50 protein-coding genes, 1 tRNA gene and 1 pseudogene (2 of these 52 only partly in view) are annotated in these 57,018 nt (G+C 68.8%); 35 read left to right on the forward strand and 17 right to left on the reverse strand.

All coding sequences use genetic code 11. The annotated features are described in order from the left end of the window. Both E3O44_RS09430 and E3O44_RS09435 read left to right on the forward strand, forming a co-directional pair. Window positions 1-270, forward strand: the final stretch of a protein-coding gene (locus tag E3O44_RS09430; protein ID WP_134534477.1) for a cation-translocating P-type ATPase. It extends 2,523 nt beyond the left edge of the window; 270 of the gene's 2,793 nt are visible here — the last part of the coding sequence; its start codon lies beyond the left edge, outside the window; its stop codon occupies window positions 268-270. A gap of 197 nt (window positions 271-467) precedes the next feature. Beyond that, entirely contained in the window at window positions 468-1,574 is a 1,107-nt protein-coding gene (locus E3O44_RS09435; RefSeq protein ID WP_134534478.1) for a DNA alkylation repair protein, read from the forward strand. Here E3O44_RS09435 and E3O44_RS09440 read toward each other — a convergent pair. Next, window positions 1,552-2,211: a class I SAM-dependent methyltransferase gene (locus tag E3O44_RS09440; RefSeq protein WP_134534479.1), complete on the reverse strand. Its 660-nt coding sequence runs from the start codon at window positions 2,209-2,211 to the stop codon at window positions 1,552-1,554. The two genes, E3O44_RS09435 and E3O44_RS09440, sit on opposite strands and share 23 nt — an antisense overlap. Window positions 2,212-2,289: 78 nt before the next feature. Here E3O44_RS09440 and E3O44_RS09445 point away from each other — a divergent pair, with 78 nt between their 5' ends. Next, window positions 2,290-2,895, forward strand: a complete 606-nt coding sequence (locus E3O44_RS09445; RefSeq protein ID WP_174775063.1) for a helix-turn-helix domain-containing protein — start codon at window positions 2,290-2,292, stop codon at window positions 2,893-2,895. A gap of 18 nt (window positions 2,896-2,913) precedes the next feature. Here E3O44_RS09445 and E3O44_RS09450 read toward each other — a convergent pair whose 3' ends face one another. From E3O44_RS09450 to E3O44_RS09460, 3 genes are all read right to left on the reverse strand, one after another. Further along, window positions 2,914-5,409, reverse strand: a complete 2,496-nt coding sequence (locus E3O44_RS09450) for a bifunctional lysylphosphatidylglycerol flippase/synthetase MprF (protein ID WP_134534481.1) — start codon at window positions 5,407-5,409, stop codon at window positions 2,914-2,916. Between the two features lie 211 nt (window positions 5,410-5,620). Next, a tRNA-Arg gene (locus E3O44_RS09455) sits at window positions 5,621-5,693 on the reverse strand. Between the two features lie 101 nt (window positions 5,694-5,794). Continuing rightward, the gene (locus tag E3O44_RS09460) at window positions 5,795-7,180 is read right to left on the reverse strand and encodes an MFS transporter (RefSeq protein WP_241976201.1); all 1,386 of its coding nucleotides are present in this window, start codon (window positions 7,178-7,180) and stop codon (window positions 5,795-5,797) included. 83 nt (window positions 7,181-7,263) lie between these two features. Between E3O44_RS09460 and E3O44_RS09465 the strand changes: the two genes are divergently transcribed. The 6 genes from E3O44_RS09465 to E3O44_RS09490 all read left to right on the forward strand — a co-directional run bounded on the left by E3O44_RS09465 (window position 7,264) and on the right by E3O44_RS09490 (window position 13,621). Next, window positions 7,264-8,001, forward strand: a complete 738-nt coding sequence (locus E3O44_RS09465) for a flavodoxin family protein (RefSeq protein WP_134534483.1) — start codon at window positions 7,264-7,266, stop codon at window positions 7,999-8,001. 116 nt (window positions 8,002-8,117) lie between these two features. After that, the gene (locus E3O44_RS09470; RefSeq protein WP_134534484.1) at window positions 8,118-9,737 is read left to right on the forward strand and encodes a carboxylesterase/lipase family protein; all 1,620 of its coding nucleotides are present in this window, start codon (window positions 8,118-8,120) and stop codon (window positions 9,735-9,737) included. A 174-nt stretch (window positions 9,738-9,911) separates the two neighbouring features. Next, window positions 9,912-11,696 carry an APC family permease gene (locus tag E3O44_RS09475; protein WP_134534485.1) on the forward strand — a complete coding sequence of 595 codons (1,785 nt, stop codon included), beginning with the start codon at window positions 9,912-9,914 and terminating at the stop codon, window positions 11,694-11,696. 110 nt (window positions 11,697-11,806) lie between these two features. Further along, complete coding sequence (locus tag E3O44_RS09480; RefSeq protein ID WP_134534486.1) at window positions 11,807-12,223, forward strand: hypothetical protein; 417 nt, start codon at window positions 11,807-11,809, stop codon at window positions 12,221-12,223. Between the two features lie 162 nt (window positions 12,224-12,385). Then, the gene (locus E3O44_RS09485) at window positions 12,386-12,805 is read left to right on the forward strand and encodes a DUF222 domain-containing protein (protein ID WP_166792597.1); all 420 of its coding nucleotides are present in this window, start codon (window positions 12,386-12,388) and stop codon (window positions 12,803-12,805) included. A gap of 18 nt (window positions 12,806-12,823) precedes the next feature. Next, window positions 12,824-13,621, forward strand: coding sequence for an HNH endonuclease signature motif containing protein (locus E3O44_RS09490; protein ID WP_134534488.1), 798 nt, complete (start codon window positions 12,824-12,826; stop codon window positions 13,619-13,621). A 193-nt stretch (window positions 13,622-13,814) separates the two neighbouring features. Here E3O44_RS09490 and E3O44_RS09495 read toward each other — a convergent pair whose 3' ends face one another. From E3O44_RS09495 to E3O44_RS09505, 3 genes are all read right to left on the reverse strand, one after another. Further along, window positions 13,815-14,363 (reverse strand): hypothetical protein, encoded by a 549-nt coding sequence (locus E3O44_RS09495; RefSeq protein WP_134534489.1) that lies wholly within the window; start codon window positions 14,361-14,363, stop codon window positions 13,815-13,817. 11 nt (window positions 14,364-14,374) lie between these two features. Next, a complete protein-coding gene (locus tag E3O44_RS09500; RefSeq protein ID WP_134534490.1) occupies window positions 14,375-15,907 on the reverse strand; it encodes an alkaline phosphatase in 1,533 nt (510 codons plus the stop codon). 186 nt (window positions 15,908-16,093) lie between these two features. Next, window positions 16,094-19,165 (reverse strand): response regulator, encoded by a 3,072-nt coding sequence (locus E3O44_RS09505; protein WP_166792598.1) that lies wholly within the window; start codon window positions 19,163-19,165, stop codon window positions 16,094-16,096. A gap of 321 nt (window positions 19,166-19,486) precedes the next feature. Here E3O44_RS09505 and E3O44_RS09510 point away from each other — a divergent pair, with 321 nt between their 5' ends. The 15 genes and pseudogenes from E3O44_RS09510 to E3O44_RS09575 all read left to right on the forward strand — a co-directional run bounded on the left by E3O44_RS09510 (window position 19,487) and on the right by E3O44_RS09575 (window position 35,651). Next, window positions 19,487-20,674: a glycosyltransferase gene (locus tag E3O44_RS09510; protein WP_134534492.1), complete on the forward strand. Its 1,188-nt coding sequence runs from the start codon at window positions 19,487-19,489 to the stop codon at window positions 20,672-20,674. 32 nt (window positions 20,675-20,706) lie between these two features. Then, window positions 20,707-21,948 (forward strand): oligosaccharide flippase family protein, encoded by a 1,242-nt coding sequence (locus E3O44_RS09515; protein ID WP_166792599.1) that lies wholly within the window; start codon window positions 20,707-20,709, stop codon window positions 21,946-21,948. Beyond that, complete coding sequence (locus tag E3O44_RS09520) at window positions 21,945-22,781, forward strand: dolichyl-phosphate beta-glucosyltransferase (protein ID WP_134534494.1); 837 nt, start codon at window positions 21,945-21,947, stop codon at window positions 22,779-22,781. The genes E3O44_RS09515 and E3O44_RS09520 overlap by 4 nt, the downstream gene beginning before the upstream one ends. Before the next feature lie 9 nt (window positions 22,782-22,790). Continuing rightward, window positions 22,791-23,123: an STAS domain-containing protein gene (locus E3O44_RS09525; RefSeq protein WP_134534495.1), complete on the forward strand. Its 333-nt coding sequence runs from the start codon at window positions 22,791-22,793 to the stop codon at window positions 23,121-23,123. Further along, the gene (locus E3O44_RS09530; RefSeq protein WP_134534496.1) at window positions 23,120-24,532 is read left to right on the forward strand and encodes a PP2C family protein-serine/threonine phosphatase; all 1,413 of its coding nucleotides are present in this window, start codon (window positions 23,120-23,122) and stop codon (window positions 24,530-24,532) included. The genes E3O44_RS09525 and E3O44_RS09530 overlap by 4 nt, the downstream gene beginning before the upstream one ends. Next, on the forward strand, window positions 24,516-24,974 hold the full coding sequence (locus E3O44_RS09535) for an ATP-binding protein (RefSeq protein ID WP_166792600.1): 459 nt from the start codon (window positions 24,516-24,518) through the stop codon (window positions 24,972-24,974). Before E3O44_RS09530 ends, E3O44_RS09535 begins: the two co-directional genes overlap by 17 nt. Then, on the forward strand, window positions 24,971-25,339 hold the full coding sequence (locus E3O44_RS09540) for an STAS domain-containing protein (RefSeq protein WP_134534498.1): 369 nt from the start codon (window positions 24,971-24,973) through the stop codon (window positions 25,337-25,339). The genes E3O44_RS09535 and E3O44_RS09540 overlap by 4 nt, the downstream gene beginning before the upstream one ends. Window positions 25,340-25,348: 9 nt before the next feature. Continuing rightward, complete coding sequence (locus tag E3O44_RS09545) at window positions 25,349-25,738, forward strand: response regulator (RefSeq protein WP_134534499.1); 390 nt, start codon at window positions 25,349-25,351, stop codon at window positions 25,736-25,738. Beyond that, entirely contained in the window at window positions 25,735-26,796 is a 1,062-nt protein-coding gene (locus E3O44_RS09550) for an endonuclease/exonuclease/phosphatase family protein (RefSeq protein WP_134534500.1), read from the forward strand. The genes E3O44_RS09545 and E3O44_RS09550 overlap by 4 nt, the downstream gene beginning before the upstream one ends. Next, window positions 26,793-30,314, forward strand: coding sequence for a hypothetical protein (locus E3O44_RS09555; RefSeq protein WP_134534501.1), 3,522 nt, complete (start codon window positions 26,793-26,795; stop codon window positions 30,312-30,314). The genes E3O44_RS09550 and E3O44_RS09555 overlap by 4 nt, the downstream gene beginning before the upstream one ends. Next, window positions 30,311-31,579, forward strand: coding sequence for a hypothetical protein (locus E3O44_RS09560; protein ID WP_134534502.1), 1,269 nt, complete (start codon window positions 30,311-30,313; stop codon window positions 31,577-31,579). Before E3O44_RS09555 ends, E3O44_RS09560 begins: the two co-directional genes overlap by 4 nt. Further along, on the forward strand, window positions 31,576-33,411 hold the full coding sequence (locus E3O44_RS09565) for a hypothetical protein (RefSeq protein ID WP_134534503.1): 1,836 nt from the start codon (window positions 31,576-31,578) through the stop codon (window positions 33,409-33,411). Before E3O44_RS09560 ends, E3O44_RS09565 begins: the two co-directional genes overlap by 4 nt. A gap of 398 nt (window positions 33,412-33,809) precedes the next feature. Next, a pseudogene (locus E3O44_RS19970) lies at window positions 33,810-34,658 on the forward strand (diguanylate cyclase domain-containing protein); the annotation flags it as partial. 88 nt (window positions 34,659-34,746) lie between these two features. After that, complete coding sequence (locus E3O44_RS19975) at window positions 34,747-34,899, forward strand: EAL domain-containing protein (protein ID WP_420897924.1); 153 nt, start codon at window positions 34,747-34,749, stop codon at window positions 34,897-34,899. Between the two features lie 89 nt (window positions 34,900-34,988). After that, window positions 34,989-35,651, forward strand: a complete 663-nt coding sequence (locus E3O44_RS09575; protein WP_134534505.1) for a TetR/AcrR family transcriptional regulator — start codon at window positions 34,989-34,991, stop codon at window positions 35,649-35,651. Window positions 35,652-35,727: 76 nt separating this feature from the next. Here E3O44_RS09575 and E3O44_RS09580 read toward each other — a convergent pair whose 3' ends face one another. After that, window positions 35,728-38,793: a cell wall-binding repeat-containing protein gene (locus tag E3O44_RS09580; RefSeq protein WP_134534506.1), complete on the reverse strand. Its 3,066-nt coding sequence runs from the start codon at window positions 38,791-38,793 to the stop codon at window positions 35,728-35,730. 310 nt (window positions 38,794-39,103) lie between these two features. Between E3O44_RS09580 and E3O44_RS09585 the strand changes: the two genes are divergently transcribed. Genes E3O44_RS09585 through E3O44_RS09595 form a run of 3 tightly spaced genes read left to right on the forward strand, consistent with a single transcriptional unit; the run spans window position 39,104 to window position 42,779 of the window. Continuing rightward, window positions 39,104-40,708, forward strand: coding sequence for an APC family permease (locus tag E3O44_RS09585; RefSeq protein ID WP_134534507.1), 1,605 nt, complete (start codon window positions 39,104-39,106; stop codon window positions 40,706-40,708). A gap of 25 nt (window positions 40,709-40,733) precedes the next feature. Further along, a complete protein-coding gene (locus tag E3O44_RS09590; protein ID WP_134534508.1) occupies window positions 40,734-41,240 on the forward strand; it encodes a DUF1003 domain-containing protein in 507 nt (168 codons plus the stop codon). Window positions 41,241-41,282: 42 nt separating this feature from the next. Continuing rightward, window positions 41,283-42,779 carry an alpha-amylase family protein gene (locus E3O44_RS09595; protein WP_134534509.1) on the forward strand — a complete coding sequence of 499 codons (1,497 nt, stop codon included), beginning with the start codon at window positions 41,283-41,285 and terminating at the stop codon, window positions 42,777-42,779. 165 nt (window positions 42,780-42,944) lie between these two features. Here E3O44_RS09595 and ald read toward each other — a convergent pair whose 3' ends face one another. Continuing rightward, a complete protein-coding gene (gene ald, locus E3O44_RS09600) occupies window positions 42,945-44,060 on the reverse strand; it encodes an alanine dehydrogenase (RefSeq protein ID WP_134534510.1) in 1,116 nt (371 codons plus the stop codon). A gap of 146 nt (window positions 44,061-44,206) precedes the next feature. Between ald and E3O44_RS09605 the strand changes: the two genes are divergently transcribed. Beyond that, complete coding sequence (locus E3O44_RS09605; protein ID WP_134534511.1) at window positions 44,207-44,695, forward strand: Lrp/AsnC family transcriptional regulator; 489 nt, start codon at window positions 44,207-44,209, stop codon at window positions 44,693-44,695. 59 nt (window positions 44,696-44,754) lie between these two features. Here E3O44_RS09605 and E3O44_RS09610 read toward each other — a convergent pair whose 3' ends face one another. Continuing rightward, complete coding sequence (locus E3O44_RS09610; protein ID WP_134534512.1) at window positions 44,755-45,351, reverse strand: DinB family protein; 597 nt, start codon at window positions 45,349-45,351, stop codon at window positions 44,755-44,757. 103 nt (window positions 45,352-45,454) lie between these two features. Between E3O44_RS09610 and E3O44_RS09615 the strand changes: the two genes are divergently transcribed. Beyond that, entirely contained in the window at window positions 45,455-46,144 is a 690-nt protein-coding gene (locus tag E3O44_RS09615; RefSeq protein WP_134534513.1) for a DUF2461 domain-containing protein, read from the forward strand. Window positions 46,145-46,180: 36 nt separating this feature from the next. Here E3O44_RS09615 and E3O44_RS09620 read toward each other — a convergent pair whose 3' ends face one another. After that, window positions 46,181-47,581 carry an alpha-amylase family glycosyl hydrolase gene (locus E3O44_RS09620; protein ID WP_241976203.1) on the reverse strand — a complete coding sequence of 467 codons (1,401 nt, stop codon included), beginning with the start codon at window positions 47,579-47,581 and terminating at the stop codon, window positions 46,181-46,183. Window positions 47,582-47,639: 58 nt separating this feature from the next. Here E3O44_RS09620 and E3O44_RS09625 point away from each other — a divergent pair, with 58 nt between their 5' ends. Then, window positions 47,640-48,497: a PhzF family phenazine biosynthesis protein gene (locus E3O44_RS09625; protein WP_134534514.1), complete on the forward strand. Its 858-nt coding sequence runs from the start codon at window positions 47,640-47,642 to the stop codon at window positions 48,495-48,497. A gap of 115 nt (window positions 48,498-48,612) precedes the next feature. Further along, window positions 48,613-49,431 carry a shikimate 5-dehydrogenase gene (locus E3O44_RS09630; RefSeq protein WP_134534515.1) on the forward strand — a complete coding sequence of 273 codons (819 nt, stop codon included), beginning with the start codon at window positions 48,613-48,615 and terminating at the stop codon, window positions 49,429-49,431. Window positions 49,432-49,455: 24 nt separating this feature from the next. Here the strand turns inward: E3O44_RS09630 and E3O44_RS09635 are convergent, their stop codons facing one another. Both E3O44_RS09635 and E3O44_RS09640 read right to left on the reverse strand, forming a co-directional pair. Beyond that, window positions 49,456-50,235 (reverse strand): glycoside hydrolase family 25 domain-containing protein, encoded by a 780-nt coding sequence (locus E3O44_RS09635; protein WP_134534516.1) that lies wholly within the window; start codon window positions 50,233-50,235, stop codon window positions 49,456-49,458. Between the two features lie 192 nt (window positions 50,236-50,427). Beyond that, window positions 50,428-51,087 carry an isochorismatase family protein gene (locus E3O44_RS09640; RefSeq protein ID WP_134534517.1) on the reverse strand — a complete coding sequence of 220 codons (660 nt, stop codon included), beginning with the start codon at window positions 51,085-51,087 and terminating at the stop codon, window positions 50,428-50,430. 98 nt (window positions 51,088-51,185) lie between these two features. Between E3O44_RS09640 and E3O44_RS09645 the strand changes: the two genes are divergently transcribed. The 3 genes from E3O44_RS09645 (at window position 51,186) to E3O44_RS09655 (ending at window position 53,699) form a co-directional block, all read left to right on the forward strand. Next, window positions 51,186-51,569, forward strand: coding sequence for a VOC family protein (locus E3O44_RS09645; protein WP_134534518.1), 384 nt, complete (start codon window positions 51,186-51,188; stop codon window positions 51,567-51,569). A gap of 77 nt (window positions 51,570-51,646) precedes the next feature. Further along, window positions 51,647-52,663, forward strand: a complete 1,017-nt coding sequence (locus tag E3O44_RS09650) for a zinc-dependent alcohol dehydrogenase (RefSeq protein ID WP_134534519.1) — start codon at window positions 51,647-51,649, stop codon at window positions 52,661-52,663. An 88-nt stretch (window positions 52,664-52,751) separates the two neighbouring features. After that, on the forward strand, window positions 52,752-53,699 hold the full coding sequence (locus E3O44_RS09655; protein WP_134534520.1) for an aldo/keto reductase: 948 nt from the start codon (window positions 52,752-52,754) through the stop codon (window positions 53,697-53,699). Between the two features lie 147 nt (window positions 53,700-53,846). On the opposite strand, the gene E3O44_RS09660 is transcribed toward E3O44_RS09655, so the two are convergent. Together E3O44_RS09660 and E3O44_RS09665 are read right to left on the reverse strand one after the other, a co-directional pair. Beyond that, window positions 53,847-54,344 carry a GNAT family N-acetyltransferase gene (locus E3O44_RS09660; RefSeq protein WP_134534521.1) on the reverse strand — a complete coding sequence of 166 codons (498 nt, stop codon included), beginning with the start codon at window positions 54,342-54,344 and terminating at the stop codon, window positions 53,847-53,849. A gap of 178 nt (window positions 54,345-54,522) precedes the next feature. After that, complete coding sequence (locus E3O44_RS09665; protein ID WP_134534522.1) at window positions 54,523-55,377, reverse strand: NAD(P)H-binding protein; 855 nt, start codon at window positions 55,375-55,377, stop codon at window positions 54,523-54,525. A 92-nt stretch (window positions 55,378-55,469) separates the two neighbouring features. Between E3O44_RS09665 and E3O44_RS09670 the strand changes: the two genes are divergently transcribed. Next, complete coding sequence (locus tag E3O44_RS09670; RefSeq protein ID WP_134534523.1) at window positions 55,470-55,880, forward strand: winged helix-turn-helix transcriptional regulator; 411 nt, start codon at window positions 55,470-55,472, stop codon at window positions 55,878-55,880. 18 nt (window positions 55,881-55,898) lie between these two features. On the opposite strand, the gene E3O44_RS09675 is transcribed toward E3O44_RS09670, so the two are convergent. Next, on the reverse strand, window positions 55,899-56,174 hold the full coding sequence (locus tag E3O44_RS09675) for a hypothetical protein (protein WP_134534524.1): 276 nt from the start codon (window positions 56,172-56,174) through the stop codon (window positions 55,899-55,901). Between the two features lie 50 nt (window positions 56,175-56,224). After that, a protein-coding gene (locus tag E3O44_RS09680) for a 2-oxo acid dehydrogenase subunit E2 (RefSeq protein ID WP_134534525.1) crosses the window boundary here: on the reverse strand, window positions 56,225-57,018 show its 3' portion. 598 nt of this gene lie beyond the right edge of the window; the window shows 794 of its 1,392 coding nt (coding positions 599-1,392); the start codon falls outside the window, past its right edge; the stop codon is at window positions 56,225-56,227.

Raw genomic sequence — 57,018 nt, forward strand, 5'->3', positions numbered from 1 at the left:
GTCAGCATCATCCAGCGCCGCAGCGTGCACGGGTTCTTCACGAGGTACCAGTTCACCAACGCCTCGTTCTGGTACGCCATCGCGCTCGCGCTCACGATCATGCTCGTCATCGTGTACGTGCCGTTGGTCGCGGGCTTCTTCGGCACGAGCGGGCTCGGTGTCCTCGACTGGTTCTTCGTCCTCTGCACCGCCGTCGTGTTCCTCGGCATCCGTGAGGGTGGTGCGGCCCTTCGGCGCCGCCGCGCGAGCGTACCCGTCCTCCGGGCCTGAAGCATCCGCTTCGCACCGGGGCCGGCACCGCGCCCGCGCCGGTTTCGGCGGCCCGCGACCGCGCCCGCGCCGGTTTCCGCACACCGCGCCCGCCGTTTCGGGCGCGCCCTGCCGAAACCGGTGCGGTGTCGGTCCCGGCCGCGATCTGGCACGCTGGAGGGGTACACCGCTGCACCAGCACCAGCACCAGGAGTTCCATGCCTTTCGCCGACCAACTCATCGGAATGCCGACCGCGGTCGCCCTCACCACGGCGATCCAGGCCGTCACGCCGCACGCGCCGCTCACCGCCCTGCACGAAGCCACCGGGATGCTCGCCCCCTTCTCGCTTCGTGAGCGGAGCGACCTGCTGCGCGACGCCCTGCTGGCCGACCTGCCCGGCGACTACACCTCGTTCGCCGCGACCATCCGCGCCGCCGCGTCGGGACCCGCGCCGTTCACGGGCTGGCTGATCTGGCCGGTGTCGACCGCGATCGCGGTCAAGGGCATCGAGGCGGGCACGGATACCGCCTTCGACGACGCCCTGGGTATGCTCGCCGAGCTCACCGGCCGGCTCAGCTCCGAATTCGCCATCCGGATCCTGCTCGAACACGACCTCGACCGGGCGCTCCCGGTCGTGCTGGGCTGGACCGCCTCGAGCGACGCCGACGTGCGCCGGCTGGCGTCGGAGGGCACCCGGCCGTTCCTGCCGTGGGCACGCCGGGTGCCGGGCATCCTCGCCGAGCCGACCGCGACGCTGCCGATCCTGCACGCGCTGTACCGCGACGAGGACGAGGTCGTGCGCCGGTCCGTCGCCAACCACCTCAACGACCTCAGCAGGCAGCAGCCGGAGCTCGTGGTCGCCACGACGGCCGCCTGGCTCGCCGACCCGGACGCGAACACCGCCCGGCTCGTGCGACACGCGCTGCGCACCCTCGTGAAACGGGGCAACCCGGCCGCGCTCGCACAGCTCGGTTTCCATGCCGCCGACGTGACGGTGGCCGGCCCGGTGCTGAACGAGACGAACGTGCCGTTCGGCGGAACGGTGAACTTCACCGCCAGCATCCGCAACGATGCCCGGGTCACCACCCGCCTGGTGGTCGACTATGTCATGCACCACCAGAAGGCGAACGGCACCCTCAGCGGCAAGACGTTCAAGCTCACGACCCTGACCCTGGAGCCCGGCGAGGTCGTGCTCCTGACCAAGGGGCACTCGCTGCGGGCGATCACCACGCGCAGGTACTACCCCGGAGAGCACGCCGTCGAACTGCAGGTGAACGGCGTGCCGTCGGGCAAGACACCCTTCACCCTGCTGCCGGAGGCCTGACCGGCCGGATCGCCCTGACCACGACGTCGCGCACGGGGGTCGCGTCGTCGTGAGCGGCGGGCGCCTCCCGTCCGCGCGATTCGGCGACCTCGACCTCGAGGTCCTCGCCGGCGATCGCGGCAAGCACGTCGTCGACCCCGAACATCAGCTCGCGGAAGTGCGCCCGGTGCTCGCCGGCATCGGCTTCTGAGACGTCGTGGCCGACGATGAGCAGGGTGCCGCCCGGCGCGACGGCCGCCGCGAGCGCCCGGAACAGCTGGCTCCTGGCGGGCCCGGGCAGGTGCATGAACTGCGACGTGACGAGGTCGAATGAGCGGGGCTCAGGCGACCAGGCGGTCAGGTCGTGCTGTTCCCAGCGGATGCGCGCCGCGGCCGGTCCGTCGACGGACTCCGCCCGGGCGCGCGCCTTGGCGAGCGCGTTCGTCGAGATGTCGACGCCGGTGACCTGCCACCGGCGCAGCGCCAGCCAGAGCGCGTCACCGCCCTCCCCGCTGCCGATGTCGAGTGCCCGGCCCGGTGCGAGCGAGGTGGCTTCGGACACCAGCACGGGATTCGGGTCGCCGCTCCACGCCAGCCCGGGGGCGGCGTAGCGGTCCTCCCAGTAGTCGCGGCCGAACGGGTGTTCCTCGTGTGTCATGGCAGACCTCCTGCACCGATGCTCGGCCAGGAGAAACGGAATCGCCAAGCCCGTTTGCCGAAGTGGCAAGATCGACCCATGGAAGACACATCCGCTTCGACAGAATCGATGCTCGCGGCCGTCGGCCCGCTGCTGCGGGCCCGGCGCACCGAACAAGGCATGACACTCGCCGAGCTGTCCGGCATCACGGGCATCTCGGTCAGCACGCTGTCGCGGCTCGAATCCGGGCAACGGCGTCCCGCGCTCGAGCTGCTCCTGCCGCTGGCCCGGGCCTATGCCGTTCCGCTCGACGAACTGGTCGGGGCGCCGGAGACGGGTGACCCGCGCATCCACTTGCGGCCGACGCGGCACCGCGACCAGACGATCGTGCCGCTGTCCCGCGGTAGCAGCGGCGGACCGCAGGCCTTCAAGCACCTGATCCCCGCCTCGGTGGCAGAGCGGGAGCCGGATCCGAGGGTGCACGAGGGGTACGAGTGGATCTACGTGCTGCGCGGCCGCCTGCGCCTCGTGCTCGGCGCGCACGACCTCGTGCTCCCGGCCGGGGAGGCCGCCGAGTTCGACACCCGCACGCCGCATTGGTTCGGCAGGGTCGGGCCGGGCGACGTCGAGTTCCTCACCCTCTTCGGCCGGCAGGGCGAGCGGATGCACGTGCGCGCGGCTCCGCCCGGACGCCTGGGCGAGTGACTCGCGGCCGCGAGCCTCTCACCGCGCCCCGGTGTTGCGCAGCAACTCCATTGTCTGGGCCGTTGTCAGGTCAGGAAGGTAGGCGTTGGCCAGTGAGCGGCCGATGAGGGGGAGCGTGAGCGGGTCACGGTACGCCAGGTGGAGACTCCGGTAAGACGGGTGGAACTTCGACTTGTATCTGAACAGGGAGGCGAATCCGTAGGAGGGCTCCAGCATCCGCGACACCAGGTTCATGAAATCGGCCAACGGGGTCGGCGTACCGGGTTCCTCCCCAGCCGACGGCGGCATGGTCGCGAGCGGTGCGCCGGAGAGGCTGAGGGTCGCGAGACCGTCCTTCTGCATGCGCAGGGCGGCGGAGGCGATCAGGAATTCCATGATTCCGGGCATGCTGTCGTCCGCTCGCCGCATGAAGTCGAGCGTCCATCCGACTGGTGCGCCATCCCGGTAGACCGGCAGCCAACTCGTGATCGCCTGGATGCGATGGTCTGCGTCGACGGCGAGCATGAGCCGCACGTCCGGGTCCTTGAGCTGCTCCAGACCGCCCAGGGTGAAGCCCATCTCCGGGAGCGCCTTCTCGCTCACCCACTGCTCTGAGATCGCCCGCACCTGGGTTTGCGAGTCGCTGGAGAGGTCGGTATAAGTCACCCACTGCGCCGTGATGCCCTGCTTCAGTGCGCGATTGAGCGGTGTTCGCACGTTCTGCCACGACTTGCCCGTGAGGGAGAGGGTGAGTGGATCGATGAGCGTCTCCACGCCGACGGGCACCGAGGACCACCCGAGTTCGTCGAAGTAGGAGAGATACTCCTCGTGAATGCTGTAGAAGGCCACGACCCAGTTCTGGCTGTCGCAATACGCTATGAATTCGAGGATGGCGTCTCGTTCCGTTCCGCTGGCGCAGAGCGGGTCGGACACCGTGATCGCCACTCCCCCGACGAGTCGGTAGGCGACGGCGGAGTCGGTTGTGTCGCTGAACCAGTAGCGGTTGCCGTCCCACGTGGCCATGAATCCGTAGGTGCCGGCCCCGCGCCTGATGAAGCGACGGATCGTGTCCTGCCCCATCGTCGCATCCGCAGGGACGACGGTCGAGATCAGCAGGCGAATGAGGCAGACACACACGATGGCCCAGAAGACCGGTCCCATCCACTGGGACACGAACTGGGTGAGGGGGTCCCTCGACATGAAGAACACGTCGCGTGAGAGGACGAAGTTCACCGGTACGAATCGAAGGGGGATGCCGAGGGCGAGGTTCCCGGGTTCGAGTGCGGGCGCGAAGCTGTCGATGGTGGCGCGGGCCACCACGAAATAGCTCGCCGAGAGCGCGACGAGTGCCGCCCCGCTCACAACCCAGAACTGACCGATTCGACGCGAAGTCGAGACCAGGCGGAAGTTCCGGCGCGTGACGATGAGCACAACCGCCACGCTGACCGGGATAAGGATCGGGCCGCCGATCCAGACGATGATCTCGACGATGTCGATGGAGGACGCGGTCGCCGACCCATCCCCCTGATCCAGGGCGCTGGCCACATAGACGGTCGAGAGGACGGCGAGGACGACATTCATGATGATCGCGAGCCACCAGGCCGCCCGCTTCCCCTGCCGGAGACCATAGGCGGACACGAGCAGCAGGACGAGGGGAACGAAGAGCATGACGACGGATCCGGGGCTGTGAATCGCCAGAAAGGCCTGGTCGTGCGCGCAGGCCAGCACGGTCTCCTGTGCACAGGCATCGCGGACGTCCTCGATCGCGGGGAACGGGTCGCCGAAAATCCAGCCGAACAGGGACAACACCCCTGAGCCGTTCGACGCCGCTGAGATTGCGGGTCCGATCGCACTGATCGCCACCGCCAGGGAAACCAGAGTCCTGGTCTCCGTGTGCGTGCTCCTGTGGAGATTGAACCGCGCCCGACGCTCGTGCAGGATCTCGCCGAGGAAGAGTCCGAGAACGGCGGCGATCAGCCGATAGGCGTCGGCGGAGGTTCCCCCGTACAGCGCCAGGACGAGAAGAGTCGCGAAACCCCAGACACGAATCCTCCTCCGCACCAGCGGCCCTGCGAAGGCGCTCGCGGCCAACGCTGCTCCCGCGATCGGGATCACGGGGTCCAGAGTCGCCGCGAAATTCATGTCAGTCGACCACCACTCGCCGATGCGTCCGCCGCCCCACTGGAGGAGCACCCCGAGACCGACACCGAGGAGACCCGTGACCGTCATGGCCAGCAGTAGTCGGGCATGGCCAAGGGAGCGCTCAGCCTGGGGCAGGATCACGAGGCACGCGAAGACGACGACGATGAGTTGGGCCGGGCTGTCCACCATGACGAGTGATGAGACGATCGACCACCAACGACCGGAGCCGATCGTCGAATCCGCGTCGGCGCCCCACGACTGCGCCGTTATCGGGGAGAGGGGACCGAACAGCGTGCCCGCGATTCCGGATGCGACGAGAACAGAGCACAGGAACAGCAGACTCACCGGCATCGACATCAGATAACGGCCGACGTAACGCCGAGCGTGCTTCACGTCTCGTCCCCGGAACGGGCACAACAACCGCCGACCCGAACGCACAACCTGCAGACGTCCAACACACTTCCCCCCGGTACGATCACAGTCCTGATGACGGGGTTTAGCGTACAAGGATTCCCTGAGAGCTCGAAGGCGCTCCCGACCGGTGGCTGGACATGCAAAAAGCCCCGTGAACAGGATTTCTCCTCTGCACGGGGCTTTTGTACTGTGCGCCCGAAGGGATTCGAACCCCCAACCTTCTGATCCGTAGTCAGATGCTCTATCCGTTGAGCTACGAGCGCATGTGCCAGGCGAAATCCTTCGCGAAGACAACTTAGAAACTATAACAGATTTCCGGGCCCCTCCCGTTCGAGGGCTTGCGAGAGACACACGGATGCTGCGCTCAGGTGTGCTCTCCGGCCGCCGGGGTCCCGGCATCCGTCATGCTCTTCGGGGTGCGGATGCCGAGCCAGGAGACGAGGGCGCCGGCGAACATGAGCGCGGCGGTGACCACCAGGACCCGCTGGAACCCGGCGACGCCGAGCTGTTCGCCCGCGATCGTGCCGGCGAGCGCGATCATGATGAGGCCGGCGACCCGGGAGACGGCGTTGTTGATCGCCGAGCCGATTCCGGCCTGCTCGGGGTGGATGGAACCGAGCACGGCGCCGGTCAGGGGTGCAACCGTGATCGAGAGCCCGAGACCCACGACGGCGATGCCGGGGATCACGGTGCGCCAGACATCCACCGGGGGAACGGCCAGGGTGAGGAGGAGGAAGCCGCTGCCGGCCACGATCGGGCCCAGAGTCATGAAGAGCCGCGGGCCGAACCGGGCCGCGAGCCCGCCGAACAGGGTCGAGAAGAACAGCATCATCAGGGTCGCCGGGATGCCCGCGAGTCCCGCGCTCGTCGCCGAGAGGCCGCCGACCTGTTGCAGGTAGACGGCGAAGATGAAGAAGCCGAGGCTCAGCGCGCCGTAGATGCCGACGGTCGCGAGGTTGCCCGCCCAGAAGTTGCGCGCCCGGAAGAGGCCGAGGGGCATCATCGGGTGCGGGGCGCGGGCCTCCCACCAGAGGAAGGCGGCGAGGGAGAGCAGCCCGACGATCAGGGGCAGGTAGACGATGGGACTGCCCCAGCCGAGCCTGCCCTGCTCGATGAGCGCGAAGACGGGACCGCCGAGGCCGACGACGGCGAGGCACGCCCCGGCGACGTCGATCCGGGCGGTCGGACCGGTGCGTTCCGGTTCCCGGACCCCGGCGAGCACGATGAGCGTCGCCGCGATCGGCAGTACGTTGATCGCGAAGACGAGTCGCCAGCTGCTCGTGTCGACGAGGACGCCGCCGAGGATGGGGCCGGCGATGCCCGCGATGCCGGTCCAGCCGGTCCAGGCTCCGATCGCGCGGCCCTGCGCCGGTCCGGTGAACGTCGAGGTGATGAGGGCGAGGGAGCTCGGGACGAGCAGGGCGGCTGCGGCACCCTGCAGGATCCGCGCGACGACGAGCGCGGCGCCCCAGGGTGCGACGGCGCAGGCGAGCGAGGTGACCCCGAACCAGATCAGCCCGACGCGCAGCACGCGCACCCGGCCGAAGGTGTCGGAGAGCGAGCCGGCAACGAGGATCAGGGCGCCGAGGGAGAGCAGGTAGCCGTCGACGACCCACTGCTGCAGCGTGAGGCCGCCGCCGAGTTCGCGGGAGATCGCGGGGAGCGCGACGTTGACGATCGAACCGTCGAGGAACGCGACGAAGGAGGAGAGGATGGCAACGATCAGGATCCGGCGTTCGCGAGGAGTCACCCGGCAATTCAACCCCGGATCCGGGGCAAAGTGAACCCGAACCCGGGGTAGCCGGTGCGCGGAGCGGGTGCAACACTGGCGCCATGACCCCGCCGAGCCGCAACACCCAGGCCTCATACGACTACTCCGGACTGCGTGCGCTCTTCATCAACTGCACGCTCAAGCGCAGCCCCGAAGCCAGCAACACCCAGGCGATCATCGACCTGAGCATGAACCTGATGCACGAGCAGGGCGTCTACGCCGAGACGATCCGGGCGGTCGACCACGATATCGCGACCGGTGTCTATCCCGACATGACCGAGCACGGCTGGAAGACGGATGCCTGGCCGGCGCTCTTCGACAAGGTGCAGACCGCGGACATCCTCGTCATCGGCGGCCCGATCTGGCTCGGCGACAACAGTTCGGTGACGAAGCGCGTGATCGAGCGGCTCTACGCGATGAGCGGGGAATTCAACGAGAAGGGTCAGTACGTCTACTACGGCAAGGTCGGCGGCGCCATCATCACCGGCAACGAGGACGGCGTGAAGCACTGCTCGTCGAACATCCTCTACAGCCTGCAGCACATCGGCTACTCGATCCCGCCGGCCGCTGATGCGGGCTGGATCGGCGAGATCGGGCCGGGGCCGAGCTACCTGGACTCCGGGTCCGGCGGCCCCGACAATGACTTCACCAATCGCAACACGACCTTCATGACCTGGAATCTGATGCACCTCGCGGCGATCCTGAAGGCCAACGGCGGCTTCCCCGCCTATGGGAATCTCCGCAAGGAGTGGGACACCGGAGAGCGTTTCGGTTTCGAGCCCAATCCCGAATACCGCTGACCCGGCAGCCGGCCAGCCCCAGACCCCGCACCCCACACGATCACCAGCAACACACGCGATCGCCAGCCAGACGAAGGACCCAGACAACTCCAGAAGATTCCCACGAGGAGGACCGCATGTCCACAGCAGTGACCCTCGACGACGAGCCGCATCCAGGCCCCAACCCCGGCCTGGGAGCACCCGTCCGCTCCGTTCCCCTCCCCCGCGGTCGCCTCGACGTCCGCGTCACCGGCGGGGTCGTGCGCGGGGTGCACGAGGACAGGATCCTGGCCTGGCGGGGGATCCCGTATGCGGCACCACCGGTCGGTGACGGTCGGCTCCGGGCACCGCGTCCGGTGGAACCGTGGGAGGGCATCCGCGATGCCTCGAGGTTCGGCACGATCGCCTCGCAACCGCATCGCGGTCAGTTTCGCGCCCACGGGCCGCGCAGTGCCTCGGGGGAAGACTGCCTCACGATCAATGTGATGCGCCCTGCCGCGGCACACCGGCGCCGCCTTGGCCTGCCGGTGATGGTGTTCATCCACGGCGGTGGCTACAGCGTGGGGTCCTCGCAGGACTTCACGGGCCGCGGCGAGCGCTTCGTGCGGAGCGGCCACGTCGTCTACGTCAGCTTCAACTACCGCCTGGGTGCGCTCGGCTACATCGACTTCACCAGGTATTCGACACCCGAGCACCCCTTCGAGAGCAATCTCGGGTTGCGCGACCAGGTCGCCGCCCTCCGTTGGGTGCGGGACAACATCCGTGCCTTCGGCGGCGACCCGAACAACGTGACGGTGTTCGGGGAATCCGCCGGCGGGAACGCGGTCGTCACGCTGATGGCGACACCGTCGGCCGAGGGTCTCTTCGCGCGTGCGATCGCCCAGAGCTCGCCGTCCAACGCCGCGTTCTCGCGCGAACTCACGGAGGCCTGGGCCGAGGAGGCCCTCGAGGAGGTGCGGACGCTCACGGAAGCCGACGCCGGAGCGGTCGGCCTTTCTCCGGACGAGCTGCTCGCTCTGGCGCCCGCCGACGTGATCTCCCAAGCCGTCGTCGCGGTGCAGACCCGGACCCCGGACTCGAACCCGGGCACCTTCTGCCTCGTGCCGGTCGTCGACGGCGACTTCCTGCCGGAACGACCGGTCGACGCCTTCCGCGCCGGCCGCGAACACCGGGTCCCGCTCATCATCGGTTCCAACGAGCGGGAAGGCACCCTCTTCCGCGGCAGGGTCGACATCCTGCCGCGCTCGGCTCCCCGGATCAGCGCCATCTTCGGGCAGGCGCCGCAGAGCTCGCACGAGGCGATGCGTGCGGCATACGCGGGGTTGTCACCGCTGCGCGGCTCCGTCGATTTCGGCAGCGACTTCGTGTTCTGGTACCCGAGCCTGCAGCTCGGGGAGCTGCACTCCCGGGTCGCGCCGGTCTACGTCTACCGCTTCGACCTCGCTCCGCGCCTGATGCACATGCTCGGCTTCGGCGCGACCCACGGCATCGAGCTCTTCGCCCTGTTCGATCAGGCGGACCTGCCCGTCGCGCGGATCATGAGCATGCTCGGCGGTCGCGAGCCCTTCATCAACGCGGGCGAACGGATGCGCCGGCACTGGCTGCACTTCGCGGTCACCGGCCGTCCCGATACCGGTTGGCCCCGCTACACCGAAGACGACCGACTGACCCTGATCATTGACGCGGAGGACCGCGTCGAGTCGGATCCCCGCGGGGACCGGCGTGCCGTGTGGCAGGAATTCCTACCCGACTGGTGATCGTGGGATCCGCCCGCGGCTCGAAGACATGCGAAACCGGAACATTCTGCAGGTGCGGGCCGTGAGAAACGGGGGTAGAACGGTGTCAATCACGATCGCTCACCGCTGAGGGACCGCGTTCGCCCTGTTCCGCACTGTTGCCGGCCCCGGTCGGCCCTCATCTGGGGAGTACTGATGACCGATAGCGCTTCGTCCCACGCCGGCGAGAAACGTTCAGACCAGGTCGACAGCAAGGGGTTGAAAGGCGGAGCGCTCGGCCTGCTGTCGAGCGTGGTCGTCGGGATGGCGTCGACGGCCCCCGCCTACAGCCTCGCCGCGAGCCTCGGGTTCATCGTCGCGAGCGGCGGCGCCCTCCTCGCGGGTGTCAAGGCACCGGGCATCGTGTTGCTCGCCTTCGTGCCGATGTACCTCATCGCCGTCGCGTACCAGGAACTCAACAAGGCGGAGCCGGACTGCGGGACGACCTTCACGTGGGCGACCCGGGCGTTCGGCCCGATCACCGGCTGGCTCGGCGGCTGGGGCATCATCGCAGCGGACGTCATCGTGATGGCCAACCTCGCCCAGGTCGCCGGCTCGTACTCCTTCACCTTCATGGGCGACCTCGGGCTGACCGGCGTCGCCGACCTCGCGAACGACCAGTTCTGGTCGACGGTCGCCGGGGTGATCTGGATCGTCATCATGACCTGGATCTGCTACCGCGGCATCGAGCTCTCGGCCCGCATCCAGTACGTGCTCCTGGGCATCGAGGTCGTCGTACTGATCATGTTCGCCGTGTTCGCGCTCATTCGCGTCTACACCGGGAGCGCGGAAAGCTACTCGCTGACCCCGACGCTCGACTGGTTCAACCCGTTCACGCTCGACTTCGGCAGCGTGATCGCCCCGGCCGTGCTGACCGCCGTATTCATCTACTGGGGCTGGGACACAGCCGTCTCCGTCAACGAGGAGACGGCCGACCCGAGCAAGACGCCTGGCCGGGCCGCCATCATCAGCACCCTGCTTCTGCTCGGCACCTACGCCCTCGTGACCGTCGCGGCGGTCGCCTTCGCCGGCGTCGGCACCGACGGCGTGGGCCTCGGCAACGACGCGAACTCGGCGGACGTCTTCGCCGCGATCGGGCCGGCCCTGTTCGGTGACAGCACCCTCGGCAACCTCGCGATGCTCCTCCTCTCGGCGTCGATCCTCACCTCGGCCTCCGCATCGACGCAGACCACGATCCTGCCCACCGCCCGCACGGCGCTGTCGATGGGCGTCTATCGCGCTTTGCCCGCACGCTTCGCGAAGATCCACCCGCAGTTCCTCACCCCGACCTGGGCGACCATCGCCATGGGCGGCGTTTCGATCGGGTTCTACCTGCTCTTCACCCTGATCAGTGTCCAGCTGCTCGGGGCGCTGATCGGTTCCGTCGGTCTGATGATCGCCTTCTACTACGGGCTCACCGGTTTCGCGTGCGTCTGGTATTACCGCAGGTCGATGTGGTCGTCGTTCCGGAACGTGATCATGCGGGGCCTGTTCCCCCTGCTCGGCGGCCTGATGCTGACCGCGGCCTTCGTCTACGGGCTGCAGCAGTACGCCACGGTCGACTGGCTCACCGACGATAACGGGGACAACGTCACGATCTTCGGCATCGGCGCCGTCGCCGTCGTCGGGATCGGCGCGCTGGTGCTCGGTGTGGTCGTGATGCTGGTCTGGTGGGCGGTCAACCCGAATTTCTTCCGTGGCCGCACCCTGCCGCGCCAGACAGACGATCTCGTGCTCGCCACGACCGAAGCGGAGTCGATTCCACGGTTCGGCCTGCCGGATTCCAAGCTGATGCCGACCATGATCGCGCCGGACCTGTCGAACCTTCCGCCCGGCCAGACGGCCGTCAATGCCGAAACCGGCGAAGAGGTCACCAGACCCGGCGCACTGCCCCCGACCGACACCCAGCGGCACCCGCGCGCCGAGAGCGACGACCAATAACCGGCGGGTGATCGAACGGTTTTGTCCTCAACAGACACTTGATCACCGAGAGTTTCCACAGACCTGAGCCATGCTCAGAGAGTGTCGGCGGTCGGTCGTAACGTGGGGGCATGACAAACCTCCCGGAGTCGCCCGCTTCACCGGATCAGCCGCAGGTCGGTGCATCTCCCCGTGCATCCTTCACCGTGCTGGTGCCGGATGCTGTCGCGGCGCTGGGCGGGTCATCGGCGGACTATGACGCGCTCAGCGACGAGCAGGTGCTCGCCGGGCACGCGTTGATCGCGAATTCCCGGCGGGCGCTGGAGACGTGTGCCGCGTGGATGGCGGCGACCCTCGCCCGCCGGTCCCGGGCCGAACTCGGCGGGAAGGGCCTCGCCGCCCGGCAGGGGTACCGGACCCCGGAAGACCTGCTCCAGGCCATCTCCGGGTCGAGCAAGATCGACGCGGTCAAATTGCTCGGCGTGGGCCGGCTGCTCGTCGAGGCCGACGCCGCCGAGAAAGCCGCCCGGGAAGCCGCCGAGGCATAGAAACGACTCGACGGGACCCCGACTCTCGACGGGCATGGCGGACGTGACGGGAGGGACGGGCGTGACGGGAGCGACGGGATCGACGGTCAGGCTGGACCCGACGGCCCCGACAGGACCGGCGGGCAGCCGCCCCCCGACGGGACCACCCCGCACCTGCCGCCGGTGCCGGCCGCCGCTGTGGCGCCCTGGCACGCCCCGATCGGCCGGGCCCTCGGCGAGGGCTGGCTCAGCGTGGAGAAAGCCGACGCGCTCCGGAAGGGTCTGGGCGACCTGGACAAAGCGATCACTCCGGAGAAACTCGCCACAGCCCTCGCCCGCCTCCTCACCGAAGCACGAACCCTGAACGCCGACCAACTGTTCAAGCGGGCCCGCCGGATGCGGGACGTGCTCGATGAGGCCGGCATCGCCGCCCGCGAGAAGGCCGCCTACGACGACCGGTCTCTGCGGTTCTACCGCCTCCACACGGGGCAGGTGCGCATGGTCGGCCTGTTCGCCCCGGAAGACGGCGAATACCTGATGAGCACCTACGACGCCATCACCAGCCCCCGCCGCGGCGGGGTCCGCTTCGTCGACAAGGCATAGGCCGCCTGGGCCAAGCGCGTGCATGACGACCCACGCAGCACCGAGCAGCTCACCGCGGACGCGTTCCTCGCCCTGACCAAACTCGGCGTGAAAGCGGACCCCAAGCGCATCGCCGGCGGCCGCAACCCCGCCGTCCGCATGGTCACCATCCGCCCCACCGGCACCACACCCGCAGGGACCTCACCGACCAGCCCGACGGCCGGGAGCACACCCGCCGAGGCCACGTCGGCCGGGACCACATCCACCGGGGTCGCGGCCACCGGGACCGAACCGAGCGGGCCAGCTCCCGAACCCTCGGCCGCTCCCACAACCGATACCAGCGTCGATGCCGGAGTAGGCCACCGCGCCCCGACGCCAACGCTCCAGCCCGGCGTGATCGAGGGGACCGCGGTCACGGTCTCCTCCGAGACCATGGAGCGGAGCCTCTGCGACAGCGGACTCCTCGACGTCACCTTCGACGACCACGGACACGGCCTCGACCTCGGCCGCGAGCAACGCACCTTCAGCCCCGCCCAACGCACCGCCCTCGCCATCCGCGACGGCGGCTGCATGTGGCCCGGCTGCGACCGCCCACCCTCCTGGACCGAAACCCATCACATCGAGCACTGGAAAGACGACACCGGGCAGACCAACCTCGACCACGGCGTTCTGCTCTGCCGGGCCGACCACCTCCGACTTCACAACGAACACTGGCGCATCACCCGCGACGACACCGACCGCTACTGGCTCACCCCACCACCCCGACTCGACCCCGACCAGACACCCATCCTCCTCACCAGCACGAGCCCGATCCGGCCCGAGGAGGGCCAGCCCTGATCCTGGCCAGGCTCACGTCGTCAGGTCCACGGCACCAGGCGGACGCACGCTGCGAGAATCGACGACGACGGCCGGAACGGGTGCACAGGCACCCGGCCCGGCCGCGTTCGTAGATGGAGCGTTCGCAGTCGACTCGGTTACTCTCGACCCATCCGGTGACGGGTCGTTCGGTGGCGGGTCATTCGGTCGCAGGTCATTCGTTGACGAGGACCGGGACCCCGATCGACGCAGCCACGGCCCGACCGGACACGTCCGCGGGTACCGCGATTGTGAACTCCAAGCGCTCTTCGGGTGGCTCCGCGTGAGTGGCGTCCTCGACCAGGTGGTGGACGAAACGCGCGTTGCCGACCAGAACACCCTTGGCGTCATAGAACCCGGCCAGCACCTCGAGGTCGAGCACGTCACTCACGTCGCTCGTCACGCGTACGGCACCCGAGACCGAACCCCCGTCGAAGGCGAGGTCCTCGAGCACGAACCGGTCGTCGAACGGACCGGCCGCCGCAACGATCGCCCCCGGGCTCGGGTGCACCTGGACCAGGCTCTCCAGCTCGGGGTCCCCGGTCGCCGGCGACAGTCCGGCGAACGTCGCCTGGGGAGTGAACGGCGTCACGGGTCCCTCCATCGCGGCGACCGTTCGCGCGTCACCGTTTGCTCCGGCGGCCGCCGCATACACGGTGACTCCGACGACAGCACAGAGGGCGACGACGCTCAGCGCCGCGGCGATTCCGGTTCGGGTCTTCATACCGGGTCCGACTACACGACGCGGAGCGCGCGTCCGACGATTCCGAAGAGCGCCGTGTTGTCGACCGTGCCCTGGAGCTGTTCCGACCCCGGTCCGGTGGCGAACACCGGGACATCCGCCCCGGTGTGGTTACCGGAGAGATAGGTCAACCAGAGTCCGGCATCCGGAGATCCGTCGACGACACCCGCCGCATCCGTGGGGGTGCGGAAGGTCGCCGGCCCGAAGTTCTTCGGGTCTGCAGCGCCGGCACCGTTCACGATGCCCGTTGAACGCGCGGCATCCTTCGAATTGGACGGCCGGGTCGGGGTGGAGTTGTTCGCGGTGTTCCCGCTGTCGACGTTGGCCGGCGGGGTCCCGGCCTCGGCGTTCGTGAAGGTGCCCTTCTCGATGATGTTGAATCCGGCGCACTCGTGGTCCGCGGTCACAATGACCAGGGTGTTTCCGTCGCGCTTGGCGAAGTCCTTGACGACCGCGACCGCGTCATCGAACGCCTTCATTTCGCCGAGGGTCTGGGCGGCATCGTTGGCATGCGAGCGCTTGTCGATGAGTGCGCCTTCGATCTGGAGGTAGAACCCCTTGCCGCCCTTTCCGCTCCGGTCGTCCTTGTTTCCGTTGCTCTTGCCCTTCTGCAGCAGGTCGATGGCCTTGCTCGCCATCTCCGACAGGGTCGGTTCCTGTGCCTGGACCGAAGACGGGTTGTCCTGTTTGGTCTTCTCGACGGTCAGGTTGCCCTTGTTGAAGAGTCCGAAGACCTTGGCGCCGGAGGCGGAGGCCAGATCTGCCTTCGTGGCGGTCGACTGGCCGGCGATGGAGCCGAGGACCGAGTAGCCCTGTCCCTTGAGCGCCGTCTCATCGGCGGCGTCGAACCGGCTGAGCCCACCACCCAGGATGACGTCCGCCGTTCCGTTGCGGGCGATCTGGTCGGCGATGGGGGTGACCCGCACGTCGCTCGTCGGGAGGGCGGCTCCTGTGATGGACAGGTCCTGGCAGGCCGCATCGGAGTACACCGGGCCCTGGCACCCCCTGGCGAGGGCGTGGCTCATCTGGCCGGCGGGAGTGGCATCCGTGATCTCAGCGGTCGAGACGTTGCCGGTGCGGTAGCCGGCCTTCTTGGCCAGTTCCATCATCGTGGGAACGACAGCACCCTTGGCGTCGACGCCGAGTGCCGCGTTGTAGGTCTTGACACCGGAGGACCAGGCCGTCGCGGCGGAGGCCGAATCGGTGACGGGATTGGGCTTGAAGTCGGCGGCGCCCGGCTGCCCGGAGAGCTTCTCGACGGCGTAGGTGCTGACAAAGCCCTGAGCAGGCAGGGTCTCCATGGCCAGCTTCCCAGCGGCGCCGTAATAGCGTTCGCGGGCGGCCGTGACGTGGGTACGGCCCATGCCATCGCCCAGGAGGTAGATGACGTTGGTGGCGCGTGTCCTGTCGTTTCCGTCATCGGCCGAGGCCGTCAACGCGGCACCGCCGAGTCCGGTGAGGATGACGCTCGCGACGAGTGCGGTCACGAGGCTGGTCGACGTGAGAACGGAGGTCTGTCTCTTCATGAGGATTCTCCCAAAGCTGTGCGATGGAGCGTTCGGAGCGGCAGCTCATGTTGCCACTGCTCACACCGTATGGCGCGCCGGTAACAGCGACGGGTCACCCCGGTGAACAGACTCTGACCGATGCCGGTCCACGGTGGCCGGCCCGGCGCGGTGAGGAGAACAGCTGGTCCTGCTCGACGAGCAGGATCACCCCGCGTCGAGAGTGGCCGCGAGGTCGGTCACGAGCACGGCCGTCACCTCGGCGATGGCCGCCTCCAACCGGGTCAGCTGATCCTCCGTGATGCGTCCGCCCTCGTTGGCGCGCGCTTCGATCTCCCCGCACACGGCGGCCAGTTCGCTGGCACCGATCGTGGCACTGCTCCCGCGCAGCCGGTGGGCGACGAATGCTGCCTGAACCAGGTTGTCGCGGTCGAGCTCGGCCCGAAGGGCCACCAGGTGGCCGCCGCTCTCGTCGAGGAAGTGCTGCAGCAGGACGGCCTTGGTTTCGGCGCCCATCTCGTCGAGGTAGCCGTACAACTCGGGATCGAGCACCGGCGCGCTCTCGGCCGTCGGCGTCGCGAGGACGCTGGCTGCGGGTTCCGGCGTCGGACTCGGCAACGGCGCCGAGTCGTCTTTCCACTCGCTGAACGCGCCCACGGTCACGGCCGGGACGGACTGACGCGCCGGAACCCTGATGGTGAGGGCCAGGGCGTCCGCGAGTTCTTCGACGCGGATCGGTTTGCTCAGGTACTGGTCCATGCCCGCATCGAGACAGGCCCGGCGAGCTTCCGCCGTCACACTCGCCGTCAGGGCGATGATCATGGGCTGGCGGATGCTGTCGCCCAGCACCCGGATCAATCGCGTGGCCTCGAGGCCGTCCACGATCGGCATGTGCACGTCCATCAACACGACGTCGAAGTCGCCCAGTTGAGCTGCGTGAACGGCTTCCAGTCCGTTACTGACGGTGTCGACGCGGTGGCCGCCCTTGGCGAGCATCAATTGCGCAACCTTCTGATTGACGAGGTTGTCCTCCGCCAGGAGGATCCGCAATCCGGAAACGGCGTCCGCACGAGCGGGCGTTTCGTCACCCGCAGCGACCTGGCCGGAGAGCACTTCGATCACGACACGTTGCAGCTGGGCGCTGCGCACCGGCTTCGTCAGGACCGCGGCGAACGGCGCCTTGCGCGCCTTGCTCAGTGTCGCGCTCATACTCGTGAGCAGGATCATCGGGGTGTCCTGCCAGCCCGGGAGGTCCTGCAGAACCCGGGCGACGGCAGCGCCGTCCATTCCCGGCAGTTGCATATCCAGGATCGCGATATCGGGAACCGGGCTGTTCCTGGCGTCCGCGATCATCTCATCGGATGTCGCGGTCACGGTACATTTCATCCCCCACCGGGAGAGCTGACCGGACAGGATCCGACGGTTGGCCTCGTTGTCGTCCACCATCAGTGCGCGGAGTCCCGCAAGTGAGATTGTTTCGGTCACGCGGCGCTCCGGAGACGGGCTTTCCCGCCAGGCGATGGTGAATGCGAAGGTCGAGCCGACCCCGACCGTGCTCGTCACCTCGATCCGGCCCCCCATGATCTCCACCAGGGCCTGACTGATCGCCAACCCCAAACCCGACCCGCCGTACACCCGCGTCGTCGACGCGTCCACCTGACTGAACGACTGGAACAACCGCGGCATCCGATCCGCCGGAATCCCGATCCCGGTATCCGACACCAGGAACCGGAGCGCCACCGTCCCCGGCTCCCCCGGCACCACCGGAACCACCGACGACACCGGAAGCGCCGGCACCGCGGGCTCGATCCGCACCATGATCGTGCCCGACTCCGTGAACTTCACCGCATTACCCACCAGATTCACCAGAACCTGACGCAACCGCGTCACATCCCCGCTCACCCACGACGGACACCCATCCGCGAAATCACACAACAACGCCACACCCTTTTTATCGGCCGCGACAGCCAACAAACCCACCGAATCCTCCACCGCCGAAATCAAATCGAACGGACGATCCTCCAACTCCAGCCCACCCGACTCGATCTTCGAAAAATCCAGGATGTCATTGATCAAGTCCAGCAACAGATCCCCACTGCGCCGCACCGTCTCCACATAATCACGCTGCACCGCATCCAACCGGGTATCCAGCAACAACCCCGTCATCCCGATCACCGCATTCATCGGCGTCCGGATCTCGTGACTCATCGTCGCCAGAAACGCCGACTTCGCCGTCGTCGCCGCCAACGCCGCATCCCGAGCCAACCCCAGACTCACATTCAACTCCACCTGCCGCACCCGCAACCGATCCGCATCCCGCACCGCGAGCACCAGGCGCACCGCACCGACCAACAGAGTGCAGAACGAGACGAAGACGGCAAGCGAGGCGAGCGGCACGAACTCGTTCACGACGATCACGCCGAGTGCGCCGATGCTGAAAATCGCGGGTGCGGCGAGAGCGAGCGTGGCGCTCGCGCGGTCGGGCAGGGCCGAAACGCCCGGGCTCCATGCGGCAAGACCGAGCAGGACGCCGACAATGGGCCACGCGACATCGACGATTCCGCCCCGGACATAGCTGCCGTCGGCGACGCCGGCCACCAGGAAGGTGTTGGCCAGTGCGAAGCCCAGGAAAGCGATGACTAGGAGGTACCACGCCCGGCTCGGGCGTCGGCCGTAGACGGTGAGGGCGCACACGAGCAGGGCCACGAGGATGAGAGGCGAGACCGGGTAGGCGAGGCCCAGGATATCGTCCAGGACGATGTCCGACACCGGTCGGAACAGGACCGCCGCCGCAACCGCCACGAGCCCGAGGCCGGCAATGACACCGTCCAGCCACACTGTCGCCGACGTCGGGTTCAGCCGTCGCCGCATCAGAACGAGCAGGAACGACACCGACAACACCAGGAAGAGGGCGAAGAAAATGATGGCCGTCAGGGAAGCCGCATGGGGAGCCCGCGGCGGGAAGAGAATCGACTCGACCGTGTCTGCCGCGGCGATGCACAGCATCGCCGCGCCGAGCAACGCCCAGGCGAGCCGTTCGGCCTTAACGAGAATGACGCGAGCCAGCACCAGGCCCGCCACCGCGAATTCCAGGCCGAGGTAGTACGCGTAGTCAACCCAGACCGGACGTTCGGCCACGTTGGTGGCCACGGTTGCCCAGGCATAGGCGGCGATTCCCAGGCTCACCGCGACGAAGACAACAAGCATCAGTCGAGGCATCACGAACGCGTCGCGCGGCGACGAGCGCGATGGGTCGGAGCCGGTGCGGTCAGGTCCCATGTCTGGGGCCTCTCTTCTTGGTCGAACGAGGAAACGGGTAGGTATGTGCACATTCCGGATCGACCAGATTTGCATACAAATTACCCTGAGGATACGTCATACTGTCTCTGCACGGTACCCCCGAAGATGCCGCGCGAACACAGGAGCAAGTCAGGTGGTGCAGTGCCCGGTTTCACCACGAGACGTGCTCGGTTCCGAGCTCGTTGGGCAGGCAATTGAGTACAACACGACCGCCGGCGAGCGCCGTTCCGGTTTTCACGATCCACAGGGGGTACGCATGAACCCAGACGCTCCAACGTCGTCGGGCCCGGTACCGGCCCGATGAGCGGGAAACTGCGGGTCGGTGTCGTCACGGCTTTTCCCCCGGGCCGCAACAGCCTGAACGAGTTCGGCTTCCACCTCGTCAAACACCTCGCCCGGCAGGCCGAGGTCGCAGAGGTTCTGCTGTACGCCGACGTGACGGATGCCGGCACTCCCTCCCCCCTCGACGGCGTGACGGTGTACCCGAGCTGGACCTTCAACAGTGTGGCGAACATCGTGCGACTCACCCGGGAGATCCGACGCACTCGCCCGGACGCCGTGCTGTTCAACCTCCAGTTCGCCACGTTCGGGGACAAGCGCATCCCCGGGGCACTCGGACTGCTGATTCCTGCGGTGCTCCGGATGTTCCGGGTGCCGACCATCGTCGTGCTGCACAACCTCGCGGACAACGTCGACATGCAGGATGCCGGCTTCGCAGGCTCCGCGGCGACGGCGCGCCTGATGAAGTTCGCGGGACGCATCCTCACCCGCGCCCTGCTTCGCGCGGACCTCGTGGCGCTGACCATCCCGCGCTATGTCGAATACCTGCAGGAGAGCTATGGCGCGACGAACGCCCTCCTCGCACCGCACGGGAGTTTCGAGGAGGTCGCCCTCCCGTCCTTCGGCGTACCGGCCGGACGCCGGCGCATCCTCGCGTTCGGAAAGTGGGGCACGTACAAGACCGTCGACGTGCTCGTCGAGGCATACCAGGAGCTCCTCGACCGCGGGTACGGAGACCTCGAACTCGTACTCGCGGGCACGGACAGCCCGAATTCCGCCGGCTACATGCAGTCGGTCGCTGAACGCTTCTCCGACCTGCCCGACCTCGTCTTCACGGGCTATGTCGCGGAGGAGGAGGTGGCGCCGCTTTTCTCCTCAGCGACCGTCGTCGCCTTCCCATACACGTCGACGACCGGGAGTTCGGGTGTGCTGCACCAGGCCGGCGAGTACGGTCGCGCCGCCGTGCTGCCCCGCATCGGCGACCTGGTCGACATCATCGAAGAAGAGGGCTTCCTCGGCGTCTACTTCGAACCGGGCGACGCGACCAGCCTCGCCGACGCCCTTGCCGAGGTGCTCGACGACCCCGAACAGCGGGTGTCCCTCGGCCGCCGCAATTTCGCGGCCGCCTCGGGCATCCCGATGTCCGAGGTCGTGCACTGGCACCTGATCCACATCCAGCGCCTGATCGACAGGCGGACCATGCGATGACGAAGGAATCTTCCTCTACACGCCCCTCCCTGGTGGGTGGCGGAACCGCTCTTGCGGTGGCCATGATCGTGGCCAATGCCGGGAATTATGTGCTCAACCTGTTCCTTGGCCGGGTACTGACACCTGCCGAGTTCTCGGATGCCAATCTAATGGTGACGCTCATGCTCACGATCACCTCGATCGCGCTCTGCCTGCAGCTCGTGGCGGCCCGGTTCGTCGGGATCTATGACGAGTCGGGCCAGCCGGACCGCTCCGACCGGCTCGCCCGCACCCTGCGCGGCTATGCGCTCGGCGCCGGGATTCTGACCGGGTTGGTCCTCGCGGGAGGGAGTGCACTCTGGTCGCAGGTATTCCACACCGCCTCATTCTGGCCATTCGTCATCCTCGGCGCCGGGATGCCGTTCTACCTCGTGCAGTCTGTCGGCCGGGGCGTGATGCAGGGGCGGCTGCGCTTCCCCGGCCTCGCCACGTCCTTCGTGGTGGAGATGGTCGTGCGTCTCGGCTGTGGCGTGGCCCTCGTGGCGCTCGGCTTCGGCGTCAACGGCGCGACCGTCGGTCTCACTGCATCGTTCGTCGCGACCTGGCTCGCCGTGAAACTGCTCGCCAGGACCGGACCAGGGCGGACCGGGGTCGCCCCCGACCTGGTCGCGGTGCGCGGCTACGCGGTCCTGGTGTCCGTGCTCCTGCTCGGTCAGATCATCGCCAACAACAGCGACGTCCTCGTTGCAAAGGCATTCTTTTCCCCCGATGCCGCCGGGATCTATGCCGCGATAGCCCTCGTCGGCCGGGCGGTGTTCTTCCTGGCGTGGTCGGTCGCGACTGTCGTGTTCCCGGTCGTGGCGCGACGCCACGCGAGCGGTGGTGACACCGGGTCGCTCCTGACCGGCGGCATCGCGGCCGTCGCTGGAATCGGTGCGGCGTGCACACTCGGTGCGCTACTCCTCGGCGGCCCCGTGCTGGGCTTCATCCTCGGCCCGGCCTATGGTGACCTTGCTGCGCCCCTCGCCGCATACGCGGGGATGACGACTCTCTTCGCCATCGCGAACCTCGTGGCCAGCCACGAGTTGTCGCAGGGACGGAACACCCAATCGTGGCTGCTGCTCGGAGCCTCGCTCGTGCAGCTCATGCTGCTGCTGGTCTGGCACGAGTCGACCGCGCAACTGATCATCGTGCAATTCGTGGCGATGGTGCTCCTGCTCGGCGTGATGGTCGCCCGGCACCTTCTCACCAGATCCTCTCCCTATATCCCCACCGAAGAAGGGCTGCCCAGATGAGCGCGGAGACCAGCACCTACCAGGCGTACCGCAGGTGGGTCACCGAGAAGTCGACGGTGCCGCCGCGCGTCTCCGTTGTCATCCCCGCCTACAACGAGGAATGGCGGATCCTGCCGACCGTCGGTGCGATCGCCACCCACATGTGTTCGAGGGGCGAGCCCTGGGAATTGATCATCGCTGATGACGGCTCGACGGACACGACGGTCTCCCTCCTGCAGGACCTCCGCTTTCCGAACATGACCGTGCTCGTCGCAGCCAAGAACACGGGCAAGGGCGACGCCGTCCGCCGGGGAATCCTCGCGGCCCGCGGCGAATTCATCCTGTTCGCGGATGCGGACCAGTCGACGCCGATCGAGCAATTCGACCGTCTGATGGAGAAGATCGATGTCGGCTACGACGTCGTCGTCGGCTCCCGCGCGGCCGCAGGCGCCGCAGTGAGCGGCAAGAGCGCCCTGCGCAAGGTCCTGAGCCGGGGCCTTCACCTCGTGGTCTCCGTCGGGTTCGGCATCGAGATCGCCGACACGCAGTGCGGCTTCAAGCTCTTCACGGCCCCGGCGGCCCTGTCGCTGTTCAACCTCCAGGTCGTCGACGGCTTCTCCTTCGATCTCGAGGTGATCTACCTCGCCGGACGTCTCGGGCTGAGCACGGCCGAAGTCCCCGTCGAATGGATCGACGCGCCAGGCTCCACAGTCGACGCCGCCAAGGTGAGCCTGCAGTTCGTTGCGGACCTCGTCAAGATCAAGGTCCACGATCTGCGCGGCGGGTATACCGTCACCGGCCATTCGCCGGTCTCGCGCGCCTCCTCCCCCGCATCCGTCGCATCGATCAAATAGGAAACCACGATGAGAATACGCACCGAATCCGGAATCGGCCACACGACCGTCAGCCTTGCCGGTCGTTTCGACGCCCACGAAATCGGGGACTTCCGCAAGGTCGTGGACCTTCTGATCGGCCCGGGTAACGCAACCCTGCGACTCGACCTCTCGAACGTCGTGTTCGTCGACTCGAGCGCGCTCGCCGAGATGTTGCGCTCCCAGAAGGCAGCCAAGGCGGTCGGCGGCGAAGTCATTCTCGTGAACGTCTCAGACCCCGTCCGGATCATTCTCGAGCTGACCGAACTCCAGCAGGTGTTCACCCTGGAGTCCCGGACGGACCCGACCACGACCACATCATGACGCCGGCTTCCACCGAAACCCACCTGATCGAGAGCGACCTCGCCGACGCCGCTCTCGAACGTTTGCTGGTGGCGGCAGGGGCCGGCGAGATCCACCGGTCACCCGGTTCCGACTGGACCGTCTCCGGGGATACGGCCCCCGATGCCATCGACGCAGCCAACGCCATCCGCCGCGCGATCCACGGGATCTACTCTGCGCAGGACGACGTCACGGAAGCCCTGATCACAAGCCAGGACCATCTGAGTGCCCTTCGGGCGCTCACCCAGGTGAACCTGAGCACCCTCGGCAGGTCCGAGGCCATTGACGACCTGCTCGAGCAAGCCAGGGCGCTGACCGCGTCGGACCTCGTCGCGATGGTCGACGATCGCCTGGTGCACACCACGGGAGGCCGGTCCGCGGACTCGCCCGAGCTCACGGCGGTCATCCGCGAGGCGACGAAGGGAACAGACGACCCGGAGCCGAGGCTCGTCGGCCAGGGGAACGCCGTGATCGCACCCCTCAGCGACCAGAGTGGAGGCATCCGCGCCCTCGCATTCGTCAGGACGAACGGACCGGTCTACAGCACGGGCGACCTGCGCCTCGTCAGGGCGGCCGTTGCCGCCACCGACATGCAGTTCACGCTCACCCGGCTGCATCTCCAGGAGATCAAGCGCGCTACGTTCGAGCGCGAGCACCAGGTCGCATCAAGCCTTGCCCAGGCGGTCTTCTCCCAGCCGGCGCCGACCCTCTCTGGGGTCGAGGTGTTCTCCCACACCACTCCTGCGAGCCTCGCCGGCGGGGACTTCTTCGCCTTCGCCGTAGTGGGCGACGTGCTGTGGTTCACCGTGGGCGACGTCGCTGGAAAGGGTCTTCCCGCGGCGATGGTGATGACGCGCGCCGTCAGCGCCGCCCGGGTGGCCTTCCTCACCCACGACGCAGACGATCCTGCGGGGGCGATGCGGGCGATGGGTATCGAACTCTACGACTATCTCGACGATGTCGGCCTGTTCATCACCGTCGCCCTCGGCACATACCGGCCCAGCTCGGGCGCCCTGCACGTGTGCAACGCCGGCCATTCCCCGGTGATGCTCGTGCTGGGCGGCACCGTCACGCTGATCCCGGCGTCCATGCCGCCGCTCGGCGTGTTGCCCGAGCCACGGGGTCGGACAGTGCGCTTCGACCTGCAGCGGAACGACGCGCTGGTGCTCGGTTCCGACGGACTCGCCGAACAGGAGGACTCCGGCGGGGTGATGCTCGGCTACGACCGCCTGGCCGAACTCTGTGCCGAACTCCCGGAAGAGTCCGCCGAGCGGCTCGGACACCATATTCTGGATGCCGTGGAAACGCACGCGGATGGGATCCCGCCCTCCGATGACCGCACCCTCGTCATCCTCCGAGCAGTGGAGGCGATTCATGACCGCGACAGCTGACCCGATCGACCTCGTCATCGAGGGCACCACCGCGATGGTCCGCAAGATCGGTCCGTGGCTGCACGGGGTGCTCGGCGAACTCCCCGACGATGAGGCCGGCGCGATCGCCGCACGCCTGGAACTGGCCGTACACGAGGTCGCGATGAACATCATCGACCACGCCGGCTTGCCGGTCGCCGCGGAGATCCGCTTCACCGCGGGAATCACCGATTCCGCCGTCGAGATCTGCGTGTCCGATCCCGGCCGGCCCTTCGACCCCACCGGGGTCAGGATCCCTGTTGCCGGGGTCCCCCAGGAACGCGGATACGGCCTCATGCTCGTCCGCAAACTCGTCGACGATCTCGACTACCGCCGGCTCGACGCCGGGAACCGATGGACCCTTCGTGTCAACCGCACCGCGCCGGCCGACCCTCAGCAGACCGGAAATGAGCACCAGCCATGATCGACCCAGACACCTTCCACACATCTCGTCACACTGGCCTCACGGTCGGCGTCGCGACGCCGGCAGCGGGACTCTCCATCGTGACGCTCGGCGGTCGACTCGACGCTGTCGCCGCGCCCGACCTGCGCGCCAGGCTCGACGAATCCGACGTGGCCGGATGCCCCCAGATCGTGTTCGACCTCGCCGCCGTCGATTTCGTGGACAGTGCCGGCCTGGCCGTGCTCGTCTGGCAGCGGCGTACCTGCCGGGCGCACGGCGGCGACGTTGTGCTCGTGCGTCCGGACTCGGACAATGCGATGCGGGTGTTCCGGCTCACCCAGTTCGACCAGATCTTCCGGATGCTGCCGCAGCAGCAGAACGACTGAGGACGCCCCATGAACGCCGAACCCCTGTCGAAGACCGCCCTGGTCGTCGACGATGAAACAGTGTCCCGCCTCGTGCTCTCCCACATGTTGCGCAGGGCGGGCTGGGACGTCACCGAGGCAGACGATGTCGCCCCGGCGATCGCGCTCGCCCGATCGGGCACCTTCACGGCGATCTTCTCCGACTTCTCCATGCCGGGCGGCACCGGTGTCGACCTCCTGGACGCGTTGCCACCGACGCCGGCTCGCCCGCTCTTCGTGCTCGTAACCGGCATCGTGGAGCACTCCTCCGTCGGACTCGACCTCGCGAGCATGATCGATGGGCACCTGATCAAGCCGATCAGCTCCCGCGCGCTCTCCGAGTGCCTCGCGGCGATCTTGCCGCGCCAAAGGGACCGGTGACTCGCGGCGTCACGCGTGCCCTGACCCGGACTGCGTGCGGCCTCGGCTGGCTGGCGGCAGGCGGCATGACCGCGATCGCCCTGGCCCGGGCGCTCTCCAGTGAAACCGAACCGCTGCTGATCGGGGTGCAAGGGATCGCGGCATGGCTGCTCCTCCCGGCGTACCCTCTGCTCGCGTGCGCGGGAATCGTGGCCGTACGGCGGGCCCGCAGACGTTCCGACGGCGCGGCTCCCCTCCGATGGCCGCTCGCCCTCGGCACGGTTGCGCTTGCCCTCGCGGTCGCGCAGGCCACCCTGCTCGTCCCGGCCATCGGCTGGAACGGCCCGCGCACGGCACCCGTCGGCGCCACTCCGCTCCGGATCGTGAGCGCCAACGTCCTCCTCGACAACACCGAGCTCGCCTCGCTCGCCGGCGAGCTCGTTGCGACGGATGCCGACGTGATCGTACTCGAAGAGGTCACCCCCGAACACCTCGCCACGCTCGCGGCCTCGCCGCTCTGGGCGGCCTACCCGGAACGGCTGCTCGACGCCCTGCCCGGATACCAGGGCTCGGCGATCTTCTCCCGTCTGCCGATCGAAGACGGCGGTCCGATCGACGTGGCCGGGTCCCCGATGCTCGAGGCGCGCATCCGCACGCCCGCGGGGCTCGTACGGGTCATCGATGTGCACGCGGTAGCGCCCGTCACCGTTGAGAACACCGTGCTCTGGCGGGGACAGTACGCCGAGCTGGCCCGGATCGCGGCACGTGACACCGGCACCCTCATCCTCGCGGGCGATTTCAACGCGACCCTCGACCATGGGCCGCTGCGCCGGCTCGTCGCCACCGGGCTGCGGGACGCTTTTATGGAGTCCGGCCGCGGTTTCGGGGCGACCTGGCCGCGCTGGGACGGCCTCGTACCGCCGCTGATGCGGATCGACCACGTGCTCGTGAGCCAGCAGGTCACGGTCGTCGCCGTGACCGACCAGATGAGCGCGGGGAGCGACCACCGCCGGCTCGTTGTCGACCTCGCCCTTCCGCAGCCGCAGGGTCCTTCGTCGCTGAAAACCCCGACGCCATGACCCTGGTCGCGGAGCCGGCCCCGGTCCCCGTGCCGGCGGCGGAGAAGGCGAAGGTGCACCGGCCGGAAGAAGCGCCGGACGGGCGCTCGCGCAAGGGCTTCGTGCGCCGCCACCGCCTGCTCTTCATCGCGCTCATCCTCGTGCTCGTGTTCCACGGCTCTTTGCTGCTTGCCGGAAGCTACCAGCGCACGTACGACGCCTACGTGCACATCTTCTTCGCCGACCACTACGCCAGAGACTGGTTCTCGAGCTGGGACACCCGCTGGTACACCGGATTCTCCACCCTGAGCTACCCGCCGGGCGGCCACTTCCTGATCGCGGCCCTGAGCAAGATCATCGGGTTGCGCCCCGGCTTCGTGGTCGTTCAGGTCTTCGCCCTCCTGAACCTCACCATCGGGGTCTACCGCTGGAGCGGGATCTGGGTCAACCGCACCTCAGCCGGCTGGGCGGCCATCGCCCTCGTGCTGGCGTCGTCCATCGCCGAAACCGTGCACGTCTTCGGCCAGCTTCCCACCACGCTCTCTCTCGGGTTCCTACTCAACGGGCTGCCTTTCGCGAATACCTGGGTGCGCACGGGCAACCGGAAGGCCCTCCTCGCCGGGGTCGGCTGCATCATGGCCACCACGGCCTGTCACCACGTGACGACCCTGTTCGGATCGCTCTTCTTCCTCGGGCCCGTGCTGCTCGGGGCACTCGTGTTCGCCGTGCGCACCCCGCTCGCCGGCGAAAAGGACGGACACCCGCCCCGGTTCAGTTTCCGGCTGCTCTGGCCGTTGATCGCCCGTCGGATTCGCCGGGTGATGCCTTCCCTGGTGCGGACCGGGATCCTCGGTGCGCTGGTGGTCACGGCCCTGCTCTGCGTCGTCCTGCCGTACTGGCTCTACTCCAAGAGCGACCCGATCACCCAGGTCTCCATCCCGCACGCCAGCCGCGACAATTTCCTGGTCAATGTCAATGCCGGCCTGGTCTTCTGGCTGGTCCCGTGGGGCACGACGCTGCTCGTGCTGCCATACGCATTGATTCGCGGCATGGCGGGCAAGGCGTGGCCGCTCACCCTCTCGCTCGGCGTGCTCGCGTTCCTCGGCACCGGCGGCACCACACCGTTCCCCAAGATCCTCCTGGGCGGCGCGTACGACATTCTCACGCTCGACCGCTTCACCTTCTGGGCGACCATCTCCATCCTGCCGCTCGTCGGGCAGTTCATATCGAGCGTCACGAACGGTTCGATCCGAGCGTGGCTCCTCGCGCATGTCGGACGGACGCTTTCGGTGGTCCTGCCGGCCCTCCTGCTCGCCGCACACCTCACAACGACCCTCTATGCGGCGAACCTCACGCAATACCGGGCATTCCAGCCGGCCCCGATCGACGTCACCCCGATCACCACCTTCATGGACAAGGACCAGCACTCCCAGTGGCGATACCTCACGCTGGGATTCGGCGACCAGATGGCGTGGCTCGGCGCCAATATGACGGCCGGAACCGTCGACGGCGACTATCACTCCGCCCGGCAGCTGCCCGAGCTGACGTCCCGGCCCATCGAGCGCCTCGAGGGCGCAAAGTACTCGGGTGTGCCCGGGATCGGGAGCCTGCAACAGTTCCTCGCGGTGCCCGGCCGGTACTCGCTCAAATACGTCTTCAGCAATGACGCCTTCTACTCCCCGCTGCTCGACGCGAGCGGGTGGACCGACCTGGGTCCCCTCGAGAACGGCATCGAAATCTGGGAGCGCTCCGACGTTGCCCCGCTACCGACGAACGAGGTCTCGCATCAGGCGCCGCTCTGGGAGCGCCTGTGGTGGGGACTGATCCCGCCCGCGTCCATCGCCCTCGCGCTCGTGCTCATGGTGTGGTCGTTGATCGGAGCGCCCACGCGGGTGCCCGGCGTCGGCGCCGTCGTGCGCCGTGTCGTGCCGGCCAGGCTGCGACGGATGCTGTCACGCCCGCCCCGCACGGCAGCCCACCTCGTGCACTCTGCGCTGAGGAGGCTCACGAGCCCGGTGAACCGAGCGGTCGGCACACTCGACGCCGCCCTCGCCAGGGCGAGCGACCGCATCCCGCACACCGAGGAGCCCGCGCCCCCGGCCGGCGGCTGGCTGCCCTGGGGTGCGGCGCTTCCGCGCCTGCGCACGCGGGCACGCGCCCGGGTGCGGAAGCGCCGCCGCCGCTGGCAGGCCGCCGTCGTGACCGTGATGCTCGTCATTGTCGCTGCCGGCGGCGCCCTCGCGGTGGCGAAACCGCGACAGCCCACGGCTGCCGAAGTGGTCGAGGACTACTACGGGCACCTCGATTTCCGCCGCTTCGCCGCCGCATACGCCCTGCTCGACCCCTCGACCCGGCCGGACTTCACGGTGTACCAACAGGAACTCGGCAGGGACGGAGGCCTTGTCGCTTCCTTCGCCAAGCTCGCATCCGTCACCGCAGTGCCGGCCTCGAGCACGCCGGGCAGACAGGTGATGACCGCAACCCTCGATTACCTCACCTCCCTGCAGTCCTATCGGGTGACCTCGCCCGTGACCCTGATCCAGGAGCCGACCGGATGGTTCATCGACCTGCCCGCCGCAGACGCGACATCTCCGCCCGACCAATTCACCAGCCGACCCGCCGTCGGCTTCCTCTCGCAGGGTCGTCGCGCGCTCAGCTCGGACGGGACCTCCACGATGGATGTGCTCGACCGGCCGGAACTGACCCTCGACAACGTCAGCTCCCTGCTCGTGAATGGTCGCTGGGTCGTGATCGGCGAGGTGACGAACACCGACGTCGACCCCGCAGACGTCACCGTCGAAGCACAGCTGCGCGATCCGGACGGCGCGCTGCTCGCCAGCTGGGACGCCTCCCAGGTACTCGTTCACAAACTGTTGCCCGGAGCGACGAGCCCCTTCCGCATCGAGTTCCAGAGCATCGCCGGCACCGGCGACTACGGCCTCGAAGCCGACGGTGGCCTGAAGAACACCACGGCGGTAACGCCCCCCTCTGCGACAAGCGTCACCGTCGCAGCACCGGCCACGTCCTCCAATATTCGCGGCCCTGTCGAGTTCGACCCGCAGACGATCACGCCCTTCGTGCTCGCCGCCGGCGCCAAGGTGTCGTCGGTGGCCGTCTACGCGCGCGCCGTTGTGACCCCACGGGCGAGCGCGCGCGGCCTTCAGGTGCAGCACCTGCGGCTCACCGGCTCGGCCGCCGACGGCTACGCCGTTGTCGGCGAGCTGCGCAATGACGGCACGGTCGAAGCCGCCGTTCCGCACCTCCTGGTGTCCTATACAGCAGCGGACGGCAGCCTGGCGTGGGTCGACCACGCCTATCTCGAGCACAGCATCGCTCCGCAATCGGTCAGCGATTTCCGCATTCCGCTCGCGTCGAGCACCCCGATAGCGGCCTCCGGGGTGGCGACGACCGGCTACGCCGGGCCTGCCCACTCTCCGCCGGTGTCCGCGCTCGCCGCCTCGATCGCCCTGCCCGCCGACACGGGCTTTTCCGGGCTGTCCCTCACGGCGACGACATACGCCAGAGCGAGCCAGCCGTGACGCGGCCGGGCACGCGCCGCACCGCCGGCATGATGGTCGCCCTTTCCCTCGGCCTGGCGATCGGGCTCGCCACGGAATCCGGCACCGGCTTCCGCGCGGACGCGCGAGCCGACCAGGACGCCGCGGCCGCCCTCGTGTTGCAGGTTGCGCCGACCGCGCCCGCCGGCGTGGAGCTTCCGGTGACCGTCGCAGGGGCCGCCGACGGCGCCCCGGTGCAGCTCGTCGCGGTCGGTTCCCTCGGCCAGCTCGTGCTCACCGCCGTGAGCAGGGACGGCACGGCGGACTTCCGGCTTCCCGTCGCCCTGACCCGCAGCGCAGGGTCCGTCACACTCGTGGCGAGTTCCGCAGGCTCGATCGGGCGGGGGACGGCCGAACTCACCCCCGGGGATGCGGTCGGCCCTGTGCAGGCTGTCGTCGGCGCCCGCTCCATCGTGGCCGACGCCGCAGACATGTCCATGGTCGTCACTATCCCGGTCGATGCCTGGGGCAATTCCATCGCGGAGGGTTCACCGGTGCTGGTCTCCCGCGAGAATCCCGTCGGAGTGCAGAGTTCGAGCGGAGCGGTCGTGTCGCACCTGCTCGCGTTCCAGGAACTCTATTCGGGCACCCTCGCCGGTCGAGGCCTGGTCTGGGTCGCCACCGGCCCCGTCACCGGGCCAAGCGTCAGCCTCGACGAAGTCGCCGGGCCGCCGCTGCCCTTTTCCCTCGAACCCGTTGAGCCCGTGCTTGCCGCAAAGGCCGGGGCCGACGGCCAGACGCTCGTCCCGATCCGGACATCCGTGCTGCGGGATCGCTACGGCAATGTCGAGCCGGACGGCACCCAGGTCACGGTGGAATGGACGGGCCCTGAGGGCGCGGGGCGCACGACCGCGGCCACGATCTCTGGCGTCGCCCAGCTCTCGCTGCAGGCGCCGGCGATGCCCGGCGCGTTCCAGATCACCGGGTTCTGCCGCGGCGTACACTCGGCGAGCGCCCTCACGCTGCCGTTCGCGGCCACCGTCGGCACAGTGAAGATGAGTGCGCGCCTCGTCGACGCCGGCGTCTTCGTGAGCATCGGCCCGGTCAACCGCTTTGGCGGCACCTTCGTACCGGATGGCACGACGGCCCGCGTCTCCGTGGCCGACGCCGACGGCGAGGCCGGCTTCGCGAGCGCCGGTCTCGTGGACGGGCTGCTCGACATCCTCGTCGCGACCAGGCCGCTCGTCAGTCCCGTCACCGTCACCGTCTCGGTGCTCGGAGCAGAAGACGTGGAGACGCTTCGATGACGAGGCCCAGGCTCCCGTTCCGCACAGCGCGTAACTTCCGGCGCAGCCGCATCAAACGGCTGATCGCCGCGCTTCTCGGCCTCGGCCTCATCGCCGCGACCATGGGGTTCCTCGTGCTCAGCGGGCAGATCACCCTGCAGAGTTCGACGGGGGCCAAGGTCTCGTCCGGACTTCACGAAGTCGCGACGGTACCGGTCAACGCGAGCCAGCTCGTCACCTGGCTGCCCGATGCGTGGCAGCGCGAACGTGTCCTCGAGCCGGCGACGCGGATGATGATCGCAGCCAGCTATATCCGGGCCTGGGCGGCGATCGGGCGCTTCCAGTCCACGGGCGAGCGGCCTGCCGTCATAGACACCTTCAGCGGTGCGGCCAGGCGGGCCGTGCTCGAACTGCCGCGCACCGGCCCGAGCGCGACCTGGGACCTGCGCCACTCCCTCGAGCTCGAGTTCTACGCCCTCGACGGCGCCACCGTCGCGTTCCACGACGGGGGTGCGAACATCGCACGCACGGTCGGCACCGGGGTGAGCGAGACGGTTCTGCTCAGCCACGAGAGCTACGACGTCGTGATGGTGCTCGAGGACGGGTTCTGGCGCATCCGCCAGCTTCGGCGCTCCGCGGGGAGCGACACCGCCACACTGACGACGGATGCCGCCGGTGCGACCGCGATCACCGGCGCCGCGGCGACGACCCCCCGCGCCATCCCGGCGAGCCTGGCCACCGAATACCGGCCGGCCGGCTGGGCGCCCGTTGTGCCGGTCGCCGTCAAGGCGACAGCCACGCCGACTCCGACTCCCGGTGCGACCCTGACCCCTGCGCCCTCCGTCACTCCCGCACCCGCACCCGCACCGACTCTGCTCGCCCCGGCCACTCTGGGGGCCGACTTCGCCCGCCTGCGGGCTCTCGGTTTCGACACCATCCGGGTTCCGCTCCCGTACACCGAGCTGGGCGGCGCGACACCCACCGATGACGCCATCACGGGCCTGATCACGTTGCTCGAGCAGGCTGACCGGCACGGACTGCGGGTCCAGCTCGTCCTCTTCGACGGCTTCCCGGACCTCACCCCAGCGAACTGGCTCGCTGCCGACGCCCACCTCACGGCCATCGCGACCGCGGTGCGCGGCCAACCGGCCCTCGCCCTCTGGGACCTCGCCGACCGGCCGGAGCAGCGCACGACCGGGTCTCCGAGCCCCGCCGAGATCCGCGCGTTCCTCCTGCACATCGGTGCCACCCTGCGGGAGCTCGACCCGGGCACGCCGCAGACCATCTCCTGGGCGACGAGCACGGCCGCGGCCGATCCCTCGATGGCGGGCCTGGTCGACGCCGTGTCCCTGCACCTGACCGGCGGCGGCGACCCGACCGCAGCGATCGAGGCTGTGCGCACCGCGCTCCCCGACCGGGCCATGCTGCTGACGCTGACCGGGCTCAGCACCGAGGGCGGCTGGGGACCCCTGCCGAAGACCGAGACCCGACAGGCCTCCGACGTCGCCCGGGTCCTCCTGGCCGCGGAGCGGGCCGGGCTGTCCCACCTCAGCGTGGCGACCTTGACCGACACGAAAACGGATGCCGGTGGGCTGCTCCGCACAGACGGCTCTGCCAAGCCCGCCGCCGCGCTCTTCGAGGCCGGCGCCCCCCTCACCACGATTCCGGCACCGGGCGTGCTCGACTACGCCACCTCGAAGTTCTGGATCCTGGTGGTCGCGGTCCTGCTCGCCGCCGCCGGGGCGCTGCTGTGGGCCCGTCGCCTTCGGCGCACGCGCACGCCGCAGAAACCGGGGTCAGCGGACTCCCCGACAACGGAGTTGCACGAGCACCCAGGGGGCACACCCGAATGACGACCACGCGCCGCCCTCGCCCACGTCGTGGGCGCAATCTCGGCTTCCGTCCCGACCTGTTCGACACCTCCCGGTCCGTGGCCCTGTTGCTCGGCGGAATCGCTCTGCTCACGGGAACGACCGTCGCGGTCTATACCCTCCGGGACGTCGCCAGCCTGGGGCCTGTCGGGCTCACGACCCTTCGGAGTGTCGCCTCCGCCCTCCTGGTCGGCGGATTCGCCATCCTCGTTCTTCGGAGGCGCATCACGCTCCCGCTGCGTCACGTCATCCTCTGCGGGCTCATCGCCCTCGCCGTCGCGAGCGTTGTGGCGACCACCGGCACTCCCATCGCGTCCACGTTCTCCGGAGGCCTCGGTGTCACGATCCTGCTCGCCTTCGCGGTCATCCGGTCCCGCGCGATGCTCTGGTATCCCCTCGTCGTTATCCCCCTCGGCATTGCCGCAACGGCGTGGCAGCCGGGAGCGCAGGCAGGCGACGTCGTGTTGACCGGTCTCCTCGCCGTTGTGACCACCTCGGTGCTCACCTGGTTCGTGCGCAGTGCGTCCGCCTTCGACACGGACTGGCTCACCGGCATCCTCAATTTCGGCGGCTTCGAGCGTGCGACCGCGACCACCGTGCAGGATGCCCGCGCGAACGCACGAACAGGCGTACCGCTCACCCTCGCCCGCCTCGACATCGACGAGTTCGCCCTCGTCAACCAGCGCTTCGGGGCGGATGCCGGTGATGACGCCCTCGGCGAGTTCGCGACCGATCTCGCCTCGCTCCTCCCCGCCGACGCCGTCTTCGGCCGGATCGAGGGGGACGCCTTCGCCGTCCTGATCTCCGGGAGCACCGCGGACGACGTCCGGGGCCTGCTCCGGAAGGCGCGGTCCACCGTCCGGGGGTTCTCGGCCGGTATCGCCCAGCACGAGGGGGACGAGTCCGCCTCTGAACTGTTCGGCCGGGCCGGCGCCGCGCTCTACGAGGCAAAGCGCGGCGGCCTCGGCCGAATCACCGTCCACGGCGGCTACTACGCGTCGCCCATCGAGGTGCGTCATGGCATCGAGACCGGTGAGATCTTCGTGGTGTACCAACCCTGCGTCGACATGCGAACGGGAGCCATCGTCGGGGTTGAGGCCCTCGCCCGCTGGCACCACCCGACCAGGGGTGCGATCTCTCCCGTCGAGTTCATCCCGCTGTGCGAGGCCAGCGGATCGATCATGATTCTGGGCGACTGGGTGCTCGGTCAGGCGATCGCCGCGGCGGCCGGCTGGAACCGGGGCTTGCCTGCCGGCCGCTCGGAGGTCGCCGTCGGAGGCCCCTGTCATCGACCTCGCGATCGGCCTCGCAACTGCCCTGTCGCTCGGGATCGTCGCCGAGGGGGTGGAAACACCGGTACAGGCACAGTGGCTGGTCGAACGCGGCTGTTATTTCGCGCAGGGCTTCCTCTACTCCCGGCCGATCCGCTACGGCGAACTCGTCCAGGTCCTGCGTGACAGTGAGTTCTGACCCCGTGTCGTCGACAGGGTGATCTGGCACCAGGGTGATGTACTGTAACGACGCCATCCACCGAGACTGCCCACCGAGAGAAGAGCCCGATGAGCGACGCAGACGACGCCGGTCACCGCAGGGCCGGAAGGCCGCTTGAGACGGTTCTGACAAGACCGCGCATCACCGCTGCGGCCCTCCGGCTGATCGGGGCGACCGGCTACGAAAGCTTCACGATGTCCGGCCTGGCCAGGAGCCTCGGAGTCGCTCCGTCCGCGCTGTACAACCACGCGGCATCGAAGCAGGTCGTGCTGCAGTGGTTGCAGGACCACGTGATGACGATGGTCGATGTGGCCGGCTTCGGCGCAGAACCGTGGGACACGGCCCTGCGCCGCTGGGCCTGGTCGTACCGTGACATCTTCGCGACGCACGTTCCGTTGATCTCGATCATGGCGGTGCTCCCGGTGACGGGCGCCCCGCAGACCCTGCGCATGTACGAGACCGTCGCGGCCGGACTAGCCTCCGCCCGGGTGCCTACGGCACAGATCGTGCCCTCGATCGTCGCCCTCGAGTCGTTCATCTTCGGCTCGGCGTTCGATGTAGCGGCCCCTGCTGACATCTTCGAGACCGGTGCGCTCGCCGAGTCGAGCCCGATCTTCAGCGCGGCGGTGCGGCAGGGGGAGCAGATTCAGGGCAGGGCGCGGGCGGATGTCGCGTTCGACTTCGGGCTGGAGGCCCTCGTTGACCGGATCGGCCGCCTGCGCCGACCCTGAGCATCCACCCGGCTTGTCATGCTGTGCACGGTGCCGCGGGTGCCACCGGTCGTGCGGACCTCGGGGCGGCGACCGCTCAGGCGCAGGGTTTGAGGGCCGCGACGTCGCCCGTGAGCGCGGTCGCCGTCCCGATCAGGACCACCCGGGTCGCGCCGAGACGCGTGATCGCGGCAAGCGTCGCCCGCGGCACACACGTCGCGGGCGTGAGATACAGCGGCGCCGACTTCGCCCCGGCGAGCGCCGAGCCGACCAGGGCGTCCTGGTAGCTCGTGCCGCTCGCGAGGTACACGGTCGTCGCGGAAGTGAAGGCGTTCAGGTTGAGCGCCGCGTTCGTCGCGTAGCGATCTGCGCCGCTGTACCTGCTCACCGAGGCGCCGCCGAGTTGCAGCTTCAGCCAGAACTCGGTGAGGCCCGTCACGTCCGCCGTCCCGCCCGCGATCTTCACGCTCTTGGTGTGCAGCGCGCGGAGCAGTCCGGCCGTCGCAAGGTCGGGCAGGAAGCCGCCGGCCGGCACGAGCACGACCGGTGCTCCCGCCCGGGCGGCGGCGGATGCTGCCGCGAGCGCTCCGGGGTAGTCGGCGCCGGTCGCGACGTAGGCCGTCGCCGCGAGGCTGCCGAAGGCATCCGCTGCCACGAGGCGGGAGGTGGCGTACCGGTCGGCGCCGGCGAGCCGTGCGACGGGGGCGATGCCCGCGAGCTGGACCGCGACCGCCGCGGAGACGCTTGCGGTTCCGCCGACGATGACGATCTTGCCCGGGTGCAGCCGGACCAGTTCGGCCCTGACCCCGGCCGGAAGCGCCGTGAGCGTGGTCAGGAGCACGGGGCCGCCGAAGTGCGCAGCGGCGGGCCCGGCGCTGAGGGCGTCGGCGAAGCTCGTGCCACTGACGAGATAGACGCGGGAGACTCCGGGCGCGAAGCCCTGGGAGACGGATATCGCCGTCGAGTACGGGTCGGTTCCCGCGATCCGGGTGACCGTCGAGAGGGAGACCGGGGCTGTGGGCGCCGAGACCGCTGACGCCGGCTGATAGCCGGGAGCGGTTCCGGTGACCCGGACGGTGAGGGCCTTGCCGGCATCCGCGGCGACCGGGGTGTACCCCGCGGCGGTGGCCCCCACGATGGGCGTGCCGTTCGCGAGCCACTGGTAGGCGAAGCTCACCCCGACGGGCGTCCAGGTTCCCGGGCTCGCGGTCAGGAGCGCGCCGACCGAAGCCGTTCCGGAAATCACCGGTGTCGCCGTTCCGATCCCGCCGGTCGCGACCGCGCCGGTGGGTGCAGAGACCGCTGACGCGGACTGGTAGCCGGGCGCCGTTCCGGTGACCCGGACGGTCAGTGTCGTGCCGGCATCCGCTGCGACCGGCGTGTAGCCGGCGGAGGTGGCGCCCGCGATGGGCGTGCCGTTTGCGAACCACTGATACGCGAGGCTCACCCCGGCCGGAGTCCAGGTGCCCGGTGACGCGGTCAGCAGCGCGCCGACGGCGGCCGTCCCGGTGATCGCCGGAGCGCCGACGCCGAGTGCGCCGGCGACGACGACCGCTGTCGGTGCCGAAGTCACCGCGGCGGCGGGCGGCAGGTAGCCGGAGGCCGATCCGGTGACGCGCACGGACAGAGCCTTGCCCAGGTCACCTGCGACGGGCGAGTACGTGGCGGACGAAGAGCCCACGATCTCGACCCCGCCCGCCAGCCACTGATAGGCGAAGGCGGTGTCGGCCGGCGACCAGGCGCCGGGATCCGCGGTCAGGGTGCCGCCGACGACGGCGGAACCCGTCACGGTCGGGGTGGCAGGCACCAGGATCCCCGGGGCGCCGACGCTGTCGTAGAGGGCGTAGTCGTCGGTAACGAGGGTTCCGTTGAGGATCAGGTTGAGGCCGAAGCTCAGGCCGGTCGTGCCCGCCGGAATGGCGGCCGTCGTGTAGAGCGCTTGGGCATAGTCGGTGCCGGCCGGGAAGTACGGGCTCGATGTCCAGTAGCTCCAGCTGCCGATCGCGTTGCGCAGGTAGACGTCGAACTGGGTCGTGACCGTCGAGGTGTACCAGGCGCGGAGCGAGTAGGTGTGGCCAGGGGTTACGGTCGGGGCGCACGCGCCCAGGTCCTGGGTGAGGATGAGTTTGGAGTCGCCGCTGACGAGGTTGCTCACGACCAGTTGCTCGGCCCTGGTGTCGGTGTGTGCGGTGGAGACCGTGCTGAAGCTCGCGGTGTTGGTGCCGAAACCGCCGACCGCCCAGCACTGCGGGAGGCCGTTGGTGCCCGCGGTCTCGAGGCTCGGGTTGACGACTCCGTTCACGCCGGGGCCGGGGGCCGCGGTCGACGTCGTCGCCACGGGAACCACCGGCTTGACGGCGTCGCCGATGACGTCTCCGACGGTCTTGACCGTGGTGTTGTTGGAGGCTGCTCTCAGGGAGAGCCAGGCGGCGAACTGGGCGAAGATCGCCGGATCGACCGAGAGCGCGTCACAGGTGCCCGCGCAGACGTGGTGGAAGGTGAGCTGCACCCAGCCCCCGCCCGCCGTCTCGGCGTTCGTGACCGTGTTCTCGAGGTCCGCGAGGGTCCAGGTCGTGTCGACCTCGTCCGGGGCGCGGGTGAGATAGGGGTCGGCCGGCGGAAGGGTTTCGGCGAATCCGCAGCCCGTGCAGCCGAACCGGGTGTCGATGTCGCCGAGGCCGCGGGCGCTGTTGAAACCGCAGGCCTGGACGATCGCCTCGGTCGCGGCATCCGTCGTTGCGAAGGGGTAGGCGAAACTTCTCGTCGGGAAGCCCCAGTCGGCGAGGGTCGCCCGGCCCTGGCAGACCTGCCGGGTCGCTTCGTCGGCGGTCAGGGTGATGAGATCGGGGTGGGTGACCGTGTGGCCGGCGATCTCGTGACCGGCGGCGGCCATGGTCGTCAGGTCTGACCTGGTCAACCAACCGGGGTTGTCGATGAAGCCGGTCGTGATGAAGAAGGTGCCCTTCATTCCGAACTGATCCAGGGTGGCCACCGCGGCGAGCTGGTCGGCGTTGCCGTCATCGAACGTCAGGCTGACGACGGTCGGCGGGTCCGTGACCGCGGCCCGCGCCGAGGTCGCACCCAGGGGGATGCCCAGGGCGACGGTGGCGAGGACGGCGATCGCCGTGAGCACGCGTGCGGGAGCCAGCGAAGATCCGGTCATGGAGGAACTCCTCGTGAATCGTGAGTGATCCTGGAATCCCAGCACCCGCGCTAAGTGTGCTGAGCGAATCGCAGCCGAACAACGGGTGCGCCCCAAAAAGGCGGTTTACCTGCGAATTACCACGCAAGTATGCGGTTAACCACACGCGCGGCGCCCGCGTCTGCCGGTGAATCTGCGCTAAGTGCTTGCAATCGGCCCGATGCACCCCCAGAATAAACGAACTCAATTCATTTAGTCCATCGGATACACCGCAGTACCCGAACGGGCCGTTCGCGCATCGATGCGCCCGACCCGAGGAAAGGGACCACACATGACGGAACAGTCCACGCGAGGGTCGGCACCGACCTCATCGCAGCCGTTCACCGACATCCACCTCGTGCACAGCGCCACGACGCATGACGAGGCCGGCAGCAAGCACGGCATCACCAAGAAGGGCCTCAAGGGCGGCCAGCTCGGACTGCTCGCCGTCGTCGTGCTCGGCATCTCCTCTGTCGCCCCCGCGTACAGCCTCACGAGCTCGCTCGGAGCGACCGTGGCCGAGGTTGGCAAGCAACTGCCGGCCGTTTTCATCGTCGCGTTCATCCCGATGATCCTCGTCGCGCTCGCCTACCGGGAACTCAATGCCGATTCCCCGGACAGTGGCACATCGTTCACCTGGACCACCAAGGCCTTCGGGCCGTTCGTCGGCTGGATGAGCGGCTGGGGGATGCTCGCGGCCAACATCATCGTGCTCTCGAGCCTCGCCGGCGTTGCCGTCAGCTTCTTCTACGTCTTCCTTGGTGAGGTCTTCGCCAACCCGGACCTCGCTGCACTCGCCGACAACACCGGCATCAACATCGTCACCTGCCTCGCCTTCGTCGCCCTCGCCGTCTGGGTGAGCTACCGCGGCCTGCACGCCACCAAACTCGTGCAGTACAGCATGGTCGGTTTCCAGATCCTGGTCCTGCTCATCTTCAGCGTCTCCGCCGTCGTCAACGCGACCAACGGAGCATCCACGACCGCGCTCGCCTTCGACTGGTCCTGGTTCGACCCGACCCAGGTCGGCAGCTTCAGCCAGTTCGCCGCCGGGATCTCCCTCGCGATCTTCGTCTACTGGGGCTGGGATGTCTGCCTCACCGTGAACGAGGAGACGAAGGGAAAGAAGGGCACGGCGGGAAAGGCGGGAACCCTCACCGCTCTCGTCGTGCTCGGCCTCTACCTCGTGCTCATCGTGGCCACCATGATGGTGTCCGGTGTCGGGACAGAGGGAATCGGCCTGAGCAACCCGGACAACCAGGGCAACATCTTCGCAGCGATCGCCGGACCCGTGATGGGGCCCATCGCCATCCTGATGTCGATGGCCGTTCTGGCGAGCTCCGCGTCCTCGCTGCAGTCGACGATGGCCTCCCCGGCCCGCACCCTGCTGTCGATGGCGCACTACCACGCGCTCCCGCCCCAGTTCGCCGGCGTCAGCAAGCGCTTCGGCTCGCCCGGCTTCGCCACGATCGCGGCCGGGTCCATCGCCGCCGGGTTCTACGCCGTCATGACGCTCATCAGCGTCAACGTGCTCAACGACACCATCCAGTCGCTCGGGCTGATGATCTGCTTCTACTACGCGCTCACCTCCTTCGCGTGCGTCTGGTACTTCCGCCAGAGCCTCTTCTCGAGCGTGCGCAATTTCTTCATGCGCCTCCTGGTGCCGGCGGCCGGCGGCCTGATCCTCACGATCGTGTTCGTGCAGACGGCCGTAAGCGCGTGGAGCCCCGACTTCGGCAGCGGCTCCGAGCTCTTCGGCGTGGGACTGGTCTTCGTGATCGGCGTCGGGCTCCTCGTGCTCGGGCTCGCCGTGATGGGCCTCACCTTCCTGGCCCGGCCGAGCTTCTTCCGCGGGGAGACCCTGCGCCAGGACACCCCCGCACTGGTCGTTCCCGAGTAACAGCCGCGCCGGGTAGCCTCGGGGCATGAGCACCAGTACCGCGGCTACCCCGCACCTGTCGTCCGTCCTCCCGAAGCACATCCTGACCAGCGGCGACCACCACCCGATCGTGCTCGCAGAGGCGAAGCGACGTGCCGCGAGCGTGCAACTGCGCATCGCGGATGCCGTCACCGCCTTCGCCGGTTCGATGCGGTTCGTGTACCTGCATGCCGTCGTCTTCGCCGCGTGGATGCTGTTCTTCGAACCGAGCCCCTGGCCGACCCTGACCCTCGTGGTGTCACTCGAGGCCATCTTCCTCTCGACGTTCGTGATGATCGGCCAGAACCGCCAGGCCGGTTTCCAGCAGGCGAAGGCGGATCACGACTTCAGGATGAGCGACCAGGAGCTGCTCACCAACACCGAGCTCACCCGGCGCGTGCACGAGCTCACCAAGGAGATCCACGCTCACATCGTCGGAGTCACCCCGGCCGTCGGAACGACCGCGGACACCGCCACGGTCGCCACGGCTCCCCTCGGTTCACCCACGAGTTGACCTCGCGGCGTAGGGTGGCGGCTCTAGGGAAGGCATACCACCATGACCGACGTTGAACTCCTCGTCTACGCCGACCGCATCGGCGGTACGTTCCCCGCGCTGACCGCGCTCCTCGACGGGCCGCTGCAGGCCTTCGGCAGCGTGCACGTTCTGCCGTTCTACGTCCCGTTCGATGGGGCGGATGCCGGCTTCGACCCGGTCGACCACACCGCGGTCGATCCCCGCCTCGGCGGCTGGCCCGAGGTACGGGACCTGGCCGGCAGCCGCGGACTGACCGCCGACCTCGTCGTCAATCACGTCTCGGCGTCCTCGGTGGAATTCACCGACTGGCTCGCGCGCGGCGCGGAATCGCCCTGGGACGGCATGTTCCTCACCTATGGAACCGTCTTCCCCCACGGCGCGACCGAGGCAGAGCTCACTGCGTTCTACCGACCCCGGCCGGGGCTGCCCTTCACGGGGTACCGTGGGGCCGACGGCTCCCGACACCTCGTCTGGACGACGTTCCTGCCGAGCCAGATCGACCTCGACGTCGCCCACCCTGTCGCCATCGCCTACCTGCGCCGGGTGCTCCGCGTGCTCGCCGCCGGCGGCGTCACGACGGTGCGGCTCGACGCGGTCGGCTACGCCGTGAAGACCCCGGGAACCGACAGTTTCATGACCCCGGAGACGCTCGCCTTCGTCGAGGTCATCGGGGACCTCGCCCGCACGGAGAACCTGGCGGTGCTCGTCGAGGTGCACGGGCACTACACCGAGCAGCTCGCGATCGCGCCCCTCGTCGACTGGGTCTACGATTTCGCGCTCGCGCCGCTCCTGCTGCATTCCCTGGGCACCGGTACGGTCGACCGCCTCGCGAACTGGTTCGAGATCCGTCCGGCCAACGCGGTCACGGTGCTCGATACCCACGACGGCATCGGCGTGATCGACGCCGGCCCGGCCGGAGGACGGCCGGGGCTGCTGAGCGAGGCGGAAATGGCGGAGGTGTTCGCGCGAGCCGCCGAAGCCACGAACGGGCACTCATCCGTCGCCTCCGTGGTGCCGGAATGGGCAACGCTCCCGCACCAGATCAACGCGACCTTCTTCAGCACCCTCGGCGGCGACGTCGTCGCCTACCTGGTCGCGCGGGCCGTGCAGCACTTCCTGCCCGGACGCCCGCAGACCTATTACGTCGGTCTGCTCGGCGGTCTCGACGACCGGGAGCTCTTCGCCGAGACCGGGAGCGGGCGCGACGTGAACCGGCACCGCTACCCGGCCGCGGAGGTGGAGGCTGCGCTCGCGAGCGAGGTGACCCGCGCCCAGCTCGGCCTCGTGCGGCTCCGCTCCGCCCATCCCGCGTTCGACGGCCAGTTCACCTGGTCGGTCTACGGCAGGGACGTGCTCGAGCTGCGCTGGGTGGATGCTGCCCGCAGCGCCCGCGCGGTCCTGACAGTGTGCACCGCGCCGGGCGCGACGAGTTTCCGCATCCAGCTCGCGGATGCCGACGGCAGCGAGGTCCTCGACACGGTCGAGTCCCTCGCGGCCTGGACCCCAAACGCCCCCTGACCCTGCCCCGCCCCGCCGGAGCACCTCGCTCACGGCTGCCCGCGAGAGTACGATTTTGGCCCTCAAAGCGCGGTCTTGAGGGCCAAAAACGTACTCTCGCGACAGGACAGGCGGGCGGTGCGCCGACGTGCGGGGGCGGATGCGGTGGGCGCGGCGGGCGGGCGGCTAGCCGATGATCTCGGCGAGGGTCAGCACGGGGGCACTGAACGCGGCGGCCACATGCTCGTTGGTGATGCGGCCGGCGTGCACGTTCAGGCCCTTGGCGAGCGCGGCGTCGTCGGCGACGGCCTGCTTCCAGCCCTTGTCGGCGAGCGCGATCACATAGGGCAGGGTCGCGTTGGTGAGTGCCCGGGTCGAGGTCGCGGGGACGGCGCCCGGCATGTTGGCGACGCAGTAGTAGATGCTGTCGTGCACGGCGAATGTCGGGTTGTCGTGGGTCGTGGCGTGCGAGCCCTCGAAGCAGCCGCCCTGGTCGATCGCGATGTCCACGAGCACGGAACCCGGCTTCATCGTGGCGACCATGGCGTCGGTGACGAGCTTCGGTGCCTGGGCGCCCGGGATCAGCACGGAGCCGATCACGAGGTCGGCGCCCCGGACCTGCTCCGCGATCTCGTACCGGGTGGATGCGCGGGTCTGGATGGCTCCGGCGAACCGGTTCTCCAGCTGCCGCAGCCGGGCGATCGACAGGTCGATGATCGTGACGTCGGCGCCCATGCCGAGGGCGTTCGCGGCGGCGTGCTCACCGGCGACGCCGCCGCCGATGATGACGACCTTCGCCTTGGGCGTGCCGGCGACGCCGCCGAGCAGGATGCCGTTTCCGCCGTTCGCGCTCATCAGGTGGTACGCGCCGACCTGCACGGAGAGTCGCCCGGCGACCTCGCTCATCGGGGACAGCAGCGGCAGGCTGCGGTCGGCGAGCTGGACCGTCTCGTAGGCGATCGCCGTGGTGCCCGAGGTGAGGAGGGCATCCGTGGTCGGGCGGGACGCGGCGAGGTGCAGGTAGGTGAAGAGCACCTGCCCCGCACGCATCAGGGGGTATTCGGCCTCGATCGGCTCCTTGACCTTGAGCAGCAGGTCGGCGGCCGCCCAGACCTCGGCGGCCGTGCCGAGGATGGCCGCGCCCGCGACGCGGAAGGCGTCGTCGCTGAATCCCGAGCCGACGCCCGCGCCCTCCTGCACGAGGACCTCGTGGCCGCGGATGGCGAGCTCGTGCACCCCGGCCGGGGTGATGGCCACGCGATTCTCGTTGTTCTTGATCTCGGTGGGGATGCCGACCTTCATGGGGAGCTCCGTCTGCGGTGGATGGCCGGACTTACCGGTGGATAGGGAAAATAATGCTTGGTATTCGTTTCGTACACGTGACAAGCGTGGAATCCGCGATACTTGGTCGAAAGACAGCGCGATATTCAGTTGAGAGGGGCCCACGCATGACGGAAACGAAGAGGATTCGGGGCCGCGATGAGCTCGATACCGTGGACAATACGCTCGTGGCACTGCTCCAGGCCGACTCCCGGATGAGCAACAGCCGCCTCGCGACCGCGGCAGGGATCGCGGAATCGACGTGCATCGCCCGGGTGCGCTCCCTCGTCACGCGGGGCATCATCACCCGGTTCACGACGCTCGTCGACCCGAAGGCTCTCGGACTCGGCCTGCAGGCACTGATCAGCGTCAGCATCCGCTCGGGGGCGCGCACGCAGATCCCGGCGTTCCGGGACGAGATCCGGGCGATGCCGCGCGTCGTGCAGGTCTTCTTCCTCGGCGGCACCGAGGACTTCATCATCCATCTCGTGGCGCGCGACTCCGACGACGTGCGCGACTTCGTGCTCGAGAACCTGTCGGCGAACCCCGCGGTCGCCTCGACGCGCACGAGCCTGGTCTTCGAGCACCACTACAACGGGCTCTCCTCGGGCAAGTAGCAACCGGGCGCCGCGGAACCCCGCCGGTTCGTGCCGGTCGGCCGCGCCGGTCGGTCTGGTCAGTCCGTGATGCTGGTGGGCTTCCAGAAGCCGGTCATCCCGAGCAGCCGGGTCTCCTTGTCGGCGTCTGCAGGAACCTCGACCGCGGGAGGGAAGACACCATACTGGCGCCACTCGTCCACCTGCGGCAGGATCTGCTCCCAGAGCAGGTCGACGAGCGAAGCCGGCAGCGCGTACTCCAGGCCGAGGTAGTTCGCGATCGACCAGGCCTGGAACGCCCGGTAGATGCTCGTGTGCTGCAGGTACTCGGCGAGCGGGTAATCGCCATACTGAAGGTGCACGATCGCGGCGGGATCGTGGTCCTGCAGCACGACGGCTGTGGCCTCGTCGTTGATCCGGTCGTAGCTCGCGATCGGGTCCGACCCGAGCAGGTCGCCGTTGAAGCGGTCACCGACCTCCTCGATGGTGCGGCCCGCGAGCACGTCCCCGACCCAGGCCTCGTCGCGTGCGTGCGCGGCGAGGATATCCCTGATCGTGGGATTCTCTTTACTGGTCCAATCCGCGGGAGCCGGCAGGCTCAACTGCTCCGGCGTGATCCGGTCGATGACGGAGCGCAACGCGGCATCCGACTGAAGAAATAGCTCTCTCTGCTCCATGCCGCAAAAAGTAGCACGGGCCACTGACGCTGACCAGCGTTCGGCCGTGATCGGACAGAGGACCGACCAGCGAAGCTGCCAGACTACGAGAGGAGGCACGAGTATGACGACACACTTTTCCGGTGAGGCACTGCAGTTCCTGCGCGAGTTGGAAGGCCACAACGACCGGGGCTGGTTCGACGACCACAAGCCGGTGTACCTGAGCGAGGTCCGGGAGCCGATGCTCGACCTGATCGACCGGGTCAACGAGTCCCTCGCCGGGTTCGCGCCCGGGCACGTGCGACCGCCGCAGAAGGCGATGATGCGCATCTACCGCGACGTGCGGTTCTCGAAGGACAAGTCGCCGTACAAGACGAACGTCGCCGCGTCCTGGCCGCTCGCGGGTTCGGAGAAGACCGGTGCGAGTTACTTCCTCAGCGTGTCCGGCCATGAGGTCCTCATCGCGGGCGGCTGCTACGCACCCTCCCCCGAGCAGCTCACGGCGATTCGCGACCACATCGTTGCGCACCACGGCGAGCTTCGCGCCCTGCTGGCCGATCCCCGCCTCACGGGGATGTTCGACCCCGCGGACGGCAATCCGCTCGTGCGTCCGCCGCGCGGATACCCCGTCGATCACCCCGCGGTCGACCTGTTGCGCCGCCGCCAGTGGGCCACCTTCGCGACCCTGCCGGCATCCGTCGCCGAAACGGATGCCTTCCTCACGCTCGTGACCGAACGCTTCGAGGCGCTGACGCCCCTGATCGGCTTCCTGAACGTGCCGCTGGCCACGCTCCGCCTCGAGCGGCGTCGCTGACCGGGGCCGCGCCGCTTCGCGTCTATCGCATCGGGTCTATCGTGCCGGGTCGTCGGCCGCCGGCGCGAGCACCTGCCAGCCATGCGGCGCGATCGTGACACGCGACCCCTCGGGCGTCGGCGTACCGCCGGGGACGAGCGCGACCAGCCCGGACCGGCCCACGTTGACGCCGCACGGCTGATCGCCGAGGTTGAGCGCGACGACGAGGGCATCGTCGCCGGCCCTCGCCTCGTACACGAGGTGGTCGGTGCCGACGTCGAGGATGCGGGTGCGGGCCTCATGCAGCCACGGATGCCGTCGGCGCAGGCCGATCAGGTCCTGGTGCAACCGGTAGACCGCACGTTCGGTGTCGGTCAGCGCCGGCGGGCCGTCCGCAGGGAACTCCGGCCGGATCGCATCGTCGCCGCCGTACTCCTCGGTCTTCAGGCCCGAGTAGCCGTATTCGTCGCCCGCGTAGACCGAGGGGGTCCCCCCGGTTGTGAACAAGACGGCGAGAGCGTGCGCGAGGTGCCGGGGGTCGTCGAGGCGGCTTTCGATTCGCGTGACGTCGTGGTTGCCGACGAAGGTCGCCGGGGTGAAGCTGTCGAGGAAGCCGTTGTGCCGGCCGAGCGACCAGGCAAGCTCGTGCGGGTTGTGATCGTTGATGCTGCTCCAGATCGCCTTCCAGAGCTCGTACTGCGTGACGGAATCGAGGGTGGTCTCCGAGACGATCTCCGGGTAGTCACCGTGGATGACCTCTCCGAGGAACCACACCTGCGGGTGCTGCTCCCGCACCCTCGGCAGGACCCTGGCCCAGAATTCGGCGGGGACGGCATACGCGGCGTCGAGCCGCCAGCCGTCCGCGCCGCGGTCGAGCCAGTGCTCGAGCACTCCGGTCACGTAGTCGGCGACCTCCGGGTTGCCGTGGTCGAGGGCGATGAGCCCCGGATGCCCTTCGAAGGTTCCGAAGCCCGCCCCGCCTCCCGTGGTTCCGGCCGGGGTGCCGCTCTCTGCCCCGCCCTGGAACCACGCGGCGGCCGCGCTGCCCGGGCCCTGCTCGAGCGCCTCGCGGTAGCGCGGGAAGTCCGGCCCGACATGGTTGAACACCCCGTCGAGGAGCACCCGCAACCCGCGGGCATGCGCTTCGGCGACGAGGGTGTCGAAGTCGGCCTCGTCGCCGAGCCGCGGGTCGATGAGGTAGAAGTCGCTCGTGTCGTACCCGTGGGTCGACGATGCGAAGATCGGGCCGAGCGCGATGCCGGAGGCGCCGAGCTCGATCGCGTGGTCGAGCCAGGCCACGATCCGGAGCAGGCGATGCTCGCCGGCCGTCGGGACGGTTCCGCCGGGGGCGATCGGGTAGCTGCCGACGAATCCGAGCGGGTAGAGCTGCCACCAGATCGCGTGGCGCACCCAGTCGGGTTCGACTCGCCCGGCGGCATCCGCGTTGCTGATCATCATGTCTCTCAGCTTTGCACTCCCCCGGGCGGCGTCGCACCGGTGGCCTAGGGTATTGAGCATGTCCGACCAGACCGAGATCCTGCGCCTGACCGCCTTCGCTGCCGACCCCTCCGGCGGAAACCCGGCCGGTGTCGTGCTCGATGCGAGCGCACTTCCCGACGCCGAGATGCAGCGCATCGCGGCATCGCTCGGCTATGCGGAGACCGCGTTCCTGACCCGGCCGCCGACCCGGGAGTATCCGGGCCGGGCCGGCATCCGTTACTTCTCCCCCACGGCGGAAGTGCCGTTCTGCGGTCACGCGACGATCGCGACCGCCGTCGCGCTCGCCGGTCGCGGTGACGCCGATGCCTTCGTGTTCGAGACGAAGATCGGGGAGGTGCGGATCGACACCCGGCGCACCGCTGACGGGATCGTGGCCTCGTTCACGAGTGTCGAGCCGCGGGTGGAGCCGATCGGGGCATCCGTGCTCGAGCACCTGCTGCGGCTCCTCGGCGTCGACGCCACCGACCTGCACCCGGACTACCCGCCCCGGCTCGCCTTCGCCGGCAACGTGCACCCGGTGCTCGTCTTCGCGGAGACGGCGACCTTCGACGACTTCCGATTCGACCCGGCCGAGGTGCGTGCCCTGATGGATGCGGAGGGCTGGGCGGGCACCGTGACGACCCTCCGCGTGCTGGGCCCGCTCGAATTCGAGGCGCGGAACCTCTTCCCCGTCGGCACCATGACGGAGGACCCGGCGACGGGTTCGGCTGCGGCCTCCGTCGGCGGGTACCTCCGGGCGCTCGGCCTCGTCGACCCCCCGGCGCGGGTGCTGATCCGGCAGGGCCGCCACGTCGGGCGTCCGAGCCTGCTCACCGTCGACATCCCGGCGACGGGCGGCATCGTGGTGTCCGGGACCGCAACGGTCATCTCCTGAGCCCGGTCTCCCCGACCTCCACCCCGGGCGTCCGACCCCGGCCACCGTCCCGGACGTCCGGACGGCACGACCGGGTTACCGTGGAAAGACCGAACCTCATCCCGGGAGTAGAACCATGAAACCAGCCCTCAACAAAGACACACAGTTGTGCATCTCGCTCGCGGCCCGCCCGAGCAACATCGGCACCCGCTTCCACAACTACCTCTACGACGAGCTCGGCCTCGACTTCATCTACAAGGCGTTCACGACGACAGACATCACGGCGGCGATCGGCGGCGTGCGGGCGCTCGGCATCCGCGGCTGCTCCGTGTCGATGCCCTTCAAGGAGGACGTCATTGCACTCGTCGACGAGATGGATGCCTCCGCGACCGCGATCCGGTCGGTGAACACCATCGTCAACGACAACGGTTTCCTGCGGGCGTCGAACACCGACTACCTGGCCGTCGCCGCCCTCATCGCGGAGCACGGCATCGATCCGGGCACTTCGTTCCTGCTCCGCGGCAGCGGCGGAATGGCGAAGGCCGTCGGTGCGGCGTTCCGCGATGCCGGCTTCGCCGACGGCGTCGTCATCGCCCGTAACGAGACCAGCGGCCGACGGCTGGCCGACGAGCTCGGCTATCGGTGGCTGCCCGACCCGGGAGCCGAGACCGCTCCGCTCATCGTCAACGTGACACCGATCGGGATGAGCGGTGGCGCGGAGTCCTCGAGCCTCGCGTACCCCCTCGGCACCGTCGACGCGGCCACGACCGTCTTCGACGTGGTCGCCCTTCCGGCCGAGACGCCGCTGATCCGGGCCGCCCGGGCGGCGGGGAAGCGGGTCGTGACCGGGGCAGAGGTCATCGCGCTGCAGGCCGCGCACCAGTTCGAGCTGTACACCGGGGTGCGGCCGACGCCGGAGCAGGTCCTGGCGGCATCCGCTTTCTCGCGTCAGTAGATCAGTAGACGAACAGATCAGTAATCAGTAAAGGAACGCGGCGTCGAAGGAATTGAGGTCCACCCTGACACCGTTCAGCGTGCGCTCGAACTCCTGCTGCACGCCGATCCGGAGATTCTCCGGGTCGTTCCAGCCGCCGTAGGGCACCGGTCGGGGGGCGAGGACGTCGGCGGTCCCACTCGGATAGTCGAGCGGGCCCGTCGACGTGTCCCAGAGCGCGACGTCGGAGAACTCGGTCGAGGTCCCCATCAGGAGCGGCCACATCGCGGCCCCGCTGTAGATGACCGGGCGCACCCCGAGACCCTGCACCCCGGTGATCATGTCGCGGGTGAGCGGCGGGCTGCCGGTTTCGATGTCGAGGGCAAAGAACTGGAGCACCGTGCTGTACGGACCGGTTGCCGCGATGCCGGCCTGCCAGCAGGCGGGGTCACGGGTGTACGCGGCGACCTTCAGCCCGGCATCGAGCGCCAGCTGCAGTTGCGGCTGGGTGCGAGCCGCGGGTGTGCAGGTGCCCCACTCGGTCGTGGCGAGAATGTAGAGGCGGAATCCCTCGGCGTACGCGGCGGCGAACCAGGCCGGGTCGGTGATGACCTGGTCGGAATCGAGGGCCTTCACCGAGGGGATGGCCGCGGAATCGGGGGAGCTGGTCGCTGCGGCCACCGCTGCGGGGACTTCGGCGTCCGCCCGCGGCGCCGCCGTCGTGATGCCTGCGACGCTGAGCAGCGCCGCCAGGATGCCGACGCCGGCTCTCCACCCGATCTGACGGCCCGACCACGTCGCCGAGGCCCGATTATGCCTGCCCATTCGTCACTCCGTGTTCGGCTTGTGCGAGGTCTGAGCTACTTCTGTCGGTCTCGATTCTGCCGCGGCCCGGCGGACCACGAAAGGCCGTCCCGGCGACCTCACAGGCTCCCGCGCCGCGACGCTCCCGCCCGTCGACCTGGCCCAGTCAGGAGAGCGACGTGCCGAATTCAGGAGATCCGGGTCCGGTCGCCGTCACTGCCCCGGAATACCGGGGGCGCCCGTGCTCCGGTCGGCCGATTCTCCTGAATTCGGCACGGGGGCGGTCTCTTCGGCGCCCTCATCGGCGGCGGCCGGAACCGGCTCCGTGAAGTCGAGGTCGGCCGTGGTCACCGTGCCCGCGGTCCGCCCCGGCGCCGTGTGGTACTCCCAGTACAGGTTGGTGTGGGCGATCACGAGCTCCGGAGCCGGCGCACCATACTCCTGGAGGTCTTCGGTGGTGTGGGCGTCGCTGACGAGGAGGGCGTCGTAACCGCGGACGATCGCGCCGTGAAGCGTCGACCGGATGCACTCATCCGTTTGCGCCCCGGCGATCACGAGCCGACCGATGCCGCGTTCGGCGAGCACGGACTCGAGGTCGGTGTCCTCGAAAGCGTCGGCATACGCCTTGTGCACGAGCGGTTCGGCGTCGAGGCGTTCGAGTTCGGGCACGAGCTGCCAGGGCGCGCTGCCCTGCGGCTGGTCGTCATCGTGGTGCTGCACCCAGACGACGTCGGCGCCGGCCGCGCGCGCCTTGTCGACGACGGTGCCGACGTTCCCGACGATCGCGTCCCGATCGTAGGCGTCCTTCACGAAACCGATCTGGACGTCGATGATGACCAGGGCGGTGTTCGGCCGGTTGTCGAGCGTGGTCACTGTTCCTCCTCTGAGGCTGTCTACGGTGTGAACAGCACACGCTACGCCACGCCGCCTCCCGCTGCGAGTGCCTGCCGCACCTTGATACAGTGACGACCATGGACATGCGACTGGAGCTCGTGCCGTTGCCCGTTGCGGACGTCGAACGGAGCAAGGCCTTCTACGTGGATGTCGTCGGTTTCCACCTGGATCACGATGTGCAGCCCGGCAACGGGATGCGGATCGTGCAGCTGACCCCGCCGGGCTCGGCGTGCTCCGTGGTCATCGGGACCGGCATGGGCAACGGCCCTGAGCAGGGCACGGTCAAGAACCTGCACCTGGTCGTCTCGGACATCGCCGCCTCGAGGGAGCACCTCCTGGCCCGGGGCCTGCAGATCACCGAGATCCATGACATGGGCGGCGTCAAGTACGCCTACTTCAGTGACCCCGACGGGAATTCCTGGGCGCTGCAGGAGATCGGCCAGTACGCGAAGCCTGCCTGACCCCGCCAGAACCCACTTCGCACCAGCTCGTGGAGTTTCCCAGGCTGATCCCGTGATCCACGCCGAAAGGAAGCACCATGAAGGCCTTCGTCATCACCGCGCCCGGGGAAGCATCCGTGCAGGATGTCGCCCCACCGGTTGCCGGGCCGGGCCAGGTCGTGGTCGATGTCGCGAAAGTCGGCGTCTGCGGCACCGACGTGGAGTTCTTCACCGGCGAGATGCAGTACCTGCTCGACGGCAAGGCCCGGTATCCGATCCGGATCGGCCACGAGTGGACCGGGACCGTGACCGCCCTCGGCGCGGGCGTCGACCGGCGGTGGCTCGGGCGCCGGGTGACCGGAGACACCATGCTCGGTTGCGGTGTGTGCCGTCGGTGCCTCCGCGGACTGCAGCACGTCTGTGAGTTCCGCTTCGAGGTCGGCATCCTCGGTGGCTTCCCCGGAGCTCTCGCCGAACAGCTCGCCGTGCCCGTCACGTCACTGTTCGAGCTTCCCGACACCGTCGACGACGTGCTCGGCGCACTCGTCGAACCGGGCGGCAACGCACTGCGCGCGGTGCGGGGTGCCGCCCTCGAGCCCGGCGACCGGGCGCTCGTTCTCGGCGCGGGCACGATCGGCCTGCTGATCGCGCTCTTCGCAAGGCAACAGGGCGCAGAGGTGCACCTGATGGGGCGATCCGCCCGGTCGCTGGACTACGCGCGAAGCCTCGGCTTCGACGGCGTCTGGACCGACGCCGACCTGCCGGACCTGCCGTTCGACGCCGTCATCGACGCCTCGAACGCGGCAACCCTCCCCGCCCGTGCGCTCGACCTGGTCGAGCCGGGAAAGCGCGTGGTCTACGTGGGCCTCGCCGGCAGCCCGAGCCTCGTCGATACCCGCACTCTCGCCCTCAAGGACGTGACAGCCGTCGGAATCCTGAGCGCCTCCCCGGGGCTCAGGGGCGCGATCGACCTCTACGCGAGCGGCGCCGTCGACCCGCGCCCGCTCGTCGCCGCGACGGTCGGACTCAGCGGCACCCGCGAGATCCTGGCCGGGAGTCGCCCCGCCGGCGCCGGGCTCGGCCCCAAGCTGCACGTCGATCCCCGGCTCGCCTGACCTCGGCCCCCTCCCGATGACCGAGACCTCCCCAGGCACTCATCACCGCACCCAGTCCTCATCACCGCACCACGCAGTAAGGAATCCCATGACCCGCATCGGTACATCAGACCTCGACGTCTTCCCGCTCGCCCTCGGCGGCAACACCTTCGGCTGGACCTCGGACGAGGCCGCCTCCCACGCCGTACTCGACGCCTTCGTCGGGGCCGGAGGCAACTTCATCGACACCGCGGACGGCTATTCGGCCTGGGCTCCCGGCAACCACGGCGGCGAGTCCGAGACCATCATCGGCAGCTGGCTTGCGGCCAGGGGCCACCGCGACGACGTCGTGATCGGCACCAAGGTCAGTCAGCACCCCGACTTCCGCGGACTCTCCGCACGCAACGTCGCCGCGGCCGCCGCGGCATCCCTCACCCGCCTCGGCACGGACCGGATCGACCTGTACTACGCGCACTTCGACGACGCCAACACCCCACTCGAGGAGACCGTGACCGCGTTCAACGATCTCGTCGTCGCCGGCAGCATCCGCTACGTGGGCGTCTCGAACTTCAGCGCCGCCCGGGTGAGCGAGTGGATCGACATCGCCACCCGCAACGGCTTCGCCCTGCCGGTGGCGCTGCAGCCGCACTACAACCTCGTGCACCGCCAGCCCTTTGAACGCGAACAGCTGCCCGTCGTGCAGCAGAACCACCTCGGCGTTGTGCCGTACTTCGCCCTCGCGAGCGGATTCCTGACCGGAAAGTACCGCACCCTGGCCGACCTCGAGGGCAGCGCCCGCCAGAAGATGGCCGGCGGCTACCTCAACGCGGCGGGACTCGCCGTCGTCGCGGTGCTCGACACCGTCGCCCAGGCCCACGGGGTGTCGCTCGCGACCATCGCCCTCGCCTGGCTCCGCGCCCGGCCCGGCGTCGTCGCCCCTCTCGCGAGTGCCCGCACGGTCGGGCAGCTGCCCGACCTGATGGCCTCTGCGACCCTCACCCTCACCTCCGAGGAGAACGCAGCCCTCGACGCCGCGTCCGCCCGCGTCCCCGAGTAGCCGGCCCCGACTCGACGAAATACCCGTCGCGGGCTCCCGCGAGAGTACGTTTTTGGCCCTTAAGACGCGGTTTTAAGGGCCACAAGTGCGCTCTCGCGGCAGGGCGAGCGGATGCCGCGGGCGACGCGGAATGGTGGGGAGGGCGGGTCAGGCGAGGAGCTTTTCGAAGCAGAAGGAGTGCGGGATCGCCTCGATGTACGGTTCGTAGATCGGGATCGGCGTGTAGCCGATCTTCTCGTAGAGGGCGACGGCATCCGGTTGTTTGCTTCCGGTCTGCAGGATGAGGCGCGGTACGCCGGCGGCCCGGGCGATGCGCTCGAGCTCGTTCATCAGCGCACGGCCGACCCCGCGGCCGCGCTGGTCGCCGGCGACGATCACGCGCTTGACCTCCCAGTCGCCGTCGTGGGTGCGCAGGGCCGCGTGGGCGATCGGGGTTCCGTCGGAATCGAGCGCGAGCACGGTCGCGAGGATGTCGGCCGGGTCGATCCTGAGCGCCTCGGTCACGGCATCGTCGAGTTCGGGGCTGCTCGGGCCGGCGTAGCGCGCGGTCATCTCCACGTCCATCCGCGCGCGCAGCAGGGCGGCGCGCGGGTCGGTCCACTCCACCTGTTCGAAACGGAACGGGCGTTCGGTACTGCCACTCATGGTGAATCCCTCGGGTGTCTGGCTCGGGTGTCCGGCTCGGGTGTCCGGCTCGGGTGTCCGGCTCGACTGGGTGTTTTGGCCGTCTGCCGCGCAATCGTCGCAGACGCACAGCCTACCGAGCCGGGGGCGGATGCTGTCGCTTCCACCCCCGGGCATGGCCAGGTCGGAGAGATGCGAGTTACAGGCTCGCGGCGAGGCCCTCAGCGAGCGGGGTCGTCGGCCGGCCGGTCAGGCGGGCCAGGTCGCCGCTCGTCTCGCCGAGCAGCCCGTCGCGGATGTTGGCGTCGAGTCCCACGACGAAGCCCACCGTGCCCGCGTCGAGGCCGAAGGACGTGAGCAGCTCCGCGTGCTCGGCGGGGGCCAGGTTCCGGAACGTGACGGGCGAACCGATCAGCGTGCCGGTCGTGGCGGCGAGTTCGGCGAAGTCCCAGGCGTGGTCGCCCGAGAGCTCGAAGGTCTGGCCCGCGAGCGAGTCGTCGAGGATGGCCGCGGCCGCGGCATCCGCGTAGTCTGCCCGGCTTGCGCTCGCGACCCGGCCGTCGCCGACGCTCGCGACGATCTCGCCGGACTGGCGCGCCTTCTCGATCTCACCGGTGTAGTTCTCGGTGTACCAGCCGTTGCGCAGGATGGTGAAGGGGACCCCTGAGGCGATGAGGAACTCCTCGGTGGCCTTGTGCTCCGGCGCCAGCAGGAGCGCGGACGTCGTGGCCTTCGGGGCGCTCGTGTAGACGATGCGGCCGACTCCGGCGGCCTGTGCGGCCGCGATGACTGCGGTGTGCTGCGGGACGCGCTGGCCGACCTCGGAACCGGAGACGAGCATCAGCACATCGCCCGGTTCGACCACGGCCGTCACGGTCTCGGGCTTGCTGTAGTCGAGGACCGCGGTGCGCACACCGAGCGCGGCGAGAGCGGAAAGCCTGTCGGCGTTGCGGGCCGTCGCGACGATGCTGTCCGGGGCCGCACCGCGGGCGAGGAGGGTCTCGACGATGAGGCGGCCGAGGTGACCTGAGGTGGCGGTGACGATGTATGACATGTGTTGTCCTTTCGGTGGCGTGTCAGAGTCAACCACGAACCAGCCGAGTACCTTCCCGCGCGCGGGTACCCACCTTTAGGTAAGCTACCTGCATGAAGATTAGTTTTGATGTCTCGCGGGTGCGTCCCGGCGCCGTTGCGGGGGTCTACCCAGCCAAGTGCGCGACGCGCACGGTGCTCGACCACGTTACGAGCAAGTGGGGCGTGCTGGTGCTGCTCGCACTGCAGCAGGACTCGCTCCGCTGGGGCGAGCTGCGGCGGTCCATCGAGGGCATCAGCGAGAAGATGCTCGCGTCGACGCTGCGCACCCTCGAGTCAGACGGCTTCGTGAACCGCGAAGCGCAGGCGACGATCCCGCCGCGGGTCGACTACGAGCTGACCGCCAGGGGCCACCAGCTAGCCGACCGCCTAGTCCCCCTCATGGACTGGATAGCCGACAACGCCGACGAGATCACCGGGGCACCGGCTTTCCCTCTCGCGAAAGCGGGCGAATCGTCGTTCTGACGGCGCCAGAACGACGATTCACCCGCTTTCGCGGACGGAGTGAGTGCTCGCGGTCAGCTGGTGGTACTGCCGGTCGAGGGCGCGGGCGCGCGAACGCACGAGCTTCATCTGCTCTTCATCTTCGCGGCATTGGCGCTCCCGGTCGAAGTCGTCCCTGCACCCCGTGCCGTAGGCGAGGGCGATCGCCCGCAGCGCCCGGCCGCTCCGTTCGGCGGCGAGGATCACCGCCAGTCGCTCCGATTCAGCGGCCAGTGACGCCCGCTCTGCTGCGAGATGTTCGAGTCGGGGATCCATATGCGCGCCTTTGCTCACGGGAGGATTGACGGCCTCGTGTGCCGTCAATGTCAAATGATTATAGAGAGTGGATTCTCGATGCAGGCCACGAACTGCGCCATCCATTCTGCCGCCACCGCCCCGTCGACCACCCGGTGGTCGGCCGACAGCGTCACCGTCATCACCGTGCCGACCGAAAGCTGCCCGGAATCGACGACCGGCCGTTGTTTCGCGGCACCGACGGCGAGGATGCCCGACTGCGGCGGGTTCAGGATGGCCGAGAACTGGTCGACCCCGAACATGCCGAGATTCGAGACGGCAAAGCTGCCGCCCTCGAGCTCCTGCTGCCGCAGCTTCCCCTGTCGCGCCCGTCCGGCGAGGTCGGCGACCCGTTCGCTGATGTTCGTCAGCGTGAGGCCCTCGACGCCACGCAGGACCGGCGTGAGCAGTCCCGTTTCGGTGGACACCGCGACCGAGAGATCGACATGCTCGAATCGCCTCGTGGCGGTCTCGGTCCAGATGACGTTCGCCGCGGGCACCCGGACCAGCGCCACCGCGACGGCCTTGATGATGAAGTCGTTGACCGAGATCCTCCGCGGCGAGGTCGCGTTGATCTCGCTGCGGAGGGCGAGCAGGCGCTCGACACGGCAGTCCGCCGTGATGTAGAAGTGCGGAACGGTCGACTTGCTCTCGGTCAGGCGGCGCGCGATGGCCCGTCGCATCCCGGTGTGCGGAACATCGGTGAACCCGGAGGCATCGACCACGGATACGGCGGTGACGCCACCCGTGGATGCCGCCGGTGCGGAGACCGGCGGAGACGCCACGGGCGTGACGGGCTCCGGCTCGGTGGCAGCTGCAGCGACAG

The organism is Cryobacterium algoricola (genome assembly GCF_004402485.1).
In the GTDB taxonomy this organism is placed as follows: Bacteria; Actinomycetota; Actinomycetes; order Actinomycetales; family Microbacteriaceae; genus Cryobacterium; species Cryobacterium algoricola.

Excerpts from the sequence above, each read along its gene's own strand:
- E3O44_RS09530 (WP_134534496.1), top strand. The coding sequence starts at position 23,120 with ATGACGCCGGCTTCCACCGAAACCCACCTGATCGAGAGCGACCTCGCC.
- E3O44_RS09500 (WP_134534490.1), bottom strand. The coding sequence starts at position 15,907 with ATGAAGAGACAGACCTCCGTTCTCACGTCGACCAGCCTCGTGACCGCA.
- E3O44_RS09540 (WP_134534498.1), top strand. The coding sequence starts at position 24,971 with ATGATCGACCCAGACACCTTCCACACATCTCGTCACACTGGCCTCACG.
- E3O44_RS09575 (WP_134534505.1), top strand. The coding sequence starts at position 34,989 with ATGAGCGACGCAGACGACGCCGGTCACCGCAGGGCCGGAAGGCCGCTT.
- E3O44_RS09590 (WP_134534508.1), top strand. The coding sequence starts at position 40,734 with ATGAGCACCAGTACCGCGGCTACCCCGCACCTGTCGTCCGTCCTCCCG.
- E3O44_RS09655 (WP_134534520.1), top strand. The coding sequence starts at position 52,752 with ATGACCCGCATCGGTACATCAGACCTCGACGTCTTCCCGCTCGCCCTC.
- ald (WP_134534510.1), bottom strand. The coding sequence starts at position 44,060 with ATGAAGGTCGGCATCCCCACCGAGATCAAGAACAACGAGAATCGCGTG.
- E3O44_RS09670 (WP_134534523.1), top strand. The coding sequence starts at position 55,470 with ATGAAGATTAGTTTTGATGTCTCGCGGGTGCGTCCCGGCGCCGTTGCG.
- E3O44_RS09475 (WP_134534485.1), top strand. The coding sequence starts at position 9,912 with ATGACCGATAGCGCTTCGTCCCACGCCGGCGAGAAACGTTCAGACCAG.
- E3O44_RS09435 (WP_134534478.1), top strand. The coding sequence starts at position 468 with ATGCCTTTCGCCGACCAACTCATCGGAATGCCGACCGCGGTCGCCCTC.
- E3O44_RS09580 (WP_134534506.1), bottom strand. The coding sequence starts at position 38,793 with ATGACCGGATCTTCGCTGGCTCCCGCACGCGTGCTCACGGCGATCGCC.
- E3O44_RS09660 (WP_134534521.1), bottom strand. The coding sequence starts at position 54,344 with ATGAGTGGCAGTACCGAACGCCCGTTCCGTTTCGAACAGGTGGAGTGG.
- E3O44_RS09605 (WP_134534511.1), top strand. The coding sequence starts at position 44,207 with ATGACGGAAACGAAGAGGATTCGGGGCCGCGATGAGCTCGATACCGTG.
- E3O44_RS09585 (WP_134534507.1), top strand. The coding sequence starts at position 39,104 with ATGACGGAACAGTCCACGCGAGGGTCGGCACCGACCTCATCGCAGCCG.
- E3O44_RS09535 (WP_166792600.1), top strand. The coding sequence starts at position 24,516 with ATGACCGCGACAGCTGACCCGATCGACCTCGTCATCGAGGGCACCACC.
- E3O44_RS09610 (WP_134534512.1), bottom strand. The coding sequence starts at position 45,351 with ATGGAGCAGAGAGAGCTATTTCTTCAGTCGGATGCCGCGTTGCGCTCC.
- E3O44_RS09440 (WP_134534479.1), bottom strand. The coding sequence starts at position 2,211 with ATGACACACGAGGAACACCCGTTCGGCCGCGACTACTGGGAGGACCGC.
- E3O44_RS09620 (WP_241976203.1), bottom strand. The coding sequence starts at position 47,581 with ATGATGATCAGCAACGCGGATGCCGCCGGGCGAGTCGAACCCGACTGG.
- E3O44_RS09665 (WP_134534522.1), bottom strand. The coding sequence starts at position 55,377 with ATGTCATACATCGTCACCGCCACCTCAGGTCACCTCGGCCGCCTCATC.
- E3O44_RS09470 (WP_134534484.1), top strand. The coding sequence starts at position 8,118 with ATGTCCACAGCAGTGACCCTCGACGACGAGCCGCATCCAGGCCCCAAC.
- E3O44_RS09635 (WP_134534516.1), bottom strand. The coding sequence starts at position 50,235 with ATGGGCAGGCATAATCGGGCCTCGGCGACGTGGTCGGGCCGTCAGATC.
- E3O44_RS09545 (WP_134534499.1), top strand. The coding sequence starts at position 25,349 with ATGAACGCCGAACCCCTGTCGAAGACCGCCCTGGTCGTCGACGATGAA.
- E3O44_RS09630 (WP_134534515.1), top strand. The coding sequence starts at position 48,613 with ATGAAACCAGCCCTCAACAAAGACACACAGTTGTGCATCTCGCTCGCG.
- E3O44_RS09480 (WP_134534486.1), top strand. The coding sequence starts at position 11,807 with ATGACAAACCTCCCGGAGTCGCCCGCTTCACCGGATCAGCCGCAGGTC.
- E3O44_RS09615 (WP_134534513.1), top strand. The coding sequence starts at position 45,455 with ATGACGACACACTTTTCCGGTGAGGCACTGCAGTTCCTGCGCGAGTTG.
- E3O44_RS09520 (WP_134534494.1), top strand. The coding sequence starts at position 21,945 with ATGAGCGCGGAGACCAGCACCTACCAGGCGTACCGCAGGTGGGTCACC.
- E3O44_RS09495 (WP_134534489.1), bottom strand. The coding sequence starts at position 14,363 with ATGAAGACCCGAACCGGAATCGCCGCGGCGCTGAGCGTCGTCGCCCTC.
- E3O44_RS09625 (WP_134534514.1), top strand. The coding sequence starts at position 47,640 with ATGTCCGACCAGACCGAGATCCTGCGCCTGACCGCCTTCGCTGCCGAC.
- E3O44_RS09650 (WP_134534519.1), top strand. The coding sequence starts at position 51,647 with ATGAAGGCCTTCGTCATCACCGCGCCCGGGGAAGCATCCGTGCAGGAT.
- E3O44_RS09505 (WP_166792598.1), bottom strand. The coding sequence starts at position 19,165 with ATGGGACCTGACCGCACCGGCTCCGACCCATCGCGCTCGTCGCCGCGC.
- E3O44_RS09525 (WP_134534495.1), top strand. The coding sequence starts at position 22,791 with ATGAGAATACGCACCGAATCCGGAATCGGCCACACGACCGTCAGCCTT.
- E3O44_RS09645 (WP_134534518.1), top strand. The coding sequence starts at position 51,186 with ATGGACATGCGACTGGAGCTCGTGCCGTTGCCCGTTGCGGACGTCGAA.
- E3O44_RS09565 (WP_134534503.1), top strand. The coding sequence starts at position 31,576 with ATGACGAGGCCCAGGCTCCCGTTCCGCACAGCGCGTAACTTCCGGCGC.
- E3O44_RS09675 (WP_134534524.1), bottom strand. The coding sequence starts at position 56,174 with ATGGATCCCCGACTCGAACATCTCGCAGCAGAGCGGGCGTCACTGGCC.
- E3O44_RS09465 (WP_134534483.1), top strand. The coding sequence starts at position 7,264 with ATGACCCCGCCGAGCCGCAACACCCAGGCCTCATACGACTACTCCGGA.
- E3O44_RS09595 (WP_134534509.1), top strand. The coding sequence starts at position 41,283 with ATGACCGACGTTGAACTCCTCGTCTACGCCGACCGCATCGGCGGTACG.
- E3O44_RS09510 (WP_134534492.1), top strand. The coding sequence starts at position 19,487 with ATGAGCGGGAAACTGCGGGTCGGTGTCGTCACGGCTTTTCCCCCGGGC.
- E3O44_RS09445 (WP_174775063.1), top strand. The coding sequence starts at position 2,290 with ATGGAAGACACATCCGCTTCGACAGAATCGATGCTCGCGGCCGTCGGC.
- E3O44_RS09555 (WP_134534501.1), top strand. The coding sequence starts at position 26,793 with ATGACCCTGGTCGCGGAGCCGGCCCCGGTCCCCGTGCCGGCGGCGGAG.